At 67.1% G+C, this 55,909-nt stretch carries 53 protein-coding genes (1 of these 53 only partly in view); 32 read left to right on the top strand and 21 right to left on the bottom strand.

Annotated features, from left to right (window positions below):
- From A4R44_RS49240 to A4R44_RS24260, 8 genes are all read left to right on the top strand, one after another.
- A partial coding sequence (locus tag A4R44_RS49240) for an MFS transporter (RefSeq protein ID WP_198545425.1) occupies positions 1-541 on the top strand: 541 nt, incomplete at its 5' end.
- Positions 542-601: 60 nt separating this feature from the next.
- On the top strand, positions 602-1,903 hold the full coding sequence (locus A4R44_RS24290; RefSeq protein WP_067585036.1) for an NtaA/DmoA family FMN-dependent monooxygenase: 1,302 nt from the start codon (positions 602-604) through the stop codon (positions 1,901-1,903).
- 293 nt (positions 1,904-2,196) lie between these two features.
- The gene (locus tag A4R44_RS24285; RefSeq protein WP_198545424.1) at positions 2,197-2,694 is read left to right on the top strand and encodes a MarR family winged helix-turn-helix transcriptional regulator; all 498 of its coding nucleotides are present in this window, start codon (positions 2,197-2,199) and stop codon (positions 2,692-2,694) included.
- A 386-nt stretch (positions 2,695-3,080) separates the two neighbouring features.
- Positions 3,081-4,418 (top strand): MFS transporter, encoded by a 1,338-nt coding sequence (locus tag A4R44_RS24280; protein ID WP_067585033.1) that lies wholly within the window; start codon positions 3,081-3,083, stop codon positions 4,416-4,418.
- Positions 4,419-4,467: 49 nt separating this feature from the next.
- The gene (locus A4R44_RS24275; protein ID WP_067585029.1) at positions 4,468-5,112 is read left to right on the top strand and encodes a hypothetical protein; all 645 of its coding nucleotides are present in this window, start codon (positions 4,468-4,470) and stop codon (positions 5,110-5,112) included.
- A gap of 13 nt (positions 5,113-5,125) precedes the next feature.
- Positions 5,126-6,013 (top strand): xanthine dehydrogenase family protein subunit M, encoded by an 888-nt coding sequence (locus A4R44_RS24270; RefSeq protein ID WP_067585026.1) that lies wholly within the window; start codon positions 5,126-5,128, stop codon positions 6,011-6,013.
- A complete protein-coding gene (locus tag A4R44_RS24265) occupies positions 6,000-6,536 on the top strand; it encodes a (2Fe-2S)-binding protein (protein WP_067585021.1) in 537 nt (178 codons plus the stop codon). The genes A4R44_RS24270 and A4R44_RS24265 overlap by 14 nt, the downstream gene beginning before the upstream one ends.
- A gap of 52 nt (positions 6,537-6,588) precedes the next feature.
- On the top strand, positions 6,589-7,494 hold the full coding sequence (locus A4R44_RS24260; RefSeq protein WP_067585018.1) for an oxaloacetate decarboxylase: 906 nt from the start codon (positions 6,589-6,591) through the stop codon (positions 7,492-7,494).
- On the opposite strand, the gene A4R44_RS24255 is transcribed toward A4R44_RS24260, so the two are convergent.
- From A4R44_RS24255 to A4R44_RS24205, 11 genes are all read right to left on the bottom strand, one after another.
- Positions 7,491-8,849, bottom strand: a complete 1,359-nt coding sequence (locus tag A4R44_RS24255) for an MFS transporter (protein ID WP_067585015.1) — start codon at positions 8,847-8,849, stop codon at positions 7,491-7,493. The genes A4R44_RS24260 and A4R44_RS24255 overlap by 4 nt on opposite strands.
- Before the next feature lie 28 nt (positions 8,850-8,877).
- The gene (locus A4R44_RS24250) at positions 8,878-10,158 is read right to left on the bottom strand and encodes an MmgE/PrpD family protein (protein WP_067585012.1); all 1,281 of its coding nucleotides are present in this window, start codon (positions 10,156-10,158) and stop codon (positions 8,878-8,880) included.
- 150 nt (positions 10,159-10,308) lie between these two features.
- Positions 10,309-11,076, bottom strand: coding sequence for an N-acyl homoserine lactonase family protein (locus A4R44_RS24245; protein ID WP_067585010.1), 768 nt, complete (start codon positions 11,074-11,076; stop codon positions 10,309-10,311).
- An 11-nt stretch (positions 11,077-11,087) separates the two neighbouring features.
- Positions 11,088-12,500, bottom strand: a complete 1,413-nt coding sequence (locus A4R44_RS24240; RefSeq protein WP_067585007.1) for an aldehyde dehydrogenase family protein — start codon at positions 12,498-12,500, stop codon at positions 11,088-11,090.
- A gap of 357 nt (positions 12,501-12,857) precedes the next feature.
- Positions 12,858-13,634: an IclR family transcriptional regulator gene (locus tag A4R44_RS24235; protein WP_198545423.1), complete on the bottom strand. Its 777-nt coding sequence runs from the start codon at positions 13,632-13,634 to the stop codon at positions 12,858-12,860.
- A gap of 39 nt (positions 13,635-13,673) precedes the next feature.
- On the bottom strand, positions 13,674-14,420 hold the full coding sequence (locus A4R44_RS24230; protein ID WP_067585003.1) for an enoyl-CoA hydratase/isomerase family protein: 747 nt from the start codon (positions 14,418-14,420) through the stop codon (positions 13,674-13,676).
- Positions 14,417-16,003: a class I adenylate-forming enzyme family protein gene (locus tag A4R44_RS24225; protein WP_067585000.1), complete on the bottom strand. Its 1,587-nt coding sequence runs from the start codon at positions 16,001-16,003 to the stop codon at positions 14,417-14,419. The genes A4R44_RS24230 and A4R44_RS24225 overlap by 4 nt, the downstream gene beginning before the upstream one ends.
- Positions 16,000-17,175, bottom strand: coding sequence for a MaoC family dehydratase N-terminal domain-containing protein (locus A4R44_RS24220; protein WP_067584998.1), 1,176 nt, complete (start codon positions 17,173-17,175; stop codon positions 16,000-16,002). Before A4R44_RS24220 ends, A4R44_RS24225 begins: the two co-directional genes overlap by 4 nt.
- Before the next feature lie 42 nt (positions 17,176-17,217).
- The gene (locus tag A4R44_RS24215) at positions 17,218-18,387 is read right to left on the bottom strand and encodes an iron-containing alcohol dehydrogenase family protein (RefSeq protein ID WP_198545422.1); all 1,170 of its coding nucleotides are present in this window, start codon (positions 18,385-18,387) and stop codon (positions 17,218-17,220) included.
- Between the two features lie 37 nt (positions 18,388-18,424).
- On the bottom strand, positions 18,425-19,507 hold the full coding sequence (locus A4R44_RS24210) for a zinc-binding dehydrogenase (protein ID WP_067584996.1): 1,083 nt from the start codon (positions 19,505-19,507) through the stop codon (positions 18,425-18,427).
- Positions 19,508-19,545: 38 nt separating this feature from the next.
- Positions 19,546-20,733 carry a CaiB/BaiF CoA-transferase family protein gene (locus A4R44_RS24205; protein WP_067584993.1) on the bottom strand — a complete coding sequence of 396 codons (1,188 nt, stop codon included), beginning with the start codon at positions 20,731-20,733 and terminating at the stop codon, positions 19,546-19,548.
- Between the two features lie 354 nt (positions 20,734-21,087).
- Between A4R44_RS24205 and A4R44_RS24200 the strand changes: the two genes are divergently transcribed.
- The 7 genes from A4R44_RS24200 to A4R44_RS24165 all read left to right on the top strand — a co-directional run bounded on the left by A4R44_RS24200 (position 21,088) and on the right by A4R44_RS24165 (position 27,759).
- Entirely contained in the window at positions 21,088-22,014 is a 927-nt protein-coding gene (locus A4R44_RS24200; protein WP_067584989.1) for an NAD(P)-dependent oxidoreductase, read from the top strand.
- A gap of 31 nt (positions 22,015-22,045) precedes the next feature.
- Positions 22,046-22,432 (top strand): carboxymuconolactone decarboxylase family protein, encoded by a 387-nt coding sequence (locus tag A4R44_RS24195; protein WP_232791754.1) that lies wholly within the window; start codon positions 22,046-22,048, stop codon positions 22,430-22,432.
- 99 nt (positions 22,433-22,531) lie between these two features.
- Positions 22,532-23,890, top strand: coding sequence for an MFS transporter (locus A4R44_RS24190; RefSeq protein ID WP_067584987.1), 1,359 nt, complete (start codon positions 22,532-22,534; stop codon positions 23,888-23,890).
- A gap of 130 nt (positions 23,891-24,020) precedes the next feature.
- Positions 24,021-24,716, top strand: a complete 696-nt coding sequence (locus tag A4R44_RS24185) for a 2,3-diphosphoglycerate-dependent phosphoglycerate mutase (RefSeq protein WP_067584984.1) — start codon at positions 24,021-24,023, stop codon at positions 24,714-24,716.
- A gap of 123 nt (positions 24,717-24,839) precedes the next feature.
- On the top strand, positions 24,840-25,160 hold the full coding sequence (locus A4R44_RS24180) for a carboxymuconolactone decarboxylase family protein (protein ID WP_067584982.1): 321 nt from the start codon (positions 24,840-24,842) through the stop codon (positions 25,158-25,160).
- Positions 25,150-25,611 carry a cupin domain-containing protein gene (locus tag A4R44_RS24175; RefSeq protein ID WP_232791753.1) on the top strand — a complete coding sequence of 154 codons (462 nt, stop codon included), beginning with the start codon at positions 25,150-25,152 and terminating at the stop codon, positions 25,609-25,611. The genes A4R44_RS24180 and A4R44_RS24175 overlap by 11 nt, the downstream gene beginning before the upstream one ends.
- A 1,095-nt stretch (positions 25,612-26,706) precedes the next feature.
- Entirely contained in the window at positions 26,707-27,759 is a 1,053-nt protein-coding gene (locus tag A4R44_RS24165) for an alpha/beta hydrolase (protein ID WP_095213576.1), read from the top strand.
- Between the two features lie 138 nt (positions 27,760-27,897).
- Here A4R44_RS24165 and A4R44_RS24160 read toward each other — a convergent pair whose 3' ends face one another.
- Positions 27,898-29,382: an aldehyde dehydrogenase gene (locus A4R44_RS24160; RefSeq protein WP_067584977.1), complete on the bottom strand. Its 1,485-nt coding sequence runs from the start codon at positions 29,380-29,382 to the stop codon at positions 27,898-27,900.
- A 500-nt stretch (positions 29,383-29,882) separates the two neighbouring features.
- Here A4R44_RS24160 and A4R44_RS24155 point away from each other — a divergent pair, with 500 nt between their 5' ends.
- Together A4R44_RS24155 and A4R44_RS24150 are read left to right on the top strand one after the other, a co-directional pair.
- Entirely contained in the window at positions 29,883-31,169 is a 1,287-nt protein-coding gene (locus A4R44_RS24155) for an MFS transporter (RefSeq protein ID WP_067584975.1), read from the top strand.
- The gene (locus tag A4R44_RS24150; RefSeq protein ID WP_067584968.1) at positions 31,166-31,915 is read left to right on the top strand and encodes an N-acyl homoserine lactonase family protein; all 750 of its coding nucleotides are present in this window, start codon (positions 31,166-31,168) and stop codon (positions 31,913-31,915) included. Before A4R44_RS24155 ends, A4R44_RS24150 begins: the two co-directional genes overlap by 4 nt.
- 72 nt (positions 31,916-31,987) lie before the next feature.
- Here A4R44_RS24150 and A4R44_RS24145 read toward each other — a convergent pair whose 3' ends face one another.
- Both A4R44_RS24145 and A4R44_RS24140 read right to left on the bottom strand, forming a co-directional pair.
- The gene (locus A4R44_RS24145) at positions 31,988-33,001 is read right to left on the bottom strand and encodes an NAD(P)-dependent alcohol dehydrogenase (protein WP_067585188.1); all 1,014 of its coding nucleotides are present in this window, start codon (positions 32,999-33,001) and stop codon (positions 31,988-31,990) included.
- A gap of 66 nt (positions 33,002-33,067) precedes the next feature.
- Positions 33,068-34,483 (bottom strand): aldehyde dehydrogenase family protein, encoded by a 1,416-nt coding sequence (locus A4R44_RS24140; RefSeq protein WP_067584966.1) that lies wholly within the window; start codon positions 34,481-34,483, stop codon positions 33,068-33,070.
- Positions 34,484-34,884: 401 nt separating this feature from the next.
- Between A4R44_RS24140 and A4R44_RS24135 the strand changes: the two genes are divergently transcribed.
- Together A4R44_RS24135 and A4R44_RS24130 are read left to right on the top strand one after the other, a co-directional pair.
- The gene (locus A4R44_RS24135; protein ID WP_095213573.1) at positions 34,885-36,246 is read left to right on the top strand and encodes an aromatic acid/H+ symport family MFS transporter; all 1,362 of its coding nucleotides are present in this window, start codon (positions 34,885-34,887) and stop codon (positions 36,244-36,246) included.
- A gap of 12 nt (positions 36,247-36,258) precedes the next feature.
- Positions 36,259-37,065 (top strand): N-acyl homoserine lactonase family protein, encoded by an 807-nt coding sequence (locus tag A4R44_RS24130; protein ID WP_067584964.1) that lies wholly within the window; start codon positions 36,259-36,261, stop codon positions 37,063-37,065.
- A gap of 80 nt (positions 37,066-37,145) precedes the next feature.
- Here A4R44_RS24130 and A4R44_RS24125 read toward each other — a convergent pair whose 3' ends face one another.
- Both A4R44_RS24125 and A4R44_RS24120 read right to left on the bottom strand, forming a co-directional pair.
- A complete protein-coding gene (locus A4R44_RS24125; protein ID WP_067584960.1) occupies positions 37,146-37,883 on the bottom strand; it encodes an alpha/beta hydrolase in 738 nt (245 codons plus the stop codon).
- A gap of 24 nt (positions 37,884-37,907) precedes the next feature.
- Positions 37,908-38,978 carry an MBL fold metallo-hydrolase gene (locus A4R44_RS24120; RefSeq protein ID WP_067584957.1) on the bottom strand — a complete coding sequence of 357 codons (1,071 nt, stop codon included), beginning with the start codon at positions 38,976-38,978 and terminating at the stop codon, positions 37,908-37,910.
- 188 nt (positions 38,979-39,166) lie between these two features.
- Between A4R44_RS24120 and A4R44_RS24115 the strand changes: the two genes are divergently transcribed.
- From A4R44_RS24115 to A4R44_RS24105, 3 genes are all read left to right on the top strand, one after another.
- A complete protein-coding gene (locus A4R44_RS24115) occupies positions 39,167-39,610 on the top strand; it encodes a MarR family winged helix-turn-helix transcriptional regulator (RefSeq protein ID WP_067585183.1) in 444 nt (147 codons plus the stop codon).
- A gap of 41 nt (positions 39,611-39,651) precedes the next feature.
- Entirely contained in the window at positions 39,652-40,983 is a 1,332-nt protein-coding gene (locus A4R44_RS24110; protein ID WP_067585180.1) for an MFS transporter, read from the top strand.
- A 218-nt stretch (positions 40,984-41,201) separates the two neighbouring features.
- Positions 41,202-41,549, top strand: coding sequence for an MFS transporter (locus A4R44_RS24105; protein ID WP_067584955.1), 348 nt, complete (start codon positions 41,202-41,204; stop codon positions 41,547-41,549).
- A gap of 315 nt (positions 41,550-41,864) precedes the next feature.
- Here the strand turns inward: A4R44_RS24105 and A4R44_RS24100 are convergent, their stop codons facing one another.
- Together A4R44_RS24100 and A4R44_RS24095 are read right to left on the bottom strand one after the other, a co-directional pair.
- Complete coding sequence (locus A4R44_RS24100) at positions 41,865-42,980, bottom strand: hypothetical protein (RefSeq protein ID WP_067584952.1); 1,116 nt, start codon at positions 42,978-42,980, stop codon at positions 41,865-41,867.
- The gene (locus tag A4R44_RS24095) at positions 42,973-43,437 is read right to left on the bottom strand and encodes a hypothetical protein (protein WP_198545420.1); all 465 of its coding nucleotides are present in this window, start codon (positions 43,435-43,437) and stop codon (positions 42,973-42,975) included. The genes A4R44_RS24100 and A4R44_RS24095 overlap by 8 nt, the downstream gene beginning before the upstream one ends.
- Before the next feature lie 416 nt (positions 43,438-43,853).
- Between A4R44_RS24095 and A4R44_RS24090 the strand changes: the two genes are divergently transcribed.
- Positions 43,854-44,156, top strand: coding sequence for a hypothetical protein (locus tag A4R44_RS24090; RefSeq protein ID WP_157904995.1), 303 nt, complete (start codon positions 43,854-43,856; stop codon positions 44,154-44,156).
- Positions 44,157-44,170: 14 nt separating this feature from the next.
- On the opposite strand, the gene A4R44_RS24085 is transcribed toward A4R44_RS24090, so the two are convergent.
- Positions 44,171-45,352: a GGDEF domain-containing protein gene (locus A4R44_RS24085; RefSeq protein WP_157904994.1), complete on the bottom strand. Its 1,182-nt coding sequence runs from the start codon at positions 45,350-45,352 to the stop codon at positions 44,171-44,173.
- Between the two features lie 127 nt (positions 45,353-45,479).
- A complete protein-coding gene (locus A4R44_RS24080) occupies positions 45,480-46,847 on the bottom strand; it encodes an MFS transporter (RefSeq protein ID WP_157904993.1) in 1,368 nt (455 codons plus the stop codon).
- Between the two features lie 802 nt (positions 46,848-47,649).
- On the opposite strand from A4R44_RS24080, the gene A4R44_RS24075 reads away from it, so the two are divergent.
- The 4 genes from A4R44_RS24075 (at position 47,650) to A4R44_RS51810 (ending at position 50,386) form a co-directional block, all read left to right on the top strand.
- Positions 47,650-48,174, top strand: a complete 525-nt coding sequence (locus tag A4R44_RS24075) for an SAM-dependent methyltransferase (RefSeq protein ID WP_067584938.1) — start codon at positions 47,650-47,652, stop codon at positions 48,172-48,174.
- Positions 48,171-48,440, top strand: a complete 270-nt coding sequence (locus A4R44_RS24070) for a response regulator transcription factor (RefSeq protein WP_067584935.1) — start codon at positions 48,171-48,173, stop codon at positions 48,438-48,440. Before A4R44_RS24075 ends, A4R44_RS24070 begins: the two co-directional genes overlap by 4 nt.
- Positions 48,441-48,513: 73 nt before the next feature.
- On the top strand, positions 48,514-49,254 hold the full coding sequence (locus tag A4R44_RS24065; RefSeq protein WP_067584932.1) for a hypothetical protein: 741 nt from the start codon (positions 48,514-48,516) through the stop codon (positions 49,252-49,254).
- A gap of 1,006 nt (positions 49,255-50,260) precedes the next feature.
- Complete coding sequence (locus A4R44_RS51810) at positions 50,261-50,386, top strand: hypothetical protein (RefSeq protein WP_255366183.1); 126 nt, start codon at positions 50,261-50,263, stop codon at positions 50,384-50,386.
- On the opposite strand, the gene A4R44_RS24055 is transcribed toward A4R44_RS51810, so the two are convergent.
- Positions 50,368-50,595, bottom strand: coding sequence for a hypothetical protein (locus A4R44_RS24055; RefSeq protein ID WP_157904991.1), 228 nt, complete (start codon positions 50,593-50,595; stop codon positions 50,368-50,370). The two genes, A4R44_RS51810 and A4R44_RS24055, sit on opposite strands and share 19 nt — an antisense overlap.
- A gap of 912 nt (positions 50,596-51,507) precedes the next feature.
- Between A4R44_RS24055 and A4R44_RS24050 the strand changes: the two genes are divergently transcribed.
- The 5 genes from A4R44_RS24050 to A4R44_RS24030 form a co-directional block, all read left to right on the top strand.
- Entirely contained in the window at positions 51,508-52,122 is a 615-nt protein-coding gene (locus tag A4R44_RS24050; RefSeq protein ID WP_157904990.1) for a hypothetical protein, read from the top strand.
- 181 nt (positions 52,123-52,303) lie between these two features.
- Positions 52,304-52,792, top strand: a complete 489-nt coding sequence (locus A4R44_RS24045; protein WP_067584914.1) for a DNA-processing protein DprA — start codon at positions 52,304-52,306, stop codon at positions 52,790-52,792.
- 313 nt (positions 52,793-53,105) lie between these two features.
- Entirely contained in the window at positions 53,106-54,164 is a 1,059-nt protein-coding gene (locus tag A4R44_RS24040; RefSeq protein ID WP_198545419.1) for a hypothetical protein, read from the top strand.
- Positions 54,158-55,030 (top strand): hypothetical protein, encoded by an 873-nt coding sequence (locus A4R44_RS24035; RefSeq protein ID WP_067584910.1) that lies wholly within the window; start codon positions 54,158-54,160, stop codon positions 55,028-55,030. The genes A4R44_RS24040 and A4R44_RS24035 overlap by 7 nt, the downstream gene beginning before the upstream one ends.
- A gap of 220 nt (positions 55,031-55,250) precedes the next feature.
- Positions 55,251-55,909 carry the start of a hypothetical protein gene (locus A4R44_RS24030; RefSeq protein WP_067584907.1) on the top strand. Its footprint extends 1,009 nt past the window's final position, so the window shows 659 of its 1,668 coding nt (coding positions 1-659); the start codon lies at positions 55,251-55,253; its stop codon lies off the right edge, out of view.

Below are 55,909 nucleotides of genomic sequence, written 5' to 3'. Positions count from 1 at the left end.
GGCGCAGGCGATCGTCAGCACGACGCTGATCTCCTACGCGACGACCCAGTTCGGGCTTTCCCGCAAGAGCCTCCTCGACACTCTCAACATCGCGCTCGTAGTCATGATCTTCGCGATCCCTCTGTTCTCCTGGCTGTCGGACAAAGTCGGCCGCCGCATGGTGCGCGTCCCGGCGGCGGCCCTCTTCGCGGTGTTTTCCTTTTTCATGTTCCCCATGCTCGAATCCCGGTCGACGCCGATCATCTTGCTGGCCTTCGTCATCAGCATGGCGATCCTGAACGGCGCCGCGGCGGGAACGAACGGCGCGCTGCTTTCCGAACTCTTCCCGACCAAGTACCGGTACACCGGGACGTCCGTCGCCTACCAGATGGCAGGCCTCATCGGCGGCGGCATCGGCCCTCTCCTCGCGGCCGTCTTCCTCGCTCCCGGAGGACCCGGGCCAGGCGCGGTCGCGGTCATGACCGCGGCCTTCTGCGTCGTCAGCGCCGTCTGCACCGTCTTCGTCGGCGACACCCGTAAAACCGATCTCCAGAACGCCTGACCTGGCCGCCTTCGCGAAACCCGGACGAGAACGCCGATCACCCTAACCAGGAGCCATTGCATGACTCGCAAAATGCGCTTGATCGCCTACATGAAAACCGGCCCGACCGCGTTGCACTCCGGCGGCTGGCGCCACCCGGAAGCAACCCTGCACGACATCTTCGACCCGGTTCGCTACGAGCAGATCGCACAAGTTCTCGAGGGGGCCAAGTTCGACGGCGCCTTCTTCGCGGATCTCTTCGGCGTCGCGGACACCTATCAGGGCCTGGAGATGTTCATCAGGTCCGGTGGGCAGAACAGCTACCTCGACCCGATGACCGTGATCCCGCTGATGGCCAGGGTGACGTCCCGCCTGGGGTTGGGAGCGACGATCTCGACCAGCTTTCACAACGCCTTTCACATCGCACGAAGCCTGGCCTCGCTCGACATGCTCAGCGGAGGCAGGATCGCGTGGAACGTGGTGACCTCCACCAACGATCTCGAAGCGGCCAACGCCGGCATGGAAGGAATGCTGCCGCACGGCGAACGCTACGACCGCGCCGACGAAGTTCTCGAAGCCTGCTTCGCACTCTGGAACACCTGGGACCCGGACCCCTTTGTCTTCGACAAGGAACGCGGGCGCTTCGGCGACCCCGAAAAGGTGAACTATGCCAACTACGAAGGCAAATGGATCAAGACGCGCGGACCGCTGCCCACTCCGCGGAGCCCCCAAGGACGCCCGGTCGTCATGCAGGCCGGCAGCTCCGACCGCGGGCGCGAGTTCGCCGCACGATGGGCTGAGCTGATCTTCACCCCGCCCTACGACCGGGCGACGATGCAGGCGTTCTCCGACGACATGCGCCAGCGGATGGCCGCGGCGGGACGCGATCCCCGCTCGTGCAAAATCCTTCCCGCGGTGACCCCGATCCTGGGCGAAACCGAGTCCATCGCCCAGGAACGCGCCGACTACTTGGACAGCCTTCAGCATCAGGAATACGACCTCGCGTACGCCTCCCTGTCGGCGGGGGCGGACCTGAGCAAGACAAAGACCGCCGAGGAACTGGCCAAGGCCCGGGGAAACCAGGGCACCCGGGGCGGGACGGACCGCTTGATCCAGATCGCGGAAAAGAGCGGAGTGACTCTGGCCGAAGCAGCGGCGAAGAAGTCGCGGGGCAAGGCGCTCGTCGGCACTCCGGCATCGGTAGCCGACGCACTCCAGGATCTCTTCGAGTCCGAGGCCTGCGACGGCTTCGTGATCATGCCTACGACGTTCCCGACGTCGCACGAGCAGTTCTGCCGATCGGTGGTTCCCGAACTGCAGCGGCGAGGAGTCTTCCGCACGGAGTACAGCGCCGCGACGCTCCGGGACAACCTGTTCGACTGAGCCCGGCCAGCCAGGCGGTTCGTTCCGTGCCCGCCGCCGGGTGCTCCGGCTGAGCCGGACTGGAATCCGCAGCGCGACGGGTCCCGGCAAGCCGACTCCAGCAGTTCGCCGCGCCTGCTCAGCACACCGCCGAACGCCGCTGACGCTGTCCACGACAGGGTAATCCATACGCTGACTATTTTCGTCCAGGAGCTGATGACTTGCGCGCGAAACATCCTGCGGCCGGCCCCGCACTGCGGCACCCGATCAGTCCGGACGCGCTTTCCGGCCGCCGAAACGCTTATGCTGCCCAGGTGAGTACCGAAACCTCCGGCCATCCGGCGAAGGAGCCGGCCGACCGCCGCGAGCTGCCGACGCCGCCCGAGATGGTCACCGCGCCCGGCTACGTCCTGCGCCGCCTCTACCAGGCTTACCAAGCCGCGTGGCAGAGTCAGGTCGACCCCACTGTCACCGGGCCTCAGCAAGCAGTCCTGCTCGCTGTCAACAACTACCCGGGCGTGGAGCAGGGAATGCTCGGCACTTCCGTTTCGCTCGACCGGTCCACCATGGCCAGCGTGGTGGCCCGGCTCGAGAAACGCGGCTGGCTGATCCGCAAGAAGCCGGCCGAAGACGGGCGAAAACGATTGCTCTACCTCACCGACGCGGGCACCGAGGCCGCCGCGGCCCTGCTCCGGCGCGCCCGCGCCCTCGACAAAATCTTGATGGAGGGCTATGGACCCGCCGGACAGCAGTTGATCGTCGACTTGCTGTCCACATTGGCCGAAAAATGGGAGGACGTCGCCGAGAGGTGAGCCGACCCGGGATTCCTGTGCGCGAAGCCGCCCTCCCGGTCATCGGCGGTGCGGGTTAGTCCGAGCCTCGACTAACGGTCGGGCCATCTGCAGCGAACCCGCTGGCCCAGGTCGGTCACAATAACGGTGACACGCTCGCAACACGCCTGTCACCTGCATCTTTTGTCATACTGCCAGCGCGGCGCAACCCTTGTGATCAGTCGTCAGTCCTCGTACTATCTTCCCCACGCCGGAATCCGGTCCGCACCAGCGACCGAGAACTCCGCACCCTCGCGGGAGAATCCGGCTTCTCCTGCGAAGGGGACCGGCGCGGCATCCCCTCGACAACCCGCACCGCTTACCTGCTCGCCCGCCAAGAACCCCACCTCACCGCACAAGAGGCAACCATGACCACCAGCAACCCGTCGGTCACCGCCGCGCAGGCGTCAGCCGGCCAGCGGCGGCGCCAGGCCAGGCGCATCTACGCCGCGAGTTTTATCGGGACGACTGTAGAATTCTACGACTTCATCGCTTTCGGCACCGCGGCGAGCCTGGTGTTCGGCAAGGTCTTCTTCGCGTCGACTTCCCCGGTCGTCGGAACCATCGCCTCGTTCGCGACGCTCGCGATCGGCTACGCGGCGCGTCCGCTGGGCGGCATTATCGGCGGTCACTTCGGGGACAAGGTCGGCCGCAAGTCGGTTCTCATCTGGACCATGGCGCTGATGGGCACCAGCACCTTCCTCATCGGACTGCTCCCCTCCTCGGGTCAAATCGGGTCGCTCGCACCGATTCTGCTGGTTGTCCTCCGCCTTGTTCAGGGGCTGGCCGTCGGCGGCGAGTGGGGCGGTGCCGTGCTGATGTCGGTGGAGCACGCGAAGGAGTCGAATCGAGGCTTTTTCGGCAGCGCGACCGGTGTCGGCTCCGGTTGCGGCGTGTTGCTGGCCTACACCGCGTTCGGCGCGCTCGGCGGCCTGGGCGAAGACCAGTTCCTGAAGTGGGGCTGGAGGTTGCCGTTCCTCGCCTCGGGCGTGCTGATCGCCATCGGTCTCTACATCCGCCTTCGCGTCGAAGAAAGCCCGGTCTTCCAAGCTGAGCGAGGACGGAGCGAGGCCGCCCGGACACCCGCCCGGTCGCCGCTCCTCGCCGTCGTTCGCGAACGGCCTGTCCGCCTGCTGATCGGCATCGGCGTGTACGCGGGCCCGTTCATGGCACAGGCCATCATCACGACCTTCTTGATCTCGTACGCGACGACCAAGTTCGGTCTCCCCCGGCAGGTGCTCCTGGACGGCCTGATCGTCTCGCTCGCCGGAATGCTCGTCACGGTCCCGTTGTTCGCCTGGCTTTCCGACAAAATCGGCCGGCGGACCGTGTACATTCCGGCCACGCTCCTTTTCGGAGCGTTCGCGTTCGCCGCGTTTCCGATGGTCGGCACCGGCTCCCCGCTGGCGATCACCGCGGTCTTCGTGATCAGCATGACATTCCTCAACGGAGCGACGGTCGGGATCGTAGGGTCTCTGCTCTCCGAACTGTTCCCGACCCGGTACCGCTACACCGGCGCGTCCGTCTCCTACCAGTTCGCCGGGCTGATCGGCGGCGGCATCGGTCCGCTGGTCGCCTCTGTCCTGGCGGAAACCGGTGCCGGCGTCACCGCTGTCTCGCTCATGATCGCCGTTTTCTGCGTCGTCAGCGCGGTGTGCGCGGGCGTGCTCGGCGACACCCGCAAGGTAGACCTCCACCAGGCGTGAGCAACTGCGCACAAGACGCGGGCGGACGAACAATGGCAGAAAGGTCCACATGAGAATCGAAGGCGGATTCACGGTCGGGGCACCCGTCGACACGGTGCACGCAGCCATGCGGGACATCGAGCAGGCGGCGGAATGCCTCCGCGGATTCACCGTCGAACGGGCCTCCTCGGACAGTGTTGTCAGGGGCAGCTTCCGGCCCGCTCGCGACGACGCCGAGGACATTCGCTGCCTCGTTTCCGTCCAGGACATCGATGACGACGACCACACGGTCAGCCTCGCCGTGCGCGCTCGGCAATCTGCCGGGCCGGGCATCGCCGCACTGACCCTGACCAGCCGCCTCCGCTCCGTCGACCGGGGAGCCACCCGCGTCCAGATCGAGGTCGATCTGACGACCGCGGGCAACGCCCGCTGGTTCGACGGGCATGCAGCGGAAGATGCGCTCGCCCGGCACGCAGCAGAATTCGGAACCGCGCTCGAAAAACGACTGCGCCGCAACACGCCGGTGAGCGCGGGCGCGGTTACCATGACCGAAGACGACCCAGGCGCGAAACGGGACTCCCTTGCCCGGCTCGTTTCCTGGACCGCATCGCGCCGGCGTTACCTCGCAACGTCCGCGATCGCCGGGCTCGCACTGGCCGTCTTGCTTGCCCGCAAGCGAACTTCAGCGGCCCGGACCGCGCCCACCACGACCTGATTGCGAGGTTTCCGTGAAACCGCCCTCATTCTCCTACCACGACCCGACCGGCCTCGGCGAGGCACTCGCGCTGCTGTCCCAGTACGGCGACGAGTCGAAAGTTCTCGCCGGCGGGCAGAGCCTCGTCCCCCTCCTCAATTTCCGCCTCGCGGCGCCCGAACATGTCATCGACATCAACGGGCTCGGCGAACTCGCCTACCTCCGCAGGACTGGCGGCACCCTGAAGATCGGCGCGCTGACGCGGCACGCCAGCCTCGAACGCTCGGACCTCGCAGCCAGGCATTGGCCCCTGTTGCGCGAAGCTGTGCGCTGGGTGGCGCACCCCCAGATCCGCAACCGCGGCACCGTCGGCGGCAGCGTCGCGCACGCGGACCCGGCTGCCGAGATTCCGGTCGCCCTCGTCGCGCTCGACGCCCGCTTCACCGCCCGATCACAGCGGGGAACCCGCACGATCGGGTGGCGTGACTTCTTCTCTTCCGCATTGACCACGGCCCTGGAACCCGACGAACTCCTCGTCGAGGTAGAGGTGCCGGAAGTCGCCCCCGGCAGCGGCTACGCCCTTGCCGAGTATTCCCGGCGCCACGGCGACTTCGCGCTCGGCGGCGCTGCCGTCCTCGTCACTCTCGACGGTTCCGGCGCCTGTTGCGGCGCAGCCATCGCACTCCTGGGTGCGGCGCCTACGCCAGTACGGGCTGAGCTGGCCGAGAAGCTCCTGATGGGAGAGAAGATCACCGAGCACGTCGCGGCCGCCGCGGCCCACGCGGCGGTCGACGCGGTCTCGCCGAGCGGCGACATCCACGGTTCATCGGAATACCGGACGAGCCTCATCGAAGTCCTCGTCCGTCGCGCGATCTTGACCGCAGCCGCACGGGCACAAGGAGAAGACGATGGAAAAGCGTGAGGTCGAGATCGAGCTGAACGGCTGCCCGTACCGCGCCCGGATCGAGCCCCGGTTGCTGCTGTCGGACTTCATCCGCCACGAAGCCCGGCTCACCGGCACTCACGTCGGCTGCGAGCACGGCGTCTGCGGTGCCTGCACGGTCGAGATCGACGGCACCCCGATGCGCTCTTGCCTGGTACTCGCGGTGCAGGCACGCAACCGCCAGGTGCGGACGGTCGAAGGGCTTACCGACGGATGGCCTGACCACGAGCTCACCATCCTTCAGGAGGCGTTCCACGAGAAGCACGCGCTGCAGTGCGGCTTCTGCACTCCGGGATTCCTCATGTCGCTGCAGCCGTTGCTGCTGGAGGAGCGCGAATTGTCCGAAGAGGACATTCAGGTCGCGTTGTCCGGCAATCTCTGCCGCTGCACCGGATACCGCAACATCGTCGCGGCCGTGCAGCTGGCTCTCGAACGCATCCGGGAGGTCCGGAACACCGGTTCCTCCCAGGAGAACGCGGAAAAGCTGCCACAGCGCCGCTGATGCACCGCGGAGGTTGACCCGGCTCCCGCTGACCTGACTACGGAGGACGACTTTGGGAACCCTGCTCACCGGCTCTCACACCCCGCGCGCCCGGCTGCGGGAACTCCTCGCCGCGGGCGAGCCGCTCGTCGCGCCGGGCGCGTTCGACGCGCTCACCGCGAGACTCGTGGAGGAGGCCGGTTTCGATGCCGTTTACATGACCGGCTTCGGGACTACCGCGTCGCTGATCGGCCGACCGGACCTGGGGCTTCTCACCGGGACGGAGATGGTCGACCACGCCCGGCGGCTCGCCGCCGCCGTGGAGCTCCCGCTGATCGCCGACGCCGACACCGGATACGGCAACGCGATCAACGTCATCCGCACCGTGCACCTCTACGAGCAGGCCGGGGTCGCGGGCCTGCACCTGGAAGACCAGGTCAACCCCAAGAAATGCGGCCACATGGCCGGAAAGGCCGTGATTCCCGCGGAGGAGATGACGGGGAAGATCCGGGCCGCTGTGGCGGCACGCCGGGATCCCGACCTCGTCCTCATCGCGCGGACCGACGCCGCGGCCGTCGAGGGCGTCGACGCCGCGATCGCCCGGGCCCGCGCGTATGCCGATGCGGGTGCCGATCTGCTTTTCGTGGAAGCACCTACCAGCGAGGAAGCGATCGAGCACGTCGCGACCAAGCTCCGCGGGGTCGCGCCGCTGGTGTTCAACTGGGCCGAAGGCGGCCGTACGCCGCCTATCCCCCTCGCCCGTATCGCCGAACTCGGATTCGCTCTCGTGCTTTTTCCCATCGGCACGCTCCTGGCCGCCACCGCCGGCGCCCGCGCGCTGCTCAAGACTCTCAAGAACGACGGCATCCCCGCCGAGGCCATGCCGGGCCTGCCCACGTTCGACGAGTTCACCGACTTCATCGGCCTTCCGGAAGCCAAGACGCTCGAGGCCCGTTTCGGTGCGGGCGAAGAACGTTAGCGCCGCACCGCGAGCACGTCGAGCAGGTCTCGGTCTCGGGTCTCCGGCAGGCCGATCGCGCTCAGCAGGCTGATCAAACACAGGAGGGCGAGGAAGACGCCGAAGACGACGGCGCCGTATGAGGCGGTGATCGTGCCCGCCACCAGCGGCGGCACGGCACCGCCGAGCACCAGGCCGATGTTGTAAGCGAATGCGGAGGCCGTATACCGGTGCCGCGTCTCGAAAATCTCGGACAGCATCACGTTGATCGAGCCGATTTCCAGACCGGCGATGAGCATCGTCGCGCACAGAAGCGCCAGGTAACCCGGGCCTGATGCCGACTGCAGGACCGGGAAAACGACGACCGCCCAGACGACGGCGGCTCCCGTTGCCGCCAGGAGGACCGGACGGCGGCCCACCCGGTCGGACGTCATCGCACCGATCACGACGCCGAGCGACCAGCACAGGCCGCCCGCGATGCCCGCGGCCAGCACGACGTTCCGGCTCAGTCCGAGTTGTGCGGTGCCGACATTGGCGAAGTACGTCGCGCCGAGGTAGGTGAACGCCGCCTGCATGATCGAGATCCCCGCGACGAGCAGCATCTGTCGCGGCTGCCGCCGCCAGGCTTCGACGATCGGCAGCTTCGGGCGCTTGGCGCCGCGACTCGGTTCGGCCTCCGCGCCCGCCTCGAAAACGGGGCTTTCCTCGATCTTCAGGCGAATATAGAGACCGACCCCGATCAGCAGCGCGCTCGCGAGAAACGGGATCCGCCAGCCGAACGACGCGAATTGCGCGTCGGAGAGGCCGGCACCGACCGCAAGCAAGGTCGCGTTCGCGATGACGATCGAGAAGCCGCCGCCGAGCGAGGTGAACATGGTCCAGAAGCCCCGTTTCGCCGCCGGTGCGCTCTCGGTGCTGAACAGCGCCGCGCCGGCCAGCTCGCCACCGGCCGCGATGCCTTGGACGATGCGCATGAGCACGACCAGGATCGGGGCGGCGACCCCGATCTGACCCGCGGTCGGCATGGCGCCGACCACGACGGTCGCGCCGCCCATCAGGAGCAAAGTCGTGACGAGCATGCGCTTTCGGCCCAACCGGTCTCCGAAGTGGCCGAAGATCAACGCGCCGATCGGGCGGGCGACGAACGCCACCCCAAGGGTGCCGAACGCGGCGACGGTGCCTGCGGCCGGGCCGAGGGCCGGAAAGAAGACTTTGGCGAACACCAGCGACGCTGCGACGGCATACAGCGTCAGGTCATAGAACTCGATCACGGTGCCGACGAAGCCCGCCAAAGCGATCCGGCGCATCTGCCGGTCCGTGCGGGCTGGGACCACAGCGTTCTGCTTTGTATGCTGCCGGGGCTTGGGCGGCGTCATCGATCCTCCTTGATCGGTGGCCAGGTCATCAGGAAAGCGGTGCGTCCGCTCCGAACAGCTCGAGAAACGGGGCCACGTCCCCGGCTGCTTCGAGACTCGCGGCCGAAGAGACCCAAGCATCGGTGCCGGTCCCGGGCAATGCGTCCCGCCACTTGCCCGCCAGGTCGGCCCAAGTCGGCTCTCCCCGCAGGCTGTGGCCGCGCGGATGATCCACGCGCCGCGTAGCCGTCGTCCCGTCGGCGAACGCGATCGTGACGACCGCGCCGCGCCCGTTCGGTTGCTCCCGTTGCAGATCCGGGTCGGTCCGAAGAGTGATCCGCTCCCGGATCCGCGCGAACGCCGGGTCCGACTCGACACCCGGGAAGTACGACTCGGACAACCTGATGCCGTCGTGCAGAAGCGCGACCGCGAGCATGTCCTGCAGGCAGATGTTGTGCATCGCCCGGCCGTCCACGACGCGCCGCGCGTTGGCGGGCATGCCGACCAGCACCGAACGAACCGCCTCGTGGTCGCGGTCGTGTTCGTGCATGATCGCCAAGGCCGCTTCAGTGGCCGCGTGGATCGGGTAGCCGGCGCGGAGGAACTTGAAGTTCCCCCCGCTGATGCCGAAAGCCGTTCCGAGGCCCTGAACGGCCCTCTCGCGGCCGTCGTCGGTCCCCCAGGCGTCGAGCAACCCATGGCGCTCTCCGATGACGTCCGCGACGCCTTCCAGCCCCGCCTTGGCCATCAACGCGGCACCGACCCCCGCGGATGCGTACTGACCGTTGCAGAACGCCTTGCTGATGTGATCGTTTTCGCGGAACAGCGCGCACAACCCGTTGGCACGGAAGGTCGCCAGAGCCATCGCGTTCGCAATGCCGCGGGCGTCCAGCCCGAGCAGCCGTGCGCACGCGGCAGCTGCCCCGACGGCATGCAGGAAGTCCGCGTGCAGGTGGAATGTGTCCTTGAGCCGGAATGTTCCTCCGCACGCGTCGATCAGGCGCGTGCCGACGTCGTAGCCGAGGACCACCGCGTTGATCAGGTCGGCACCCGAGCTGCGCCGAGATTGCGCCATCGCGGCCGCGGCGTGCACCAACGTTGCGCCCGGATGGCCGCCGACCACGTGGGCGCCGTCGATCTCGTCGGCATGCCCGGCTGTTCCGTTGGCCAGCGCGGCGAACTCGGCCGAGGTGCGGTGCCCTGTCCGCAGGACCAGCGCCTCCCCGGCCGCGCTCTGTNGCGCTCTGTCCCGCGACGTAGCGGGCGGCGAGGCGACCCGCCGGACATGCGGCGCCGAAGTAGCCGCTTGCCAGTTCGTCGAGAATGACAAGCTTCGCTCGTTCGCGAATGTGCGCGGGCAGCGACTCGAAGTCAGTGCCCGCAGCGTATTCCGCGAGCGTCGCGGTAACGGTCGATCCGTCGATCGCCAGCATTCAGGATCCTCTCTGATCACGACTGCACTCGACCGGGGCGACCGGTGTCAGTAGCCGAAAGCGCCCTTCTCGACCACGGCGTGGTCGTGGCTGGGCAGTGGTGTCCAGCCGGTGCCCTTGAGACGGGCGAGGCTCGCGCGAAACGCCGGGAGGTCGGTGAACCGGCCGGAGGGCAGCGGCGTCGCCGCTCCCCTGTTGTCCCAGTTGTCGAAGGTGTCCACGCAATCGCCGGTGATGACGAAGGTGCCGTCGCCGGTGTCGACCCGTACGCCCTGCGAACCGGGCGAGTGCCCAGGCAGCGGCACGACACCCAGTCCGGCCGTGATCTCGCTCGGCCCGTCCAGCGCGCGGATCCGGTCCGAGCAGCGGGCGAATGGGGGCACGCGGCCGTCCTGGATGCCGTAGGCCTGGTGGTGCGCGGTGTCCGGGGCCGCCGCGAAATCCAGTTCAGCTTGCTGGACCAGGACTTCGGCGTTGGGGAACACGTCGTTGTTCGAACAATGGTCCCAGTGCAGGTGAGTGTTGACCACAAGGCTGACCTCGCTCGGGTCCACCCCGAGCCGGTCGAGCGCGTTCTCGATCCGCTCCGGCTCCCGCACCGCGTAGCCGAAGGGGATCATGCTCCGAATCTGCTCCTCGTCGGCCGGACCGCCGGTGTCCACAATCACCGTCCGTTTCCCCGACCGCAGCACGAACATCACCAGCGGCATGCTGACAGTCCGCCGGGAGCGGTCCTCGAGATAGACCAGCTCCGCGGGGACTCCGCGGAGTTCGCCCAGCTTCACCGCGTCGATGACCCACTTCGTCGTCGTCATCCGCAGCCTCGTCAGCCGATGGACTTGTACTCGAGGAACTCCTCGATGCCGTAGCGGCCGAACTCGCGTCCGATTCCGGAGAGCCGGAACCCGCCGTGCGGGGCCCGCTGGTTGACCGGCGACCCGTTGATCCGGATGCGCCCCGCGCGCAGCTTGCCGGCGAGTGCGCGGGCGCGGTCGTCGTCTCCGGCCCAGATCGCCCCGGCGAGGCCGTATTCGGTGTCGTTCGCGATACGGAACGCGTCGTCCTCGTCGTCGAACGGGATGAGCACGACGACCGGGCCGAAGATCTCCTCTCGGGCGACCCGGGACGTGTTGTCGCCGGAGAAAACCGTTGGCCGCACGAAGAATCCGCGGTCCAGGCCCTCGGGCGCGTCCGGCCCGCCGGTGAGCAGGCGCACGCCCTGGTCAAGGCCGGACCTGATGTAGCCGCGGATCCGGTCGCGCTGGTTGGCGTTGGCGACCGGGCCGAGCGTGGTGGCCGGGTCGTAGGGATCGCCGAGGACGTAGCTCTCCGCTTTGCGGACCGCGATCTCCTCGGCCTCGGCGAGGCGGGACCGGGGCACCAGCACGCGGGACAGTCCGCCGCAGACCTGGCCCGAGTTGCGGAACGCGTCCTCGATCCCGACCTCGATCGCGGTCTTCAGGTCCGCGTCCTCGAGAATGACGTTCGCGGACTTGCCGCCGAGTTCGAGGGCGACCTTCTTGACCCCTTGCGCGGCCAGTTCCATCACCCGGCGACCGGCCCGCACCGAGCCGGTGAGCGAAACCATGTCGACCAGCGGGTGGGTGACCATCGGCTCGCCGACCTCCGGGCCGGTGCCGGACACGAGGTTGAACACACCGTCGGGCAACCCGGCCTCGGCGGCCATCTCGGCGAAGATGAACGAGCTGAGCGGCGCCACCTCGGTGCCTTTGAGGACGACCGTGCACCCGGCGGCGAGCGCCGCGCCGGCCTTCATGCACACCATCCGCATCGGCCCGTTCCAAGGCGTGATCGCGCCGACGACACCCGCGGGCTCGCGAGCAACCACGGTGTGGTCGACCTGCTCCTCCCACCGGATCTCGGAAAGACTGTCCGCGAGGCTGACGAGATCCACCACCGCCGAAGCGCCCTGCGCCTCCGCTGCGACCGCGTAAGGCTGACCGATTTCGCTGACGACGGCCCGGGTGATTTCGTCCGAGCGCTTCTCGGTCAGCTCCGCCAGCTTGCGCAGGAAACCCACTCGCTCCTCGACCGAGGTCTTCGACCATGAGGGGAAGGCCGCCGCGGCCGATTCCACAGCGGCGTCGACGTCCGCGGCCGTTCCCCGCGGAATGGTCGCGGCGGCCTCCTCGGTGACCGGGTTGATCACCTCGATGACACTGTCACCCGCGGAGGGCACCCACTTGCCGTTGATGAAGATCTGGTCGCGTTCGATCACCGAACACACTCCTCGTGCATCGTCGCAGCGGTCAAACCTGACCGGAAGAGTTCATATTTGCGAACTATAGATCGTTATTACGCTCATAACGCTACGGATGGACACCCGCGCCTGTCAACGCCCGCGCCTCGAACTGACCACGAAACAGGCCGCGTCCACGACCACAGAGGTGCTCAAAGCGGGCGCGGACCACGAGCGCTTGCCGACGAGGCACGAAAAAACACCCGCGCGAAAATCGCTGCGGGTGTGCGAATGGCCGCGTCCTGCCGGAGACAGGTACCGCGGGACGCGGCCTCAGACGGTTTCTGCCGCCGGGCAAAGGACTGCACCGGCAGCAGACGTCAGCGGGCCCGGGTCCTAGATCGGCTCNGGCTCGCGCGGCGTGTTCTTCTGTTGCGTCCACGACGCGACGTGCTTCAGCAGAAGCTTTTTGACCTTGGCCTGCCGAGGTTGCACGTCCACCGTCTGCCCGACCAGGACCGCGACCGCCACGGTTTCTCCCAGCTGGTTGCGAACCACGCTGGCAAAGGCGATCTGCGCTCCGTTGTGCCGGAAGTTGCGCGACACGCCAGTCTTCTTGATCTCGGCGAACTCGCCGAGGAATTCGGAGATCGCTTCGCCGTCGGTCGCCCGCACACCGCGCAGATAGGCGTCGCGCTCCGCGTCCGGCTTCGCCGCCAGCAGCGCCTTCCCGCCGGCAGTGGAGATCAGCTTGCGGCGGATGTTGCTGCGGGCCGCGAACCCGGTGAGCGCGTCCGTGCCCGACTCTCCGATGTAGATCAGGGAGTCGCCGGCCTCGACGCCGAGGAAGACCGTCATCCCGGTGTCCTTGTGGAGCGCGTCGAGGTCGGCTTGGCTGACCTGACCCGCGCGGATGTGCCCGCTGGCCAGCGTGAGGCCGTAGATGGCCGGCCCGAGGTAGAAGTGCCGGTCGTTCTCGTACAGCCAGCCTTTGGCCTGAAGGCCTCGGATGAACCCGTGCACCGAGCTCTTCGGCGCGTCCAGGACGCGAGCGAGTTCCGCGAACCCGATCCCGGGGTGGTACACGACCTCTTCGAGGATCTGGGTCACCCGGTCGATCGTGCGGTGATTCTTCGGGCCGGCCAGCTCATCCTGATTGGCGTCATCGGTCACAGCCGTCATCCTACCGCAATGACGTCCACGATTTCGCCATTACGAACCGACGAACCGCGGCGGGCGCTTCGCGATCGAGGCCGCGATCCCCTCGGCGAAGTCCGCGCTTCCGAGCAGCGCCGCTTGCGCGTCAGCCTCGATGTCGAGTGCGGCCGACACCTCCGCCACCAGCGACCGTCGCAGCGTCGCACGAATCGAGGGCACCGACAAGGGGGCCGACGCCGCGATCCGGCCCGCCAGTTCGACCGCCGCCGCGCGGGGGTCGTCGGCCAATCCGTCGCACATCCCGATCTCAGCCGCCTCTTCGCCCGAGACCGACCTGCCGGTGTACAGGAGTTCCGACGCACGTTGCGGACCGACCGCCCTCGGCAGGGTCACCGACAGCGCGAACCCTTGGTGGAAGCCCAGTTTGGCGAAGTTGGCCGTGAGCCGCGCACCCGGCGCGGCGATGCGGAAGTCCGCGGAGAGCGCGAGGCCGAGACCGCCGCCGATCGCGCCCCCCTGCACAGCCGCCACCACCGGCTTGCGGCCGGAGAAAAGCCGGAACGCCTGCCGGTAGACGCTCCGGATGCCGGCCGCTCCCATTCCGCGCAGGTCGGCACCGGCGCAGAAGTGTTTTCCCTGCGAGCACAGCACGACTGCGCCGACGTCCTTGTCCTCGTCGAGGCCCAGCAAGGTGTCGGCGAGTTCGGTCAGCAACGCCTCGTCGAAGAAATTGTTGGGCGGCCGCCGCATCTCCAGCAGCGCAACCCGATCGGCCACAATTTCGCGGGCGACGTCGGTCATGCGTTCCCTCCTGCCGCGGCCGAAAGCTCGGCGACCGCCTCGTGCACCAGCTGCTTCTTGTCGATCTTTCCCGAGTGGGTGGTCGGCAGCGGTTCCCGCTCGATCCGCCACCTGCTCGGCACCGCGAACGAGGACAGCCGTGACCGCAGTTCGCTCGCGAGGTCGTCGGCCGTCGCTCCGTTCTCCACTACGACCACGGCCATCACTTCCTCCCCCAGATCAGGGTGCGGCACGCCGAAGACCGCCGACTCGACGACGCCCGCCACCTGGCCCAGCGCCTCCTCGACTGCGGCGGGAGCGATGTTCTCGCCACCGCGGATGATCATGTCTTTCGCGCGGCCGGTGATCCAGAGGTAGCCGTCGTCGTCGACATGGCCGAGATCGCCGGTGCGCAGCCAGCCCTCGCGGTCGATCGGCGAGTCTTCGGCGCCGAAATAGCCCAGCATCTGCGTCGGGCACCGGATGAGGATCTCGCCGTCGCGGTGCTCAGCGGGGTCGTCGATCCTCAGCTCGACGCAGGGCAGCGGACGCCCGCAACTGCCGGGGCGCTCGGCGGTGTCCTTTCCGGACGCGGCCGTGGCCTGGCCGCCGTTTTCGGTCAGTCCGTAGCCGGTCGCCACTCGCGGCTCGACCCCGGGCAGCCCGGCCCGCAGCTGGGCGAGGAATTCCGGGTGCACCGGCGCGCCGCCGACGGTGATCGACTTGATCGAGGTGAGGTTCCGGGTGCGGACGTCCGGGTGTTCGAGCACCCGGGACACCATCGTCGGCACGGCGCTCCACCGCACGATGCGCCACTGCTCGATCAGCCGCAGCGCCTCGGCCGGTTCGAACTTGCCGGACGGCATCACGAGCGTGTCGCCCACGGTGATCGCGCGCATCAGAGTCTGGATGCCGCCGATGTGGAACATCGGGCCGGTGTGCAGACCCGCGTCGCCGGTGGACGCGTCGACCTGCTGAGGCAGCCGGCGGGTGATGTGCAGCAACATGTGAAGACCCGCGAGCAGAGAACGGTGCGAGAGGACGACCGCTTTCGGTTTGCCCGACGTGCCCGACGTGAACACGAACGCTGCCGGATCGTCCTCGTCGCGTGCGCCCGGCTGGCCCGCGATGTCGCCCGGAGCGCCGCCGGCCGCGGCGTCGCAGTCCCAGACGCCGGTGGGAGCGCCGTCCGGCAGCGATCGAAGTGCACGCGCGTCGGCGAGGACGAGTGCCGGTTCGAGCAGATCGAGCGCGTCGGTCAGTTCGGTCTGGCTCCACCAGGCGTTGCCCAGCACCGGCACCGCACCGGCGGATACGCAGGCCCAGAAGTTGATGATCCATTCCGGGCTGTTGAAGCCCAGCAGAAGCACCCGGTCTCCGGGACGAAGGCCGCCGTCAGCCAGACGGGCGGCTTTCGCAGCTACCGCCTTCCGCAGCTGCGCGAAGGTCACCACGCGCTCGCCTTGGACCACGTGCGGTCGCTCGCCCCACTTCTCGGCGAAGGCGAGCAGTTCTGAGATGTTCCGCGGCCGCTCGGAGTAGACACGGAACGGGATGCCCCGGACGACCTCCGTGCCGATCTCCTTGCCCCACGCGGCTGTCATGCCGTCGCTCCGGAGCGCCGCGGGAGGACGACCGTCGCCGTGCCCGGCATGCAGTTCTGTTCGCGCTGGTTGTACGCCCAGGTCTCCAGGTGCACGACCGCGTCGCCGTCGGCGTCGATCTCCTTGCCGACGACCTTGCCGCCGAGACGCACCACGTCGGAGAGGTACACGTGCGCCCGGTACTGGCCGTGGATCGCCTTGACCGAACCCGCGTCGCCGATCCAATGGGTCAGCGTGTGGATCTGCCAGCAGGTGCGCTGGATGCCGACGTCGTAGGCGATCTGGGCGCCCTGCAACTGTGCGGCATAGTCGTTGTAGTGCACTGAATACACCGGTTCGAGAGCGTGAGTGCTGGGGTCGCGGAAGGCCCACTTCGGGTGCTTCTTGTAGCGGCGCAACGCCACCGCGTGGGCGGACAGGCGCGGGATCGGGGCGGCGCCGGAAGCGACGTAGGCGATCTCGTCGGTGAGGCCGATCGGCCCCTTGGTCAAGGTGTCCAGCTCGTCGCCGATCTGCACGTCGTCCCAGTAGCGGGGCTCGGACCCGCGCGGGGTCTCGGCGAGAATGTCGTCCTCGATCTTCGCGAGCTGCTCGTCGGTCCACGGGTGCGGGATCTCGATCTTCCGCGAGCTGCGGCGCTTCTGCATCTCGGTGCGTTCGAACCGCATCCGCGAGCAGATGAACCGGGCGACCAGTTCGCCGTCCTGGTTCCAGTACTCCTGGCGCAGGTAGTCCTTGATCCGGCGACCGCCGAACGAACTCTCGATCGGGTCGTCGAAGCCGTCGAACCACACCCGGGCGGTGATCTTGTCGCCGACCCGGATCGGGGCGTGGAAGGTCACGTCGGTCTCGGCGTGGAACCCGCCGAGACCGGGCCACCCGACCTGGACCGAGCCCAGGCACGCGAAGATGAAGCTCGGCGGGGCGACGATGGCGCCGTACGGGCCGGCCGCGGCGTATTCCTCGTCCGTCCACAGGGGATTGTCGTCGCCGATGCCTTCGGCGAACCGCAGGATCGCCAGCCGCGTCGCGTACTCGTTGTTGACGCAGGCTTCCGTGCGGAGCTCGGTGCCGATCAGGTTCCGCATCTTCGTCAGCATCTCGTCGGTGAACTTGCCGGTGGCCAGTTCCTTGCCGAATCCCGCGTCCTGCGAGGTCTCAGTCGTCGTCATCGCATTTCCTTTGTCGGTGGTCGGGTGCTGGTGAACGCGCCGTTACCAGGCGCCCGCGAGCAGTTCTCGCACGTCCTGTTCCTCCGGCGGGCGCGGTCCGGCGGTGATCGCCCAGTCGTCCATTGCGTGGCTGACGACTTCGGCGAGCGAGTCCTCGGCCACGCCGATGTCCTGCAGTTTGCGAGGCGCCTCGAAGACGTCCAGCAGGCGCTCGACCTCCGCGATGACGCCGTCCACGCTGTGGTCGGCCACGCCCAGGTAGTCCGCGATCGCCGCCAGCCGTTCGCCTGCCACCGGCGCGTTGAACCGCATGGCGTGTGGCACCAGCAGGGCTTCGACGACACCGTTCGGCGCCGATGACCTCGGCCCGATGGCGTGCGAGAGCGCCTGCGCGAGGCCTCCGCCCGTGTGGTCGCTGCCCTGCCCGCTCATGATCGCGGCGAGCATCAGCTGCAGCCGCGGGGTCGCCGCGGCCGGGTCCTTGGCGACCTGGGGAAGCCAAGTCACGACGGTTCGGAGCGCGTGCGCCAGCAGCGCGTCGGCGAGTGGGTCGACCCGCCGGGACTGCAGGCCCTCCAGCGCCATCGAAAACACGTTCAGCGCGGCGGACCAGCTCAGCCGTGCCGGTGCGGTGAGCGCCATCCCGGGGTCCAGGACAACTCCTTGGGCACGGGCTTTCGGGTCGTAGAGGGCAAGTCGCTCCCCCGTTTCGGGATCGTGCACCGCGGCGCCGGCCTTGGCGTAGGCCGTCGTCGGAGAACTCGGGACCACCCACTGGGGCAGCTTGGGAGCGGCCAGTTTCGGGCTGATCAGCCGCTCGCCTTCGCGCCGGGTGCACAACTCCCGGACGTCCTTGCCTTCGCCCAGCAGAATCGTGGCGGCCCTGGCCGTGACGACCGACGAACCGCCGCCGACCGCGATCACCGCGTCCGCCGCGCAATCCGCCAGGAACGCGCGCGCGCGCTCGACCGACGGCAACGGACTGTGTTCCTCGACCCCGTCGAATTGTCCCGCCAGGCGATCGCCGAGCGCCTCGCGCAAGCGGTTCATCTGCTCGGTGTGCGCGGCCACGGCGGGAATGCAGATGATCGCCGCACGTTGCGCGCCGACGCGCGCCAGTTCGCGGGGCAACGCGTCCAGCGCACCCGCGCCGGCGAACGTCCGGAAGGCCGGGCTTGTGTGCCGGATCTTCACCTCGTGTTCAGCAGTCACCTGGTGTCGCTCCTCTTTGTCTTGTCGCACAGGGAATTCACGCGCCGAGTTCGACGACGGCACGGCCGCGGACCCGGCCGTGGTGCAGGTCGTCGACGGCGGTGTTGAGGTCGTCGAGGGAGTACCGGTCGGTCACCAGCGCGCTCGGATCGAACGTGCCGTCCTTGGCCCAGCCGGAGAACGTCACGAAGTCGCGCGCCGGGTCGCAGCTGCCGCCGACGCATCCGAGCAGTTGCTTCTCTCCGTTGAGCAGATCGAACGCGTCGAGCTCGAACGGCACCCGCGGGATTCCGACGAGCACGTCGGCGCCGCCCCGGATGCCCGCGCCCCGGACGCCGGGCCGGACCGCGGCGAGGCTGACCGGGATGTTCTTGCCGATTCCCGTGCAGTCGAAGGCGAAATCGACTCCCCGGGTGCCGTCGGAATGCGCGGTCAGCTCCCGGATCGCCTCCACCGGATCGCCTGCCCGCACATCCACGACGTCCGTGGCTCCGAAGTGCTTCGCGAGCATCAGCTTGTCGGCGTCGAGATCCACCGCGATGACGGACGCCGCGCCGAGGACCTTCGCCGCGGCGATCGCGCACAGCCCCACTCCCCCGGCGCCCCACACGGCCACGCTCTGGCCCGTGCGGACCTGCGCGGTGTTCATCACCGCGCCGGCCCCGGTCATCAGAGCGCAGCCGATGATCGCGCCCAGGTCCGCCGGTGTCGCCGGAGGCGCTTTGACCACCCACTGCTCGTCGACCACGGCGTGCGTGCCCCACGTGAAAGTGTTGTGCGTACTTGCCTCGTCCCCGCCGGGGAACACGACGCGGGACGGCACCGGCGCCCTGCCTTCCAGCGGCGTGCGGGGAATCCACGTCGTCAGCACCTCGTCCCCGGGCGCGACGTAGCGCACCTCGGAACCGGTTTCGACGACCGTTCCGATCGATTCGTGCCCGAGCAGCATCGACGATGTCCGTCCGGGATCGAAGATCCGGTCTAGCTGGCTGTGGCACACGCCGAACGCCCGCTGCCGGACCACGACTTCGTGCGGACCGGGCGGACCGAGCGAGACCTCGCGCAGCTCGAGTTTTTCCTGCCCGGCGGGCAATACCGCGATGCGGGCGTCCACTGTCATTTCTGCTCCTAATCGATGGCGGGGCGGTCCGGGCGGGTTCAGATGACCCCGGAGCCGCGCAGCTTCGCGAGGTCGTCGGCCGACAGGCCGAGTTCTTCGGAGAGCACCTCGTCGGTGTGTTCTCCCAGCCCGCCGGACCTGGCCGGCTCGACCATCGGGGAGTCGGACAGGAACAGCGGACTGCCCAAGGTCATGAAGGAGCCTTGCTCGTCGGTGACCGTGCGCAGCACTCCCCGCTCCCGGACATGCGGGTCGTCCAGCAGTTCCGGCAGCGTCACGACCGGCGCGCACGGAATCTTCAAGGCTTTCAGCGTCGAAGCCAGTTCGTCCTTGTTCCGGGTCGCCGTCCAGCGGCCGACCACGGCGTCCACCTCGTCCATGTGGTCGCAGCGACCGGGCATCGTCGCGAACCGCGGATCCGCGGCCGCCGGGTCGCCCATCAGCTCGCTGAGCCGCCGCCAGTGCTGGTCGGTCGGGCAGAGCACCGTCACCCAGCCGTCCGCCGCGGGATACGAGTTGTACGGCGCTACGGACATCCCCCCGTGCCGGTTCCCCGTGCGCTCGTGGCTCGCGGTGTTTTCGCTGAGCAAGCCGGCGATGTTGGACGTCAGCGACGGAAGGATCGCGTCTTGGAGCGAGACTTCGACATGCTGGCCGCGTCCGGTGCGAGTGCGCTGGAACAGTGCGGCCAGCACCCCGGCCAGGATGTGCGTGCCGGCCATGAAGTCCACGACCGACGGTCCGGTGCGGACCGGAGCGCCGTCCTCGAAGCCGGTGGTGCTCATGATCGCCGTGCGGGCCTGGATGGTCAGGTCCATCGCCGACTCGCCCGCGTACGGGCCGAAGGAGCCGAAACCGGTGCCGGAAGCCATGATCAGTCCGGGATTGATCGCCGAAAGCTCGTCGTAGCCGAGGCCGAACCGATCCATCGCCCCCGGGGACAGGTTCTGCACCAGCACGTCGGCGTTGCGGACCAGGCCCCGCATCACGTCCTGCCCCGCCGGGTTGGACAGGTCCAGGCGAATCGTGCGCTTGCCGGAGTTCAGGAAGCGGAACTGGATCGGATACCCGTCCTCGTCGACAGTGGGCAGCCGCCGATACGGATCGCCTTGCGGCGCCTCCACCTTGATCACTTCGGCACCGAGACGAGCCATCAGCATCGTGCAGTACGGGGCGAAGTAGAACTGCCCGAGACAGATCACCTTCACACCTTCGAGGGCGGTCATTCCCGTGCCTCCATCGCTTCGTGCGTCGTTGCGGTCGCGGGGGACGTCACGGCAGTCGATCGCAGCGGCCTCCCGGACCCGGCTGCCGGGCCGGACGAGGCTCTCTCCACGCCGAGGTGCTCGTCTCGCAAACCATGAGTTCGTTATTACGAACCAGAGTCCGTATTTACAACACGGAGGCTACGGTCGGAGCACGGTCCGTGTCAACGGAGGCGAGAACCGGCCGCGGCGTTGACACCCGCCACCGGCCGTCTTACCGTTCTTTCATCAATACGTCCTGCAGTTCGTAATTACGACATCGACAGTCGTGGTCTCCCGTCCTCGCTGTCGGTTCGCCGAGGGAAAGGGACTTCCATGAAGGTCGGCTTCATCGGACTGGGCGCCATGGGACTTGGCATGGCCGCCAATCTGCGCCGGGCGGGCCACGACCTGGTCGTGCACGACCTGAACCGGACGAGCGCCGCGACGCTCGAAGAGGCGGGCGCGACCTGGGCGGACTCCACCGCCGGCCTCGCGAGCCAGGTCGACGTCGTGTTCACCTCCCTGCCCGGCCCGGTGCAGATGCGAGAGGTCGGAACCGGCGAAGGCGGCCTGCTGAGCGCGCTCAAACCCGGCAGCGCCTGGTTCGACCTGACCACCAACTCCCCCACCGTCGTCCGCGAGGTGCACACGGTGTGCCGCGAACACGGAGTGGAGCTGTTCGACGCCCCCGTCAGCGGCGGCCCCAAAGGCGCCCGCTCCGGAAAGCTGGCCATTTACGTGGGCGGCGACGCCGAGGCGTTCGAGCAGCACGGCGGGATCCTCGACGCGATCGGCGACCAGATCCTGCGCGTCGGCGACATCGGCGCCGGCAACACGGCCAAACTGGTGCACAACTGCGCCAGCATGATCATCCGCTCGGGGATCGCCGAAGTCTTCACCATGGGCGTCAAGGCGGGCGTAGAACCCGCCGCCTTGTGGCACGCGCTGCGCCAAGGCGCGATCGGCCGGGCGCGCACCTTCGACCGCGTCGGCGACCGGTACCTGCAGGAGGCGTTCGACCCCCCGTCCTTCGCCCTCGACCTGGCGAACAAGGACCTGCGGCTGGCGCTCGAACTAGCGGAGCAGTTCGACGTCCCGATGCGTGCCGCCCGCTTGGTCCAGGAGGACTTCCAAGAGGCCCTCGACCGCGGATGGGGCAAACGGGATTCCCAGACTCCGCTTCTGCTTCAGAACGAACGCGCCGGCGTGACGATCAAGCTCTCCGCCGACGAAGTCCAGGCCGTTCTCGACCGGGGCTGACCTTCCCGCACCACGACCACGAGGAGACGACGTGGATTCCCCGGACACCAAGACCACCGGCCGCCGCATCATGAACGAACTGATGGGCGACGGCTACGTGGAGAAGAAAGACCAGAACCGCAACAGCTTCAACGACGTCATCCAGGACTACTCGGAAGAAGTCTGCTTCGGCCGGGTCTGGGCCCGCGACGGCATCGACCGCAAAACCCGCAGTGTCATCAACCTTTCAGTGCTCACCGCGCTGGGCAGGCCAGCCCAGCTCGCCCACCATGTCGAGGGCGCGATCCGCAACGGGCTGACCATGGCCGAGATCAAGGAAGTCCTTCTCCAGACCGCGGTCTACTGCGGACTTCCAGCGGCCGGCGAGGCCTTCAAGGTCGCCGAAGGCGTTCTCCGGGCCGACGGCCACCTCGACTGACTGACACCACCGAACACCGACTCCCCACCGACGGCCGCCCCGAGGCCGCCGTCCCACCCGACGCGGACATCAGCCCCGCGTCGACATCTAGGAGATGCAATGGCGCATTCACCGGAGCAGGCCGCTTCACCGGCCTCGGGGCCCCGCCCTTCCGTACCGGGCAAAAAGCCACAGAGCATGAAACGGGTCGCAGCAGCCAGTTTCATCGGAACCGTGATCGAGTTCTACGACTTCGGCATCTACGGGACCGCGGCCGCCCTCGTCTTCCCGAAGCTGTTCTTTCCGTCGCTGGGGGCTGTCGCGGGCACCGTCGCCACCTTCGCGACCCTCGGCGTCGCCTTCGTCGCCCGCCCGATCGGCAGTATCCTTTTCGGACACTTCGGCGATCGAGTCGGCCGCAAGACGACGCTGATCACCACCATGCTCCTCATGGGTCTGTCCACTTTGCTCGTCGGCCTGATGCCGACTGCCGCCACGATCGGTGTCGCAGCTCCGATTCTCATCGTCATTCTTCGAGTGATGCAGGGACTCGCGGCAGGCGGCGAGTGGGGCGGCGCGGTGCTCTTCGCCTCCGAGAACGCACCCAAGGCCAAACGCGGCTTCTGGGCGATGTTCCCGTCCTTCGGGGGCGGCGGAGCCATCATCCTTTCCAATGCGACATTCTTGGCGACCGCGGTCGGGATGAGCAACGAGACCTTCCTCGCCTGGGGCTGGCGAATTCCGTTCCTCGCCAGCGTTCTGCTCATCGCGGTCGGGCTGTGGGTGCGCCTGAGCATCGACGAAACCCCCGTGTTCCGGAAGCAGGCGGCTTCGGGAGTGTCGCGCACGCCGTTCCTCGATGCTTTCCGCAGCCAGCCCAAGCAAATCCTGCTCGCGACCGGCACGACAGTCATGACTCTGGCACTCACCTACATCGGCGGCACCTACTTCGTCACCTACGGGACGACCGCGCTCAAGCTGTCGCGTCCGAATGTGCTCTTGGCCGCGATGCTCGGCGGCGTGGCCATTTCCGTCGGGGTCGTTCTCGGCGCGCTGCTGAGCGACCGGATCGGCCGGCGCCGGATGATCACCATCGTCGCCTGCGTGGCCATTGTCTGGACGCTCGTGCTGTTCCCGATCCTCGACACTCGTTCACTGGCGGCGTTCACCATCGGCGTCCCCGTGACGATGTTCCTCTCCGGGCTGGCGACCGGACCGCTGGGAGCCTTCCTCTCCGAGATCTTCCACACGCGGTACCGCTACACAGCGACCGGATTGAGCTACAGCCTCGCCGGCATGCTCGGCGGAGCCATCCCGCCGCTCATCGCGGAGCCGATCATCACGGCTTGGGGCGGAATGGCCTTCGGGATCCTTCTCGCCTGCGTCGCGCTGGTGAGCCTGATCTGCGTGCGCCTCATCGGCGAAACCAAGGAACTCGATCTCGACCGCGAGGACACCCTCGCGACCGCAGACGCCTAGAAACACGCCCGATCTCGTCGCGGCCGGGGCCGCGCTCACGCCCCCGGCCGCGACGCCCCATGTCTGTCGCCCTGACCAGTGACCGCGGCACGGCGACGCGAAGACCGAGCCAGAAGCGGGAGGCACCGGCATGCGCAGACTGATCCTGCTGCGGCACGGCGAAAGCGTCTGGAACGCCGCCGACCGGTTCGCCGGCTGGACAGACGTACCGCTGTCGGAAGTGGGCCGCAAAGAAGCGGCGAGAGCCGGCGCTCTGCTGGCGTCCGCGGGGCTGCTTCCCGATGTTGTCCACACCTCGCTCCTCCGGCGCGCTATTTCGACCGCGGCCATCGCTCTCGACGTCGCCGATCGCCACTGGATCCCGGTCCGCCGAACCTGGCGTCTCAACGAGAGGCATTACGGTGCGCTGGAGGGGCGCAGGCGAGAAGAGGTGCGCGCCGAGTTCGGCGACGAACGGTTCACGGCCTGGCGGCGTTCGTACTCGGCTGCCCCACCGCCGCTCGGCCGAGAACGCGACCACGATGCGCGTTATCGCGGAGTCGACGTTCCCCGCAGCGAATCGCTCGAAGATGTCCTCGCGCGGCTTCTCCCTTACTGGGGCACGGCCGTCGGAACCGACCTGCGAGCGAGCCGGACCGTCCTGATTGTCGCGCACGGCAACGTCCTTCGTGCCTTGATCAGTCATCTCGACCAAGTCGAGCCCGCCGCCATCCGCAACATCGCAGTCCCGACGGGAGAGCCGATCCGCTACGAACTCACGGAAACGCTGCGGCCGATCGGCTACCGGCTGCCGCTGCGCGAGCGCTTGCCGCAGTCATCGGAATAGCGCTTCGACGCACTCTTCACGCCGTGTCCAGGGGTGTAATGACAGATCCTCCCTCTCTGTTTCACGCGAGCCTACGGTCGACTCCGGAGAACTCATCGTTCCGGTGGCAGCAGGAGGAATCGCATGGCAGAGCAGCAGAGCCGCGCCCAGCAATTGGTGGGCGACGTCGCCCCGAAGCTGGCCGAACTGACCGACGACGTGCTGTTCGGCGACGTGTGGGCGCGGCCCGGTCTTTCCCGCCGCGACCGAAGCCTGATCACGGTCGCCGCGTTGACCGCGCTTGGCCGTGACGGTCAGCTCCACTCCCACCTCGGCCTCGCGCTGGCCAACGGCGTCACCCGCGAGGAACTCGCCGAACTCGCCACCCACCTCGCGTTCTACGCCGGGTGGCCCGCCGGGATGACGGCCGCGACGATGCTCAAGCAGGTCCTCGATGAGCAGTGACCGCACGTACGCGCCGACGATGTCCCTCGTTCCAGTCCATGCGACGGCCAAAGCTGCCGCGGACCGGTTCGCTGGAGACGTGTGGGTCGACGCCATCACGAACGGCGCGGGCCCCGGCTGCGCGCGACTGGCGACTGTCCATTTCGCTCCCGGCGCCCGGACAGCGTGGCATTGCCATGCCCACGGGCAAACCCTGCAGGTGACCGAAGGGGCCGGGGTCGTCCAAGCCCGTGACGGCCAGACGATCGTGATCCGCCCCGGCGACACCGTCTACACCCCGCCCGGCGTGTGGCATTGGCACGGCGCGTTGCCAGATTCCTTCATGACCCACCTCGCGCTCGCAGACACCAGCACCCGCCCGGATTCCGGCGATGTCGAGTGGGGACAGCACGTCAGCGAAAGCGAGTACGACGACGCCACGGCCGACAGCAGCAAGGGACGGAACAAGTGATGACCTCCGACAGCGCGATCGGCTCAGGGCCAGTGTCGATCGCCGCTCAAGGCAGCTTCGCCGTCGGGGGAACGATCGCGACCCGCGACGGCAGCTTCGATCCGCGCGACCCGATGAACCCCCGCGGGCAAACGCTGCACGGCGACCACGCACGCCTCAGCTTCCAGATCCCGCCCAGCGCACGCCCGCTGCCCTTGCTGTTCTGGCACGGGTGGTGGTCCGACAGCAGTTGCTGGGACACCACACCCGATGGCAGGGAAGGGTTCCGCACCCTGTTCCTGCGGCGTGGATTTCCCGTCTATCTCCTGGATCAGGCCCGGCGAGGTTCGGCGGGCAAGACGACGGCGGCCGCACCGGTGCCGGCCGAGCCGAACGAACAGTGGTTCTTCAACCAGTTCCGGCTCGGAGTCTGGCCGGACCTCTACGAGAACGCCCAATTCTCCGCCGAGCCAGGTGCGGCCGAGCAGTTCTTCCGGGCCATGGTGCCCGACACCGGCCCGCTGGACGCCGAGGTCATCGTCGCGGCCGCGTCGGCCGCTGTCGACCGCATCGGCGACCTAGTGCTGGTCACGCACTCCCACGCGGGCGGATTCGGCTGGTCCACCGTGCTGCGCAACCNGCGCAACCGCAAGGTGCGTGCCGTGGTCAGCATCGAACCCGGCAGCGGATTCGTCTTTCCGGAGGACGAACTGCCTGACGCCATGCCCAGCTCGAACGGAACCCTGGAGCCCGTTCCGGTCTCCGCCAGGGAATTCCGGGCACTGACGCAGGTTCCGATCGTCGTCTACTACGGCGACAACATCCCCTCCGAGCCCACCGAAATCGCCGGCCGCGACAACTGGCGCGTGCGGCAGGCAATGGCCCGGATCTGGGTGGACACGATCAACAGACACGGCGGCGACGCCACCTTTGTGTCACTTCCCGAGCGCGGTGTCCGCGGCAACACCCACTTCGCGTTCAGCGACCTCAACAACCACGAGATCGCCGACCAGATAACGACATTCCTGGCCGAGAAGAACCTCGACTGACCTCGCCACCGCCCTCCGAACCGATGCTCGATTGCCACGACCACCGCCCTGAAAGGCTGACCACCGCATGCCGAACACACCACCACGACCAGTCCTGGACTACCGCGAGAACCCGTTCGGATTCGTCTACGAGAACGCGATCGCCAAGAACGAACCGGGCAAGGTCAACGTCCACCCGTCCGCCTATGCGTTGCACGGACTGGACATCGCGGCGAATGTCTACACTCCGGCGAACTACGACCGCTCCGGCAAGTTCCCCGCGATCGCGGTAGCCCATCCGAATGGCGGCGTCAAAGAACAGGTCGCGGGGCGGTACGCGCAGCGGCTCGCCGAACAGGGGTACGTCACGATCGCGGCGGACGCGGCTTTCCAGGGCGGCAGCGCAGGCGAACCGCGCAACGTGGACAAGCCGTTCTACCGGACCGACGACATCCACGGCATGGCTGACTTCATCGCCAATTTCCCTGGCGTCGACACAGCACGCCTGGGGCTGCTGGGCATCTGTGGCGGCGGCGGGTATTCACTGAAGGCCGCGCAGTCCGACAAGCGCTTCAAGGCAGTCGCGACCGTGAGCATGTTCAACTCCGGGCGGGTCCGTCGCAACGGCCTGCAGGACTCCCAACTGGACACGGTCCAGAACCGGCTGCGCGAAGCGGCCGCTGCCCGCGCACTGGAATCAGCCGGAGGGGAGGTCCGGTACGTCGGGGACGCCGATATGACCGACGAGCAGATCGCGGCCCTTCCGTTCGACCTGTACCGGCAGGGATACGAGTACTACTGGCGGACGCACGCGCACCCGGGCTCCACGTTCAAATACACGATGAGCAGTCTTCTCGATTTGATGACCTTCGACGTCACCGATCAGATTGAGCTGATCGACACGCCACTGCTGATGATCGCGGGAAGCGAAGCCGACACCCGATACATGAGCGAGGACGCGTTCCCGAAGGCCACCGGGACGTCGGACAAGGAATTGTTCCTCATCGACGGTGCGAAGCACATCGAGACCTACTGGGTCGACGAGTACGTGAACGCCGCGCGTTCGTTCTCAGGCCAGCTGCGACACCACGGACTTGGTCNGCGAAGCACATCGAGACCTACTGGGTCGACGAGTACGTGAACGCCGCGCTGGACAAGCTTTTGGGCTTCTTCGCCAGGACCGTCTAGAGCATTGGCGAACAGACGGCCACTCCCCCGTGTGCTGACGCGCGGCGGCGGGCGCTTCCCTCCCGAAGCGCCCGCCGCCGCGCGTTCGTTCTCAGGCCAGCTGCGACACCACGGACTTGGTCTCGAGGTAGTTCTCCAGGGCCTCGGAGCCGCTTTCCCGGCCCCATCCGGACTGCCGGTAGCCGCCGGCCGGCATGTACGCGCCGCCGGCGCGGTGCACGTTGATCCCGACGCGCCCTGCCCGCAACCGGCGGGCGACCGAGTGGGCCAAGGAGCCGTCCCGGGTCCAGATGCTCGAGGCCAGGCCGTAGGAGCTGTCGTTCGCCAAGGCGACCGCTTCGTCCGTGTCGGAGAAGGGCATCACGCCCAGCACCGGCCCGAAGATCTCCTCCCGCATGACCGTCATCGACTGGTCGACGTCCACGAGAACAGTGGGCTCGAAGAAATAGCCCTTGTCCCCGGCACGAGACCCGCCGCTGACGACCCGGGCGCCGTCTTCGACGCCCCGCCCGACGTAGCCGGACACCCGGTCCAGCTGCTTCTGCGAAATGAGCGGACCGAGGTCCGCGGACGGGTCCGAACCCGCGCCCAGCCGCATCTTGCGGCCGTACTCCGCCACTCCGCGGACCACCTCGTCGAAGACGGACTCGTGCACGAACAGGCGGGTGCCCGCCGCGCACACCTGACCGGAGTTCCAGAACACCGCCGAAGCCGCGCCCGGAATCGCGGCTTCGAGGTCGGCGTCGCCGAACACGACCACCGGGGACTTGCCCCCGAGCTCGAGCGACAGCTTCTTCATGTTGCCCGTGGCCGCTTGCACGATGAGCCTGCCGACTTCGGTCGATCCCGTGAACGAAACCGTGTCGACGTCGCGGTGCTCGGCCAGCGCCGCCCCGGCGCGCTCGCCGACTCCGGTCACGACGTTGACCACGCCCGCCGGAATGCCCGCTTCGAGCAGCAACTGCCCCAGCCAGAGCGACGTGAGCGGTGTTTCCTCCGCGGGTTTGAGCACACACGAGCACCCCGCTGCCAACGCCGGCGCCAGCTTCTTGGCCGCCATGCTCAGCGGCGCGTTCCACGGCGTGATCAGCCCGGCGACGCCCATCGGCTCCCGCAGGGTGTAGCCCTGGATCCGGCGCTCGGCAGGCCCGAGGTCGATCGTCCGGCCGTGGATCTTGTCCGCCCACCCCGCGTAGTACCGGAATTGCGCGGCGGCCTCGAGCACCATGGCCTTGGCCTGGGCGACCGGCAGGCCCAGGTTCAAGCTCTCCAGGCGCGCCAGGTCGTCGGCCCGCTCGCGCATCAGATCGCCGGCCCGCCAGAGCACGGCGCCGCGGTCCGGCCCGGACAGGCCGCGCCAGCGCTGCTCCTCGAAGGAACGGCGAGCCGCCGCCACGGCCGCGTCGACCGCCTCCGCACCTCCGTCGGGCACCGACGCGATCACGTCGCCGGTGCTGGGATCGAACACCGGGATGGCCGATCCCGGCCAGTCCGTCCACTCTCCGTCGATGAGCATGGCGACGGGGTCGTCACCGGCCGGGAGCTGTCGGGGCCAGGCAGTCGTGGGTACGGACATCGCTGTCGCCAAACCTTCCAGATATCGCCGCAGCCGGATCCAAGGCCGCGTCAGGTGAGCGTCCCGATACTGATCGTCCCCCTCCGCCGCCGATGCGGGCGGAGGAACCCGAGTCTCAGTCGAGTTCATAATTGGGAACTCTCTATCGTTATTATGACATGCTCGCACTGGCACCGAGGAGTGTCAACGGTGCTGACCACCCGCTCCCCGAACCGCGCCGACCCCCGGCGATCCCTTGACCCTCCCAGGCGGGCGCGGTTATCGTCCGTTAAGAGTTCCCATTTTCAGATTCAAGTTCTTATATACGAACTCGATTCTGCCCGGCCCTCCGCCGGTGCGCACCTCGCCACCGGCTTCCGCCGCGTCCGCCTCGCCCTCAACGACGAGCACTTCGAGGAGTCAGTCCGATGTCCACACGCCTTCCCCAGGACGGCCTGCCAGCACGCCCTCCTGCGGATGTTCTTGCGCCGCCGAAGCCAGCGGCGGCGACGTCCCGGAAGATGCGCCGGGTGGCGCTGGCGAGCTTCATGGGCACCGTCATCGAGTTCTACGACTTCGGCATCTACGCCACCGCGGCGGCGCTGGTTTTCGCCGGCGCCTTCTTCCCCGCGCTGGGCGAGCACGCCGGCTCTGTCGTTTCGTACGCGACGCTGGGTGTCGCGTTCGTCGCCCGTCCGCTCGGATCGATCGTCTTCGGGCACTTCGGCGACCGGCTGGGACGGAAACGGACCCTCATCGCGACCATGTCGATCATGGGCCTGTCCACTGTGGTCATCGGGCTGCTGCCGACCGCGGCGACGATCGGCGTCGTGGCGCCGATCGCACTCGTCGTGCTCCGGATCGCCCAGGGCCTGGCAGCAGGCGGCGAATGGGCCGGGGCCGCGTTGTTCACCAGCGAGCACTCTCCCAAGGGCCGTCGCGGCTTCTGGGCGATGTTCACCAACCTGGGCGGCGCGTTCGCGAACATCCTCGCGCTCGGAACGTTCCTGGTCACCGGCTTGTTCATGAGCGACGCGACCTTCGCCGCCTGGGGATGGCGGCTGCCGTTCCTGATCAGCATCGTGCTCGTGCTTGTCGGCCTGTACGTCCGGTTGCGCATCGAAGAGACACCGGCGTTCGAAGCACAGGCCAAGCAGCGCCGAGCCGGCGAAGGGCTGCCCTTCAAGGAAGCGTTGTCCCACCAGTGGAAAGAGATCCTGCTCGGTGCCGGCGCGCTGGTGATGGCCTTTTCCCTCGGTTACGTCGGGATCGCCTTCCTCACCAGCTACGGGACCGGGGCACTGCACCTGCCCCGCACGCAGGTGCTGGGCGCCGGCATGTTCGGCAACCTCCTCAACTGCCTGGCCATCGTCGCCGGCGGAATGCTGACCGACCGGTTCGGCAGGCGACGGGTCTTGCTGATCGCGAACATCGTCGGCGTCCCGTGGGCACTGGCCCTGTTCCCGTTGCTGGACACCGGATCCCTGGGCGCGTTCTGGATCGGCATCTCGGTGACCTTCCTGATCGCCGGCGTCGGCTTCGGCGTCGCGGGTTCGTTCCTTTCCGAGTTGTTCCACACCCGCTACCGCTACACCGCCGCGGGGCTGGCCTACAGCCTGGCGGGCGTCCTGGGCGGCGCGGTGCCGCCTCTCGTGGCAGCCACGCTCATCAGCAGCTACGGCGGCTTCGTGTTCGGGCTCTTCCTCGCCGCCTACTGCCTGATCGGGCTCGTCTGCACTCTCGCGCTGCGCGAGACCCGCGACCGCGAGCTGACCGATTCGGCCGCCGCCGAGGGAGAAACGGCATGACCCGCACCGTCACCGCCGTCTCCGTCGGCCGGGTGTTCGGCCTCCACAAGCCGTCGCTCACCTATTCGCGCGGCTGGGGCGAAACCCTCGACATCCCGCTGATCATGTTCGTGATCCAGGGCGACGGCGCACCGGTCGTCGTCGACACCGGGGCCGACTTCGACCGCGCGTGGCAGCACCACCGGATCCGGATGGAGCAAACCCCTGAGGAACGACCCGAGGCCGCGCTCCGTTCGGTGGGCGTCGACCCGGGAGAGGTGGAGGTCGTGGTCAACACCCACCTGCACTGGGACCACAGCTCGAACAACCATCTCTTCCCGAACGCCAGGATCGTCGTGCAACAGCGCGAGATCGACTACGCCACCGAGCCCGTCCCTTGGCACCGCCGCCAGTTCGAGTGCCTGCCAGGGCTGCCCGCCGCGTGGCACCGCGCGAACGACAGGATCGACGCGGTCGACGGCGACGCCGAGATCGCGCCCGGCGTCGCCGTGGTGCACCTTCCGGGACACACCCCCGGTTCGCAAGGCGTCCTCGTCACCGCGGAGTCCCAGCAGTACCTGCTCGCCGGGGATTGCATCGACCTGTACGAAAACTGGGCCGGCGACGACGAGGCCGACCACATCCCCTCCGGCTTCTTCACCGACCTCCTCGCCTACCAGGACAGCCTGCTGCGCATCGAAAAGCTCGGCTGCGAAGTCGTCCCGAGCCACGACCCGCTCGTCGTCGAACGCCGGGAGTTCCGATAAGCGCGATCGAGCAGCGAAAGAGGCCCGGCTCCGCGAAAGGAGCCGGGCCTCTTTCGCCGGGATGACCGATGCTCAGGAACCGGCGATCGTCGAGGTGTCCAGCACGAACCGGTAGCGGACGTCGCCTTTGCTGAGGCGGTCGTACGCAGAGTCCAGCTCCCCGGCCGAGATCACTTCCACCTCAGCCTTGATCCCGTGCTCCGCGCAGAAGTCCAGCATCTCCTGCGTCTCCGGCATGCCTCCGCTCATCGAGCCGGCGAGGCTCCTCCGGTTGGTGAGCACGGCGTACGGCTCGATCCGCAAGGGCTCGTCCGGGACGCCGAGGTTGACGAACGTTCCGTCGAAGTCCAGCAGGTCGAGGTGCGAGGACAGGTCGTAGGCCGACGGCACGGTCGAGACGATCAGATCGAACGAGTCGCGCAGTGCCTCCAGATCGCCGGTCGTGCGGTAGTCGTCGGCTCCGAGGCGCTCGGCGTCGCCGCGGCGGTCCTCGGTCAGTTCGAGGACAGTCGTGTGCGCGCCGAGTGCGTGCGAGATCTGGGTTCCGATGTGCCCGAGCCCGCCGAACCCGAGGATGCCGACCCGCTTGCCCGGTCCCGCGCCCCAGTGCCGCAACGGCTGGTACATCGTGATGCCGGCACACAGCAGCGGTGCCGCCGATTCCAGCGGCAAGGAGTCCGGAATGCGCGCGAGGAACCGCTGATCGGCGACCACGCGTTCGCTGTAGCCGCCGAGCGTCACTTTCCCGTCGCGCCCGATCGCGTTGTAGGTGAGCACTTTGTCCCGGCAGTAGGATTCCTGCCCGGCACGGCACAGTGCGCACTCGCGGCACGAGTCGACGAGACAGCCGATGCCGACGTGGTCGCCCGCCGCCAGACCGGTCACCTCGGAGCCGACCTCGCGCACGACGCCGGCGATCTCGTGGCCGGGAACGATCGGGTAATGGGTGTGCCCGAACTCGGCGCGGGCATGGTGGACATCGGTGTGGCAGACGCCGGCGCAGACGATGTCCAGCAGAACGTCGGTGGGTCCGACGTCCCGGCGTTCGATGGTGACAGTGGTGAACGGGGCGGCCGGGCCGGTCATGGTCCGGGCTTGGGCGGTGATCAACGCTGAACTCCTTTCGGGGACGGGCTGGATCAGGTGCGGCGCTCAGCTGATGAGCGACTGGTATTCGAGGTATTCCTCGATCCCGTACCGGCCCATTTCGCGCCCGATTCCCGACAGCTTCAGGCCGCCGTGCGGCGCACGCATGTCGATCGGGGCGCCGTTGACACGCACTCGCCCGGTGCGGAGGCGACGGCCGACCGACCGCGCGCGCTCCGGATCGGCGGACCAGACGCCGCCGGCGAGGCCGTAGTCGGAGTCGTTCGCGATCGCCACGGCGTCGTCCGCGTCGTCGAACGGGATCATGACGTTGACCGGCCCGAAGATTTCTTGCCGGGCAAGGGTGTCGTTGTTCGTGCCGCTGAAGACGGTCGGCCGGACGTAATAGCCGCGGTCGAGATGGTCGGGCGCCTCCGGGCCGCCGGCGACCAGCCGCATGCCCTCGTCGATCCCGGTCCGGATGTAGCGGCGCACCCGCTCTCGCTGGACGTCGGACACCACCGGCCCGAGCGTGGTCGTCTCGTCGAACGGGTCGCCCATCACGAACGACGCGGCCTTCGCCGCCGCGATCTCCTCCGCCTCCGCCAACCGCGACCGGGGAACCAGCGTGCGGGAGAGGCCGCCACACACCTGTCCGGCGTTTCGGAACGCGTCGGTCAGCCCGTCGGTGACGGCCTTCTCCAGGTCAGCGTCATCAAGGATGATGTTCGCCGACTTTCCGCCCAGTTCCAGCGCGACGCGCTTGACCGACCTCGACGCCAGTTCCATCACGCGACTGCCCGCGCGCACCGACCCCGTGAGCGACACGATGTCGATCAGCGGATGGGTCGCCAATGCCTCGCCGATGTCCGGACCGGTGCCGCTGACGACGTTGAACACGCCGTCCGGGAGCCCGGCCTCAGCTGCCGCCTCGGCGAACGCGAACGAGCTGAGCGGGGCGACTTCCGTCCCCTTGAGCACCATGGTGCACCCGGCCGCGAGCGCGGCGGCCGCCTTCAAGGCGATCATCCGCATCGGCCCGTTCCACGGGGTGATCGCACCGGCGACGCCTGCCGGGATGCGTCGCACGATCGTGTCGTCGAATTGCTCTTCCCAAAGGATGTCTTTGATGCTCGCGGCCGCGATGCGCAGGTCGTTGATGGGCGTGGCGACGTGCGACCGGCGAGCCAGCGCGATCGGGGTGCCGATCTCCCGCACCGTCGACCGAGCCAGTTCCTCGGCCTTCGCCTCGAGGATGTCCGCGATGCGGATGAGCAACGCGGCCCGGTCGTCGTGCGAGGACAGCGACCAGGTTTCGAAGGCACGGGCGGCCGCCTGGGCAGCGCGGTCCACGTCCGCGGCGTCACCCCGCGGCACTGTCGCGATCGGCTCCTCGGTCGCGGGGTTGACCACTGTGATGGTCCCGCTGCCGGCAGACTTCACCCACTTGCCGTCGATGAAGATCGCGTCTCGTTCGATCACGGCTGTCTCCCTCGCGCGACCACTCCGTGCGACGCGGGGACGCCCACCGATGGGATCGCATATACGAACTATAGTCCATTATTGCGATCATTGACGTTACCTCCCGCTTCCGCGTCAGGTCAATCAGTTCGCCGACACGGGCGGCGCGGGCCGGTCAGTGCTCGTGCTTGACAGCCCGACAGGGCGACCGNCGACCGTAACCTCCAGCTGCGCATACGAACTACATTTCGTAATTATGAACTCACTGGCCGTGCCCGCCACTCGGTGCGCGGCTGCCCCGCGCATCGGACGCTCGGCGACGGATTCAGTTTGCCGACAGCACAACGCTTGCGCACCAACACTTCTCAGCTGACGATCGCCGCGCAACGGAGCGCGGCACAGAGCAAAGGCGAGGAGATTTCATGACGGATCCAACGAAGCAGACCGTCCCCCGAACCGCTGCCGCGGACACAGAAATCCAAGGCAGCAAGCGAAAACCCTCCACACGCCACCTCGGCCGCACCAGATCTGGTTCGTTCATCGCCGCATTCGGCTGCCTGATCATCGCGTTCGACGGCTATGACATCTCCGCCTACGGCACGACCGTGCCCGCGATGCTGGACTACGCCCCGTGGAACGCGTCCGCGGCGGCTCTCGGTCTCGTCGGAAGCCTGACGCTGGTGGGCATGCTGGCCGGTTCGCTGATCTGCGGGTTCGCGACCGACCGGCTGGGCCGCAAAATCATGCTGATCCTGACCATCGGCTGGTTCTCGGTCTGCATGATCGGCTGCGCCGTCGCTCCCACCCTCGCGGTTTTCGGCGTTTTCCGGTTCCTGGCCGGAATGGGGCTGGGCGGCGTGCTCCCGATCGTCGTCGCGTTCGTGATCGAGTTCGCGCCGCCGCGGCGGCGCAACACGTTCAACGGGTTCGTCCACATCGGCTTCCCCCTCGGCACGATCGCCGCCTCGATGGTCGGCATCTCGGTGCTCGGGTCGCTGGGTTTCCGGCCGATGTACGCCTTCGCCGCCCTCCCGTTGCTCCTGCTGCCCGTCGCGTGGTTCGTCCTTCCCGAATCCGCGGCGTTCCTCGCGTCGAAGGGACGGGTGCGGGAAGCCGCTGAGGTCGCCGCGCGGTTCCGGCTCGAACTGCCGTCTTCCGATCAGCCGCACCAAGCGCGACCCGCGGCCGGCCGGATCCGAACGCTGCTCGATCGCGGTCTCCTTCCGAAGCTCGTGCTCTTCGGTCTGTGCGGAGCCTTTGTACAGCTGATCATCTACGGCTTGAACACCTGGCTGCCCCAGCTCATGCGACAGGCGGGGTATCCGTCGACATCCGCGCTGACACTGCTGGCCACCCTGTCCGCGGGCGCGGTCGTCGGCGGCATCACCTTCGGGTTCGTCGCCGACCGGTGGGGCCCGCGCACAGTGACCTGCCTCGCCTTCACGCTCGGCGCGATCGCGCTGGCGATCCTGTCCGCCCAGCCTCCGGCCGCACTGGCATTCGTAGCCGCCGCACTGGCCGGGGCGGGCAGCAACGGGACAGCCAACGTCCTCTACGGCTACGTCGGAACTTGGGCGCCAGCGCAGATACGCGCCTCGGCGCTGGGTTCGTTCATCAGCCTGGCGCGGATCGGCGGGATCGTCGCTCCGATGTCCGTGGGGTGGATCATCGCCGCCGGCCTGCCCACGCGATGGAACTTCCTGGCGCTGCTCGTTCCCGCCGTCCTCGGCGTCGTCGTCACCCTCGCCCTGCCGCGCACCCGCACGGCTCAGACCCACGTCTAGGAGAGAACACCGTTGAGCACCAGCACCTACGAGACCTACGCGCTCCGCTACGCCTTCCGGGACGACAACACCGCCTCAAGCACCTTCTACCGCTACGAACTCTACGGAGAGGCCGAAAAGCCCTATCCGATGGACTACTTCTTCTGGGTCGCGCGGAACTCAGACCGCACGGTGCTCGTCGATTGCGGCTACACCCCGCAGCGCGCCGAGCAACGCGGCCGGACGCTCACCGCGACACCGGCAGAGTTGCTCGGCCGCATCGGGCTCTCCCCGGCCGAGGTCGATCACGTTGTGCTGTCCCACATGCACTGGGACCACATCGGCAACGTCGGTCTGTTCCCGAACGCGACCTTCAGCATCGCCCGCCGAGAGTTCGAGTTCTGGCGCGGCCCCTTCGCCCACCGTCCCTGCCTCGGGCTGGCACTCGGCGACGAGGAGCTCACCGCCGTCGAGAACCTCGAACGAGAAGGCAGGCTCTTCCAGGTCGAAGACGACCACCACGAGCTGTACCCGGGGATCCGGCTGATCACTTCTCCGGGACACACCCCCGGCCAGCTGGTCACCGATGTGTCCACTCCGGACGGTTCGGTCGTTCTCGCGTCCGACGCGTTGCACTACGCCGACGAAATGACGCTGGACCGCCCGTTCCACGTGTTCACCGAACTCGAAGGCATGTACCGGACCTACCAGCTCCTGCGCAGCCTGGCCGCCAGGCCGGACACGACCGTTGTCGCAGGGCACGACCCTGCTGTCACGGCCGGTTACAAGGAGGTTGCCGAGAACTGCCTCGATCTGTCCGCTCCGGTCGGAGCCCGCTGAGCCCGCGATGACGAGCGCACCGGCCCAAGACCCTGGCCGGTGCGCTCGTCATCAGAATCCTCGTGCGGCCAAACGCACGTTCAGCCCAGTTCGAGCGCCTCGAGAAGCAACGCGGTGACCGCATCGGGATCAGTGACCATCGCGTCGTGCGCGGTATTCAGCACGCGGTACTCGAAGCACGGATCCTCTGCGCTGCGAGCGCGCATCCTCTCCAGCATGTGCGGCTCCTGAGACGACGGGACGCACTCGACGTAGATCCCCGGATGCCGCCAGGCTTTTTCGGTCGGCCCGCTCGGTTCCTGATAGGTCTTGAGCGGCTGAGCGGTCATGCGCTCGTTCACCCACGCCGCGTCGACCGGGTCAGTCACCCCGTAACGCGCGGCGTCCGCGGGCGGGATGTACCACCCTTCGCCGCCCTCGTCCGCCAGTGCGATCATCGCCTTGGCGCGCTCGGGCCCGTTGAGGTCGAAGACGGACTCGCCGGTTCGCGGCACCTGTGCGTCGAGCAATACCTGCGCGCGGACCCGGTGTCCGATCCGTTCCAGCGCACCGGTGACCGGAGCGCCTCCGTAGCTGTGCCCGACGAGCACGGCGTCGCGGATGTCCTCGTACTCGAACGTCGCGACGATGTCCTCGACATGGGTAGCGAGCCCGACGTCCCGGGTGAGCAAGTGGGACCGTTCGCCGAGGCCGGTGAGTGTCGGGGCGAACACCTCGTGCCCGGCAGCGCGCAACCTTCGCGCCACCGGACGCCAGCACCATCCGCCGTGCCGTCCGCCATGGACCAGAACGAACTGCCGGGACTGCGTTGTCACCATGGTTCTCCTCATTGTCGATCTCGTTCAGCGGGTTTCGCAGTCGTTGGCGACCCAATGCCCCGGGGTGCCTGGAAGGCGGGTGATCCGCCCGCTTCCGGCGAGGCGAACCAGATGCGCCGCGGTTTCGGCGAGCGCCGATCGCATCGAACGCGGGGTGAATGCCGAGAAATCACGGGCCCAGGACACCGCTGACGCGACCTTCCAGACCGTGTCACACCCTTGCGCGACAGCGTGTTCGATCTCGGACAGGCGATCCCGGTGGTGCTCGTGCAGCACGCCGACGCGGTCGGACACCCGGTCGAACGACCATTCGTGGCCGGGCAGCACGACGGTCGCGTCGGGAATCCGGCGCAAGCGGGCCAGCGAACCCAGAAAGTCCCGCAGCGGATCCGGATCCGAACCCGGCCGGAAGGCTACGTTCGGCGTGACCTTGGGCAGCACGTGGTCCCCGGTCAGCAGAAGGTTCCGTTCCCGCTCGTGGAAACACAGGTGCCCCGCGGTGTGGCCGGGCGTATGCACCGCGAGCAGCGATCCTTCGGTGCCGGGCACCGGAGCGCCGTCCACGAGTTCCACATCAGGCTCAACCGCCGGCAGGACAGCGTCAAGCGCCTCGAGTTCGCCGCGCAGTTCGGCGGCGAGCGATCTCGGCACGCCACAGTAGCGAAGCCAGGCAGCGATCTCGTCGATCCGCTCACGACGTTCCGCCGCGTCCACCCGAATCTGAGCCCGCTCCCCCGGATGCGCCGCGATCCAGGCCGAGGTGTGCTCGCGAATCCGGCGCGCGAGCCCGTAGTGATCCGGATGCGCGTGGGTGGCGACGACCCCGCGCACTTCGTCGAGGCTGGCTCCCGCCCTGGCCAAACCTCTCAGGAAAGCCTGCCATGCTTCGTCCGAGTCCCATCCCAGGTCCACGACGACGAGACCTTCCGGGTACCGCAGCGCGTAGGAGTACGAGTAGGCCAGCGGACTGGGGAACGGAACGACCGTCGCCCACACCCCTCCCGCCACCGCCCACCCGCCGACCTGGCGGGTGGGCCGCTCCTCGGGACGGCCGTAAGCGCCGGACCGCGCCGCCAGCGACGACGAGTCGTGCATCACACCTCTGAAAGTTCGCTATTATGAACTGCATATCGCATTTGTGGTATTGACCATAGAGTGCCAAACGTGTGCCAGTCAAATAGACTGCGCCACAACGGATTCACTTCACACAAAAGTCCTTTATGGACATTCACCGTCAACTCACTAGGTTGCACAAGGCAGACTGAACAGCCTAGCCTGTGCTCATGTCCAGCATCACGACCGATATCGCGCGCTTGGCCGGCGAGTTGCGCGGAGTGACCGGGCAACTGCATCGCCGGCTCCGCAAGGTCGACAACGCCGAGGTGCTCACCCCGTCGCAGACCGCGGTTCTGGGCCGGCTGCACCGGACCGGTCCCAGCACGCAGTCCCAGCTCGCCGCGGCCGAGCACGTCCGCCAGCAGTCGATGGGAGCCACCCTCGCCGAACTCGACCGGCTCGGCCATCTCGAACGCACCCGGGACCCGCACGACGGAAGGCGCGTCGTGCTCTCGCTCTCGACGCTCGGCGACAAGACCGTGCGAGGCCTGCACGAGCATCGCGAGGAATGGATCGCACAGGCGCTGGCGACGATGACGCCGGAAGAGCGCGGAACACTGGCCTCAGCCCTGCCGCTGCTGCAGCGCCTGGCCCAGCACACAGGAGTGTGAGACCCACGGCACCGCAAGTCGCGACCCCTGCCCCTGCCCGCATCGGAGCCCGGCTGGCCATTCCCCTGGTAGCCAGCGCCACTCTCAACCCCATCAACACCACGCTGATCTCGGTCGCGTTGGTCCCCATTGGACAGTCGTTCGGCGTGGGACCCGCGCAAACCGCGTGGCTGGTGACCGCGCTCTACGTGGCTTCAGCCGTCGGACAGCCGGTCATGGGCCTTTTCGTCGACCGGTTCGGCGCCAGACGGGTGCTCGTCAGCGGTGCGGCCGTCGTCATCGTCGCCAGTGCCATCGGGCTGCTGCCGGTCCCGCTCGGCGGCTTGGTCGCGGTCCGCGCGATGCTCGGCCTCGGCACCTGCGCGGGTTTCCCGGCGGCGATGGCCGTGCTTCGCAAACACGCAGAAGCCACCGGCCAGGGTGTGCCGAGCCGTATGCTGTCGCTGCTCGCGATCTGCGGCCAGACGGTGATGGTGCTCGGCCCGCCTCTCGGCGGTGCGTTGATCGCGCTGCTGGGCTGGCCCGCGATTTTCGCGGTCAACATTCCCCTCGCCGTGATCTCGCTCGTGCTGGCCCTCGTCTGGGTCCCGCGCGACGACCGCAGCACACTCACTCACGCGCCGGTCGACGTCGGCGGCATTCTGCTGTTTTCCGCCACCCTGATCGTATTGCTGCTGTTCGTGATGGCTCCTTCGGTCCGCACCAGCTACCTCCTCGCCATCGCCGCGGCTTTGGCCGCCGCGCTCGTCCGAGTGGAACTGCGCGTCCGGAAGCCGTTCATCGACCTGCGCAGCCTGGGGGCGAACGCGCCCCTCCTGCGCACCTACCTCCGGCAGGCGCTGGCTCTGCTGATCGTCTACGCGATCATGTACGGCTACGTGCAATGGCTGGAGTCGGCACGCGGCTTGTCCGAGTCGGCGGCAGGCGCGCTCTTGCTGCCGATGTCCGCAGTAGCGGTCCTCGCAGCCGCGGTCAGCGGAAAGCCGCACACGATGCGGGCTCGCCTGATCGCCAACGCCTTCGCCCTCCTCGGCGGTTCCGCACTCTTGCTGTTCGTCGACACCGGCACCTGGGTTGTCGCGCTGGTGGGACTAGGTGCGATTTTCGGTATCAGCCAAGGGCTCTCGAGCGTCACGAACCAGACGGCGCTGTACCGGCAGACCCCTACCGAAATGATGGGAACGGCCAGCGGCCTCTTCCGCACCTCGCAGTACCTGGGCGCGATGGCCGCCTCCGCCCTGATCGCACACAGCTTCGGCGGGCACGCGACGTCTGCCGGATTGCACAACCTCGGCTGGATCCTTCTCGTGATCGCGGCGGTCCTGCTTGTGGTGACGGTGTTCGATCGAGCTTTGAAACGGTCGACAGCTTGATTTCCACGCCTGCGATCTCCGGAACGCAGCCCTGCTCGGTACCGCCCGGGCCTGTGCACACTCCGGTCGGCAACACCTCCCCGCGGGCTCGCGACCGACGGCGCGCCGACCAACGGGCGATCGCCACACCACTGGCCACCAGTCCGAGCCTCGCTGTGCGCCACGATCTTGGCGGAGAAGCCCTCGCGCCCGGCCTTCCTTGCGTCACGGTCGCGTAGGTGCGAGATGGCCAGCGCGGTGGCCTCCGGGTCGTCGACCTGGGCTCCACCTTGGCGTTCGGCCTCGGCGTGTGCGTGACGATGTTCGTCTCGGGTGTCGCCTTCGGGCCCATGAGCGCTTTGCTGTCCGAGCTTTTCCCGACTCGTTACCGCTACACCGCTGCGGGTTTCAGCTACAACATCGCACAGATCGTCGGAGGGGCGATCCCGCCGCTCGTGGCCGGGGCGATCACGGCAGCCTATGGCGGATTCGTGTTCGGCGCATTTCTGGCGGCTCTTTGCCTCGTCAGCTTGCTGTGCGCGTGTGGGCTGCGCGAGACGCGCGGAACGGATCTGACCCGCGCGTGAACTGACAACACCGAAGCGCGGCATCGTGCTCGATCTCACGACTCCACCGTCGCATCGCAGTGCACCCACAACGACCACGGCCGGCACGTCCGAGCCGCTGATCCTTCCGAATGACGACCGACACGCTCCACCATCACCGCCGTCATGCCGACTCACCCCGACACACCCGACGACAGGTCACAGTCCCCACCACCGCGGAAACCCATAGCTCAAAGGTCATTCTCCCGATGGAGATGTCGTCCGAACCGCCCCGGGGGCGCATTCCACCCACGGACACCACTCCAACGACACCGGCTCAGAGACCAAACCTGCCTGTTAGGCAGTACGCCGCACCATCCCGTCCCGCTGCACAAGTCTCGCCAACCGAACAACCTGAGCTCGTTGCGCCGCAACATCCACGTCGAGCGAATCCGTCTCCAGGTCAATGTCCAGCTTTCCCTGCGGAGTACGCGCTGCCGCACGCCTGAGCCGGGATGACCCGCTCACCGCAGCGCGCAGCTCGACCGCATCCAAGAATTCATCTCGGTCCCGCCTGAGCAGACCGGCGGCGTCCGCTACCAACGACGCCCTTTCACGCACCCGCTTGCAGTTCTGTTGACGTGCGATCAGAAGCGAATCGTAAATGTCGATGATCTCTCGATCCGGCACACCGCCAGTTTGAAGCCGATCAGGCATCGTCCGCCTGATCGGCGCGACGTAGCGCCACAATCGCCGGACACTCGCGTTCTGGAGCCTTCTGCGAACGTCCGCGACAAGGCCCGCGGCTTCGCCGAAGCACGAACCCGCTGCGATAAGCAGACCGCCGAGACTCTGCACGACGAGGCCCCTCCAGGGACTGCCACCGGCCAAATCCGGCCCCCCAACCACCGTGATCAGGCTCGCGATCACTCCTGCCGAACAGACCAAACAGCCGACAATCGTCAGATCGCCCGCGACTCGTAGTCGCCACGACGCCTGCCGCACCACCTTCCTGATTCGCATCGTGAGCACCGCGAACGCGAGCCCGGGGACCACACCGCTGACCCAGACGACCGCGCCCGGCAGCTCAGCGCCTTCAGACATCCGCGGCCAGCCGAAGACGGTCCAGGCCAGCACGCCGGTTCCGGCAGCGACGGCGGTCAGGACGTACCGCAGCCGCAACCAAGCCCACCCGCTGAGTCCAAGGAGGCCGACTGGCCCGATCACCGTTCCCAGCGAGCACGCACCGCGCACGAAGATCGTCAGGTTCGGCACACCGGTCACATCGCCCGCGATCGCGGTGGCCTCCGGCGCTCTGAGAGCCAACGACACACCGAACAAGGTCAGCATCGTCCCGAGATACGCCTTGCCCCGTGCGTCGCGGTGCCGGGCGAACACGATCATCGTCCGGACGCCTTCCGCCGCGACCAGCACTCCCGTCGCGAGCGCGACCAATCCAAGCGGGTCACGCATGCGCGTCGCGCAGGTCCGTCGCCGCCGCGAACGTCTTGCCCAGCGCCACCGCTGCACAGTTCTCGCGACCGCGGTCCCTCCTGAGGGCGTGGGCGTCGATTCGCTCGGCCAGTTGATGGGCGAACTCCTCCGCCATCAGCTCGTCGACCTCGCGGCAGCGAGGGTCCGCGCGCGGCAGGCACGGCCCAGCGGCATCCCCGTCTTCCAGGAGGATGTGCCCGAGTTCGTGGAAGTGGATGTGCCTGGCATGTCCCCGTTCGATATCGCGGATCACGACGATGTAGTCCGCGCTCTCGGTTCTGATGAGCATGCCGGTCGGCATGGCTCCGCTCAGATCGCCGCGCATCAACCGGATCGGCTTGTCCCGGAGCCGGTTCAACCGGCCGACCAAACCGTTCATGCTGAACGGCCGCGGAACCGGAATCTCCCCGACGAGTCTCGCGATGTCGGCGACCATGCTCGGTTCCAGCCTGGACTCTTCCGCTCGCTTCGCGCGCATTTCCCACCCTTGTGAATTCGGCCCGTCCGGCCAAGCCGGACAACTCCAGGGCCGCATGTGCCTGCCCCGGCGAGGCTTGGGCGGGTGCCTGCTCCTGGCCGCCGACCCAAGCCTCGCGCTTCTGTGCGGTGCCAGGCGGTCAGTCCCGGCTGCGGCATGCCTACCAGGGAATCTGCCGACTCACGCCAGTGATCTGCGTCGACTCACGCAGGGGTGTTCCGGGCGATATTCACTCAGTTGGCCTAGCTCGAACAGAATCCCCCGTTCAGCGAGACAGCGTCACATGGATCGTGTTAGCTGAGAACGTGTCGAGGCAGAACATGTCGTACCAGAAGACTTTCGAGTCGGCGGTCGAGATGCTCCGAGGACGGTGGATGATCGTGGTGCTCGCCGCGCTCTCCACCGAGGACCAGCTCCAGTACCGCGAAATCCGCGACCGGGTGAACGAAGGCGAAGTGCGGCCCGGAAATGGCGATGACATCAGCCCGCTCTCAGACCAAAGCCTCACCAAGACGCTCAAACGAGCGCAAGATCACGGACTTGTGCGCCTGCACGCCGACGAAGGCCACTTCAAGCCGACCTGGTACGAACTGACCCGGAAAGGCGCGGAAGCGTTGCGCGCTGTCCGCCCGTTGATCGAGTGGATGCATCGGTACGAGACAGCACCGAACCAGTGACCGGCAGCGTCAGGTCAGCGAGCTTGCCGGGTGTAGCCCGCGTTGATCCGGTCGCGGCCCTGGCCTTTCGCGAAGAACAGCCGGTTGTCCGCCGAGAGCAGTAGTTCACTTAGATCGACCTCGTCGCCGCCGTACCCGTTGTCACACGCCACGCCGACCGTGACGCGAACGGGAACCGCCGACGAACTGCTTCCCTCGCTGGGGACTATCTCCAGTGCCGCGACGGCACAGCGGATGCGCTCGGCGACCTCAGTCGCCCCGCCGAGATTGACATCGGACAGGAAGATTACGAATTCCTCGCCGCCGAAGCGGCCCACAAGATCCGTCCGACGAGTCTCGCTGGTGATCACCTGTGCGACCGCACGGAGTACGTCGTCGCCGAAGAGGTGACCGTGGGTGTCGTTGATGCGTTTGAAGAAATCCAAGTCCAGCATCAGCACCGCGGTCGGCACATGGTGCCGTCGCGCCTTCCGCAGACCCGCTTCGGCCAGGCACCGCCACGTCTCCATGTTGAGCAGACCGGTCTTGCGGTCAGTACTGGCAGCGATCTCGAGGTGCTTCACTGAATCGCTGCGGTGCAGCACGTAAACCAACGGCAGCAGGAAGAGGGCGAGCCACGGCCGCAGCTCGACGAATACCGCGGTGACCGCCCCGAGGAACAGGGTCACGATCTCCAGCGCGTTGGCGCTCCAGCCGCCGACGATCCCGGCGATCGAACGCTGCTTCTCCGCAGTCGCGATCGCCGCACCGACTGCCAACGTATTGACCAGCCAAAACGTTGCGATCGCAGCGAGGAGCACCAAGGCGCTCACGTCGCTCGGCGCGCTCAGCACGTTCCCGGACGACACGCCCCGGACCACGCCGTACGACACACACGCCGAGATGATCATCGCGCTGGTGTTGAACACCGCCCGATACGGGGCGATCCCGCTGGTCCACCTGGACGCGCGCCACCAGAGATGCAGGTAGAGCACCGCGGCAGCCATCGACCCCGCGACCGGGCCGGACACCAACGTGACCGCCAGAATCGCAACCGAACTCATGTTGACGTGCGGAGTGTCGGTCAACTGCCGGCGCTGCCGTTCGAGACGCCAGGTCAGCTCTGCGCTGAAAAGCCCTCCCACGGTGATCAGCACCGACCGGCCGAGATCCGCGAACACCGGCGGTTCGATCCACAGCCACCAGAGCACCAGCATGGCAGCCAGAAGATCGACAAGCACGACGGTCGCGAACACCGAGCGTGGAGCGTCTCTCAGCCTCGCTGTCCGATCAGACCTCCGCCTCCGCGCAGCTGCTCCCGACGCGTCTGGCTCCGCTGCCCCTTTACCCGCCATACTGACCCCTGTGTGTCGCCGACCGGGTCGGCGCCGCCTCTTCGTGCACGGCCCGGTCGGCCAGGCGGTCCTGGTCCTGGGGGGAGGTGCCGAACGTGCGCGGCAAGGAATGGTGATCACGCTTTCGACCTGCTGAGATCGGCTCGCTCCTGGTTGCTCCCCGGGAGCGAGCCACCCACCACCCGGAACCGACGATCAGCGCCAACACCGCTGCACTCGCACCGGCCGCGGCTGTCGTCCGAAATGGTCCGATGCGGTCCGCGACGGCACCGCCGGCCACGATCATGAGGCCTTGCGAGCAGTACATGGCCGTTCCCATCCGGCCCATCACGCCGCCGAGTCTTCGATTCGGCACGACGTTGACCACCAGCGCCTGCGCCTTGATCACATACACCTCAGCAACCGCGCCGGTCATCGCCCACAGCACCAGCGTCACGGCAAGATTCGGCTTCGCCGCGCAGGCGAGCAGCGGCACCCCGGCCAGCACTGCCAACGCGACGACCGTCGACACCTTGGTCGGCAGGGCCACCAGCGTCGAAACCCAAGCACCGATCGCACTGCCGATCGGATCCGCGGCCATCAGCAATCCGATCCCGAGCGCCCCAACGCCGACCTCGCGCCCGTACGGCGCGGCCAAGCCCTCGGGAACGATGTACAGGCCGAGCAGCAGCACCAGTCCGAACAACGCGACAACGACGCCGCGACTGCCGTAAGGAATGCGGTCACTCGGCTCTGAGATTTCCGGCTGCTCTGACGTACGCGCGGCGGGTCGCCGCTGCACGCCGCACAGCACGAAAACTGTGCTGATCACGAACGTGCCAGCGTTGAGTCCCATCGCGACATGCGGATCAAGCCACGCGAGCAGCAGCCCTCCCCCTGCGAATCCCCCGAGTTGCGCAACCTGCGTCGTGAACTGTCGCAGCGCGAGCCCTGCCTCGTAGCGTTCGCCGCGGCCCAGGACTTCCGGCAGCAATGACATCTGCGCGGCTTTGAACGGTCCCGCAGCGAAACTCAGGAGCCCGACGCAGCTCCACAACGCAGGCAACGGCAATCCGGGCACCGCCATCGCCCCCGCGAGCAGGGCGCGTACCCCGTCCGTCGCAGCCATGACACTGCGCCGGGGAAGCCTGTCCGCCAAACCAGACAACAGCATTCCGCCCAGCAAGCTGGGCACGAGGGTCAAGCCGTATGTCAGTGCAGTGAGGAAGGCGGACGAAGTCTGGGCATATACGACCAGAGCAAGCGCGACTCGCGCGAGTTGGTCGCCGATGACGGAACTCAGCTCGGCAAGCCACAGCGCCCGGAATTCGCTGTTTCGCAATGGTTCGGCGAAGCCGGGCTTGCTTCCTGCAGACATTCATCCCCCGCGGTGGTCGTGCGTCACCGGGACCGGGTCGGCACCGCCGACCACAGTTATCCGGACGTTCGGACGGACCAGGCGTCCTCAGCCAGGCCCCGCGGAAACTGTCATAGGTCGCGGTCGCGACGCCTGCTTCCGTGCAGGTGGCGACGCGAATCCATGAGCCTTCGGCGCACGACGACGAGATTCATACGGCCTCCCCTGCCGATATGACTTCTTGAAGGCGACTCCACCCATCGCCTCCAAGTGGATCAACGTATACCGCTGAGTGCGCAAGTGTATGCAGAACGCAACACTTCACTCGGATGGCTGAGTGCTTTGTTCGCATTCCCGGCCGCCGCGCAAAGCCGACCTCGCCACCCCTAAAACGACTTCAATCAGAGCCGATTTTGAGACCGGTCGCCCGGGAGGCGGCGCCCTCCCCGACAACCGCCTCCCGGACCGGACCGCGGCATCCACTGAGGGGGCAATACAAGGAGGGAGCCGCCGACCGGAAGGTGCTGCTGCAGCCGCTCCGGTCCGGGCTGCCAGCTGATCACCTTCTGCCTCCACCTTGCCCAGACGCCTCCTTCTTGTCAACAGATGAATTCATTTTGCTTCCACCTCCAGAGTTGGCCACCGCGAAGTCAACGAGGTTCCGTCGTGCCGAGACGGCCCCCAGCCACCCAAGCATCCGCGCGGCGACGTGCAAGCCCGGATGAGGCGCGTTACCGCACCGTCGCTGTCCGCGGGCTTGCACGCGCGCGACGCGCGGCTGCTGCGAGGTGCGGGTCCGTCCTCCGACACGAAGGAACCTGGCATGCATCGAAACGAGACCAGCGCAAAGACGTCTCCCATCGCTTACAGCCGCAGCACCCAGACGCGTTCCGAGGCTTCTCCGGCCGAGCGAGTTCTTGTGTGCTGCGCCTACACCGACGCGGCCGAGCAGAAGCGTCTCGCCGAGGGCGAACCGCAAAACTCGCTGACGTTCGTCAAGTCGGCCGACGATCTCAAACTGTTGCGAGACAACGGCCATGCACAGTTCGACGCCGTGATCCTCAATCAGGTATTCGAACCCGATTGGGCCGAGCCCGTGCTCATGGCGTGGTCCTTGCTCGCCGACAACGGGACCCTGCTGGCTGTCGTGCCACAGGATTGGGGCCGAACTGAAAGCCAGCATGCGCGTGCCGCCCAGGAGGTGGTCAGCCAGTTCGGCCGGGTCCGCCGCTCTTCTCGCCGCGCTCGCCGGGCCGGAATTCCCGCCGACTGTTCCATCCTGGCTTGCTCAAAGCGAGGCCGGCGAACCGATGCCTGGTGGCAGCGTGTACTGCGGCGTGCGCGATGAACCGCCGACCGTCGCTCAGCGAACGGGAAACTCAGATGCTCGCGCACGTCGCCCGCGGACTGTCCAACCGTCGGATCGCGCAGATCGAATACGTCACTGCAGAGACAGTGAAGACCCACCTGTACAACACATTTCGCAAGCTGCGGGCAGCCAACCGAGCGCACGCGGTCGCGATTGCGTACCACGTCGGCATTTTCGGGACCGACACCTCGTTCGGTCCTGCGATAGAGCCGTCACCGCTCACCCCCGCCCGGCCAACTCGCTGATCACGGCCGGACGAGCGTACGCTCGACAGTGGACGTTCGTCCGGCCCTCCTCGCTTGATTCTGAGGAGGGCCAATGACTTTGCTGCGTCAGAACCGTGAGCTGAAGCGGCTGGGGATTTGGAACTGGTTGCTGCCAGCGTTCGCCGGAACGCTTCCCGATGGACGCAACTACAACACCTGTCCGTCCGCCGGAGTGTGTGCGAGCGCATGCTACGCCCGCAACGGAACCTACCGATTCCCGACTGTGCTGCGGCGGCACCAAGAAAACCTCCGGTACGTCCTCGACGATCTTCCCGGATGGACTGCCGAGATGACGTCCGAGCTGGCGCATCCCAAGTTTGCCGACAGCTGGGTGAGAATCCACGATTCCGGCGACTTCTTCTCTCACGACTACCTGTCAGCCTGGCTGCGCGTCATCACCAGCACGCCAGCTACCCGCTTTTACGCCTACACCAAGGAAGTATCCGCGTTCCGGACCCTCGTTGAACCAGACCCGCCGCGCAACTTCTGGTGGGTCTACTCCTACGGCGGAAGGCAAGACGACCAGCTCGACCCGTCGGCAGACCGTGTCGCGGACGTGTTCCCGGACACCGACGCGATTGCCGAAGCCGGCTGGCATTCGCAAGACGAGTCGGACTTGCTCGCAGTCCTGGGACCGACACCGGTCGGCATTCCCGCCAACAACATCGCACGCTACAAGGCTCTCCAAGCAGGTCGCCGGTGGAGTCGCTGGCAGACCGCGGTCAACGCCGCTCGCCGCGACCGGATCGAACGAGCCTCACGAATCAAGAGGAAACCCTTCGATGAATCCTGACCACCCTCCCGTTCCCGCGTGGCTGTCCGGTCGACCGCTCGCCGGCGGACTGGTCGTGCCTTGGATAACGCCGAAACTGCCGGACGGCCGTTACGTGTTCGGCAGCATTGAGCAGACTTACGCCGAGCACGCCCTCGTGCACCGACTGTGCGGCGTGTGCGGGCACAGGCTCGCACCCCATCCCATCGTCCTTCTCCTTCGAGCGTCCGATCTTCCGCGGCAATGCACGAGCGAGCCCGGGTTGCACCCGCAGTGCTCGGCTTACACTGCCGTCGCCTGTCCTATGGTCAACGGAACGCTCGCGACCTACCGCACCACACCCGTGCCGGGCGTGCCTGTGACAGCCGGCTCTTCGGCTCGCCGCGGTGCTCGCGCCGAACGGTGGTTCTCGGTGTGGCTAAACGATTACCACGTGGTGGTCGACCACGGGCACCTGGCAGCCTCCTACCGCGGCGAGCACCCGCTGCGGATCCGCCCGATCACACGGCCGCCGCGGTGACGGTCTGCCGCACGCCCCGCCCCTTCCGTGCCCGCGTGTCCTTCTTCCGCGCGGGCACGGAAGGAGCGAACTTCTTGCTACCCAACACCTTGACGCATCCCCAAGCTGCCACGCGCCGCGGCAGACCTACTGGACAGGAGCATCCCCGATGAGCCCGCACCACGACGACCCGATCGGTCCGGATCTCGCGGCCGCCCGGCGCTGATCGGCCTGACGTGCCGCCGTGCCAGCTGGCACCGCTCAAGGTGCGCTTCGCTGAACGTAATCTCATCGTGCGTCTCCTGCCCCCGCAGGTGGTGCGGGGCGTACAGCAGCGCGAACAGCAACGGGTCGAGTTGCGTCAGCGCTCGCCTGCCCCGCGGGCCCAGCAACAATTTTCGATCGTGTTTGCTCAGGTAGGAGGCCAGATCGAACACTCGACGCACACCCCCCGCGCGCCGATTCCCTGCCAAAGCTCGGTCTCAAGCTCGCTCAACTTTCGTGAACAGAGAAAAGAGCAAGGCACTCATGTCCGCGTATATCGCGGTGGTGACGTTCGTCCTCGCGCTGGTGGACAACCCCGTCGTCGGGCTGATCTTCAGCGTCGTGGCCAACCTGATAGTCGCGTTCCTCCCCTACCCGAAAGAGGAGTAGTCGCCCCTCACGCCGTCATGCTTGCCGAGCCACTTGCCGAAGTGCTTGCGGTGAAGCCGAGCCGCTGCGCCGTGCACCTGATTCGCGGGTACGTCCTCGTCGAGCAGCGCGGCGACCAACGCGCGGTACGGAGTGGGGGCGACTGCCCACCGAGCCAGCCCTTCGCCGAGCCAGTACGCCTGCAAGCGAGGGGGCATCGTTCCGGCCATGCGGACCCCTCCCACGCCGCGAGACGACGGCATCCCGTCCTTCGAACCGAGACGATCCCGATACTCTTCGGTCGTAACGGTTATCACACCGCAAGGGATGTCCAAGCATGAACAAACGGTGGTGGTGGGTCATCGGGACCCTTGGCGTCGTGGTGGCGGCGTGCATTGGAGCCCTGGTCAGAATTGGGTCGGACCAAGGCGTCAAGCCTGATTGGTATTCGGCATGGGCATCAGCCGCGAGCGCCTTCATCGCCGCAGCAGCACTCGTCGCCGCTGCGCTCGCAGCGAAGGCCACCATCGAAACCAACCGAACCCAAACGTTGCAACTGGCGAGGCTNGAGGCTGGAAGAAGCCCAGCTCAGTGAACGCGCCTCGAAGTTCGCGGTATGGCGAGCCAAGTTCGCCACCCCTGATGAAATAACCTATCGGACTTTCTTCCACAACGCTGGCCCGCTGCCTATCTACAATGTTATCATTCACTACTTTGTCAACGGGCATGAGTACACTTCGAAGGCTAACACACTTCCGCCTACCCAGAGCCCCGATGTTTTAGACGTACCGGATCGCAACCTCAGGCACTTTATCCGCAGATTGTCAGATCAGGAAAACGAATTACCAAAACTGCAACCACAGCCTGAAATCAATGCCATACCTGACGTCAATGAGCGCGCTCAAGCAATGGCAAATCGGCTTCTAATGGTGCGAGGCGCGACAGAGGCCGAGGCTACCTACAGGAGAAATGCGCGAATCGAGGTTGGTGTCAGCTTCTCCGACGGCGAACACACTTGGTACCGATCCCCAACTGGACGGCTTGAGCGCACGTCATGACAGGCACTTCACGCGACAGTGAGCCGTGATCAACTCGGTAAATGCTGGCCGTAACAGTTGTAGCTTCGCAGGGGACTTCTCGGCATGAGCAACCGAACGATGTTCGCCGCGTTCATCTTTAGCATAGCCTTCATCGTGCTGGTCGATGTGGGCATTGCCACCCGGCGTGACGCCAACTGGTGGGCGGCATGGGGCAGTTGGGTCGGCGGAGTCGGTTCCATCGCGGCGGCGGCAGCAGCACTCTGGATCGCGCAGCAGGGCTGGACCCGCACGCAACGAGAGACCCAGGAACGAGAAGCTTCCAAGTTCGCTGTGTGGGTCACCACGGACGGGTCTGAGATGCCGGTGGTGATGGCCGTCAACACCACAGCTTTGCCCGTGTACGACGTCGAGATCCGGACGCGCGTCGGGGACTTCAGCCACACATTCCTGACTGGCACGGTTTCGCCGACCTTCAACAACGGAATGACGATACCGTCAGCCAGTCGAAGTCTAGGAGACTCGGTCCGAATCAATGTCTACCAGAGAATAGGGCAAGACGCCTATTACGAGCACGACGAGGATGGCGAGGAGGTCATCACCAGAGCAGCCGTCTCAGAATCAATCGAAGTCATTCGAAAGATCGAGCTGAGCGTCACCTTTCGTCAGGGAAAGCAGAGGTGGAGAGCAGAGCACGACGGCTCGTTGATCCGGCTGTGATCGATCTGGCGCCGGCTCCAGAGCCGCGCGGAGCGAGCGGTACGGGGTCGGTGTCGTCGCCCATCGCGCGAGTCCCTTGCCAAGCCAGTATTCGCGGAACTGTTCGGGGAAGAGGCCCTTCACTCGGGATCGCCTCCCGCCGGGCCACTCCGCCGGATTCACGAGCGGCAGCACCTCGAAGTTGGCTAACGAACTCGCCCGCACCGGTACAACCGTCATCAGCGGCGGCAGCTTCGGGATAGACGAAGCCGCACACTGCGGTGCCCTGGCTGCCGGCGGCACCACAGTTGCCGTGCTTGCCACCGGCGTCGACCAGAACTACCCGCTGTCCCACGCGCGGCTCTTCCAGACCGTGATCGACGAGGGCGGACTACTGGTCAGCGAATACCCCATCGGCACTCGCCCGGCGCGCATCCGGTTTCACGCACGCTGCCGGCTGCTGGCAGCCCTTGCGCCGGCAACGGTGATCGTCGAAGCCGGGCAGCGCAGCGGCGCACTTACCGTCGCCCGTGCCGCCCGTGAACTCGGCCGCCTCGTCTACGGGGTTCCCGGTCCGATTCACTCTGCCGCGTCCGCGGGAGTGAACGAACTGCTCCGCACGCGAGCCGCCGAAGTGGCCACCTCTGCCGGACACATCACCGTTCAGAAGGCTGACAACGGTCGTCTTTAGCGCTCGTCCTTGTGGCAGGTCGTGGTGAAGATCCCGTCCACTGCCGAAAAGCCGGGGCTCCCAAAGGAAATGAGGAGCCAGGACAGCGGTCATCGGGTGTTGCGCCGACGCGTCGCCAGCAGACGTAGGCCGCACCAACGGTAGCGAGGGTGGTGCGCGGCGGGCACCTGTCGACCGGCCACTGGTCGGCGAACAAGCCCGCCGCACACCGCCCTCGCTCTTCGGGGCGCGGCCCACGCCCGTGGACCGCCGGCACCGCCGGCCCACGCCCCCTGCCGTCGTTGGTCGGACAGCGACGAGTGAAGGGTGGCTCGTGCCCGAGGAGTCACGATTGGCTACCACAACCCAAGACGAGGACGTCTGCATCCATTGTGCTACTGAAGTAATTCCCGGCTGCACGCGTACCAACGTCGACGACGAACTCGTCTGTGACGATTGCGCGCCACTGCACTATCTCCAATGCGACAACTGCGCGCACATCTTCCGCACGCTGCTGACCGTCGAGGACGGCAGCGAGTCGCTGTGCGACGACTGCGCTGCGGAAGACGGATACCACGAGTGCCTTGACTGCACGTACCTCGTCCGCGGCCGCTTCCGGTGTACCGACTGCGCCAACCGGCTGCTGGGGTCATGGGAAGACCACGTCTACAGCTCAGACTACAAGCCGTATCCCCGATTCCACGGCTCCGGCCCGCTGTTCCTCGGGATGGAACTGGAGATCAACACCCCAGACCGCGACACGCAGCTTTGCCAACTCTGCGAAGACCGGCTCGGAGGTTTGGCTTATCTGAAAGAGGACGGCTCGATCACGGTCGGGTTCGAGCTGGTGACGCACCCGATGTCGCTTGCCTGGGCGCAGGACAACTTTCCCTGGACGCTGCTGGACGAGCTGGCGGCCCGCGGCTGTCACACAACCGACGACGTCGGGCTCCACATCCACGTCAGCCGGGAGGCGTTCGACGGTCGCAGCCACGTGTTCCGGTGGATGAAGTTCATCTACCGCAATGCCGCCGAGGTGCAGCAGCTCGCGCGCCGATGTGATTCGAGCTGGGCACAGTTCTCCCCGGATGAACGCGCGGGAATCAAAGACATCTGCAAGGGCGACCACAACCGGCCTCGCTACTCGGCGATCAACGTGCAGAACGACGACACATTCGAACTGCGCATGTTCGCCAGCAGCATCAAGCCCCAGGAGGTGCAGGCCGCGCTCGCGTTCGCCGATGCCAGTGTCCGCTACGCCCATCAGCTGACGCTCAGGGCCATCGTCCGCAACGACGGCTGGTCCTGGGACGCGTTCCTCGCCTGGGCCGCAGAACGGCCGGAGTACGACGCCCTTCTGCGCGAATGCGAGGTGCTCGCATGTGCATGCTGACCTACCTTCCAGCCGGAGTTCAGCCGGACGCGGCGGCCTTGGCCAACGGTGCCGAACTGAACCCGCACGGCCACGGCTACGCGGTCGTCACCGCACAAGGCATCATCGTCGGCAAGTCCTTCGACTTCGCGGAATCGCTGGAGACGTTCACCCGCCTCCGGCAGGAGCACTCCGGCGGACCGGCGTTGTTCCACAGCCGATTCCGCACGCATGGGAAGACCTCAGAGGCGAACATCCACCCCTTCAAGGTCAACCTCAACTCCAGCACCGTGTTGGCACACAACGGTATTCTTCCGGCGAGCGTCCAGCCCACCCGCCGCCAGAAGAAATCTGACACCCGGATCTTCGCCGAAGACTGCCTGGGCAAGTCGATCTCGGACCAGTTCGACGATGACGCCACGCGCTTCGTTCTCGAACGCTGGCTCGGTCCATGGAACAAGGTCGTTGTTCTCACCGTAGACCCTCGCCACTCCAAGCAATCCTATCTGTTCAACGAGAAAGCTGGCATCTGGGACGAAGGGGCCTGGTACTCCAACTCCGACTTCCAGCCTCCCGTTCCGGTGGCCCGAGGCGCGTTCAACGGAGTGTGTATCGCGTGCGACAGCATGGACTCGGCTGATCTCAGAGGGATCTGCGTAGTCTGCGGCAGCTGCGTCGAGTGCGCGTCGCTTCCCGGTTGCTGCGCACGCTGGTGCCCTCGCATCTGGGCACTCCCTCTGTGCGAAGAGTGCGAACTTCCGGCCGACGAATGCGAATGTCCCGCGAATGCAGACAAAACGGTGCGGCTCGCGCTGCCAACCTCGGCACCTGTATCCGCGGTAGCCAGCTCGCCGACGCGACTGTCCCGACGGGACAACGCACGCTAGCGCAGCGCGCCGGGCGCAGGCCAGATCGCTGATCCCCGCGCCAACCGGGTGGAACCCCACCACGTCGTCGCGTCCGAAAAGGACCTTCGGGCGGAGTTCCGCCCGGTTGGGCGAAGGCGATCCACCCACGCCCCTCGGCTGCGCTCTAGCACGTGCGTCCCGCCCGGGACACCCGCGCCGTCCGCGGAGGCGGCGCACAATCCCTTTGCAAGGAGCATGAATGAGCACCACCACCGACCACTCCGTTGAACCCGATCACACAGACGCCGTCGAGGAGACCGTGCCACTGCAGCGCTCGATCCTCGGCCCCGCCGACGAAGAGGAATTGGCGGCGTGGGAATCCCAGTGGGGAAACGAAGTCGACACCGTAGTGCACGCCGACCCGAACGAGATCGTGCTGGAGGACAACGTCCGGTCGCTTCAAGTGAAGACTCGGGCCGCGACGGTGCGCAACTACCAGCAGTCCGGCGTCACCACCGCCGCGAACGGATACCGGTCGATGGACGGCACGATCGTCGTCAGGTCCGGGCAGCGGCGCGTCCTGCACGCACGCAAAGCAGGCACGACCGTGCCGGTCTGGATGCACCTGCCCCCGCAGGGCGACGACCAGACTCGTGAGATCGACCGGGTCTTGGAGCAGCTCGACGAGAACGACCACCGCGAGCCGCTCACACACCAGGAAAATACCCAGGCCTACCAGTACCTTATCGATCTCGGAGTGTCGCCGACCAGGCTCGCGCGTCGACGCGGTCAGCAGCGCAAGGTTGTGCAGGAAACTCTCGCCGTGGGAGCCAGCGAGCTGGCGACCAAGGCCGGCGACCGCTACGGACTGACCCTCCCGCAGCTTGCTGAGATCGCGTGGTTCGACGAGCAAGGCAT

It is taken from the genome of Amycolatopsis sp. M39, from assembly GCF_001651785.1.
GTDB classification, from domain to species: Bacteria; Actinomycetota; Actinomycetes; order Mycobacteriales; family Pseudonocardiaceae; genus Amycolatopsis; species Amycolatopsis rubida.
Note: the sequence above shows the minus strand (reverse complement) of the source record. Positions and strands in the feature narration are given on the sequence as shown.

What these genes read in the sequence shown, in the direction of transcription:
- A4R44_RS24290 (WP_067585036.1), top strand. Translation starts at nt 602, where the DNA reads ATGACTCGCAAAATGCGCTTGATCGCCTACATGAAAACCGGCCCGACC.
- A4R44_RS24280 (WP_067585033.1), top strand. Translation starts at nt 3,081, where the DNA reads ATGACCACCAGCAACCCGTCGGTCACCGCCGCGCAGGCGTCAGCCGGC.
- A4R44_RS24275 (WP_067585029.1), top strand. Translation starts at nt 4,468, where the DNA reads ATGAGAATCGAAGGCGGATTCACGGTCGGGGCACCCGTCGACACGGTG.
- A4R44_RS24265 (WP_067585021.1), top strand. Translation starts at nt 6,000, where the DNA reads ATGGAAAAGCGTGAGGTCGAGATCGAGCTGAACGGCTGCCCGTACCGC.
- A4R44_RS24255 (WP_067585015.1), bottom strand. Translation starts at nt 8,849, where the DNA reads ATGACGCCGCCCAAGCCCCGGCAGCATACAAAGCAGAACGCTGTGGTC.
- A4R44_RS24245 (WP_067585010.1), bottom strand. Translation starts at nt 11,076, where the DNA reads ATGACGACGACGAAGTGGGTCATCGACGCGGTGAAGCTGGGCGAACTC.
- A4R44_RS24230 (WP_067585003.1), bottom strand. Translation starts at nt 14,420, where the DNA reads ATGACCGACGTCGCCCGCGAAATTGTGGCCGATCGGGTTGCGCTGCTG.
- A4R44_RS24225 (WP_067585000.1), bottom strand. Translation starts at nt 16,003, where the DNA reads ATGACAGCCGCGTGGGGCAAGGAGATCGGCACGGAGGTCGTCCGGGGC.
- A4R44_RS24220 (WP_067584998.1), bottom strand. Translation starts at nt 17,175, where the DNA reads ATGACGACGACTGAGACCTCGCAGGACGCGGGATTCGGCAAGGAACTG.
- A4R44_RS24210 (WP_067584996.1), bottom strand. Translation starts at nt 19,507, where the DNA reads ATGACAGTGGACGCCCGCATCGCGGTATTGCCCGCCGGGCAGGAAAAA.
- A4R44_RS24205 (WP_067584993.1), bottom strand. Translation starts at nt 20,733, where the DNA reads ATGACCGCCCTCGAAGGTGTGAAGGTGATCTGTCTCGGGCAGTTCTAC.
- A4R44_RS24200 (WP_067584989.1), top strand. Translation starts at nt 21,088, where the DNA reads ATGAAGGTCGGCTTCATCGGACTGGGCGCCATGGGACTTGGCATGGCC.
- A4R44_RS24190 (WP_067584987.1), top strand. Translation starts at nt 22,532, where the DNA reads ATGGCGCATTCACCGGAGCAGGCCGCTTCACCGGCCTCGGGGCCCCGC.
- A4R44_RS24185 (WP_067584984.1), top strand. Translation starts at nt 24,021, where the DNA reads ATGCGCAGACTGATCCTGCTGCGGCACGGCGAAAGCGTCTGGAACGCC.
- A4R44_RS24180 (WP_067584982.1), top strand. Translation starts at nt 24,840, where the DNA reads ATGGCAGAGCAGCAGAGCCGCGCCCAGCAATTGGTGGGCGACGTCGCC.
- A4R44_RS24175 (WP_232791753.1), top strand. Translation starts at nt 25,150, where the DNA reads ATGAGCAGTGACCGCACGTACGCGCCGACGATGTCCCTCGTTCCAGTC.
- A4R44_RS24160 (WP_067584977.1), bottom strand. Translation starts at nt 29,382, where the DNA reads ATGTCCGTACCCACGACTGCCTGGCCCCGACAGCTCCCGGCCGGTGAC.
- A4R44_RS24155 (WP_067584975.1), top strand. Translation starts at nt 29,883, where the DNA reads ATGCGCCGGGTGGCGCTGGCGAGCTTCATGGGCACCGTCATCGAGTTC.
- A4R44_RS24150 (WP_067584968.1), top strand. Translation starts at nt 31,166, where the DNA reads ATGACCCGCACCGTCACCGCCGTCTCCGTCGGCCGGGTGTTCGGCCTC.
- A4R44_RS24145 (WP_067585188.1), bottom strand. Translation starts at nt 33,001, where the DNA reads ATGACCGGCCCGGCCGCCCCGTTCACCACTGTCACCATCGAACGCCGG.
- A4R44_RS24135 (WP_095213573.1), top strand. Translation starts at nt 34,885, where the DNA reads ATGACGGATCCAACGAAGCAGACCGTCCCCCGAACCGCTGCCGCGGAC.
- A4R44_RS24125 (WP_067584960.1), bottom strand. Translation starts at nt 37,883, where the DNA reads ATGGTGACAACGCAGTCCCGGCAGTTCGTTCTGGTCCATGGCGGACGG.
- A4R44_RS24120 (WP_067584957.1), bottom strand. Translation starts at nt 38,978, where the DNA reads ATGCACGACTCGTCGTCGCTGGCGGCGCGGTCCGGCGCTTACGGCCGT.
- A4R44_RS24115 (WP_067585183.1), top strand. Translation starts at nt 39,167, where the DNA reads ATGTCCAGCATCACGACCGATATCGCGCGCTTGGCCGGCGAGTTGCGC.
- A4R44_RS24100 (WP_067584952.1), bottom strand. Translation starts at nt 42,980, where the DNA reads ATGCGTGACCCGCTTGGATTGGTCGCGCTCGCGACGGGAGTGCTGGTC.
- A4R44_RS24095 (WP_198545420.1), bottom strand. Translation starts at nt 43,437, where the DNA reads ATGGTCGCCGACATCGCGAGACTCGTCGGGGAGATTCCGGTTCCGCGG.
- A4R44_RS24090 (WP_157904995.1), top strand. Translation starts at nt 43,854, where the DNA reads ATGATCGTGGTGCTCGCCGCGCTCTCCACCGAGGACCAGCTCCAGTAC.
- A4R44_RS24085 (WP_157904994.1), bottom strand. Translation starts at nt 45,352, where the DNA reads ATGCTGGTGCTCTGGTGGCTGTGGATCGAACCGCCGGTGTTCGCGGAT.
- A4R44_RS24080 (WP_157904993.1), bottom strand. Translation starts at nt 46,847, where the DNA reads ATGTCTGCAGGAAGCAAGCCCGGCTTCGCCGAACCATTGCGAAACAGC.
- A4R44_RS24075 (WP_067584938.1), top strand. Translation starts at nt 47,650, where the DNA reads ATGCATCGAAACGAGACCAGCGCAAAGACGTCTCCCATCGCTTACAGC.
- A4R44_RS24070 (WP_067584935.1), top strand. Translation starts at nt 48,171, where the DNA reads ATGAACCGCCGACCGTCGCTCAGCGAACGGGAAACTCAGATGCTCGCG.
- A4R44_RS24065 (WP_067584932.1), top strand. Translation starts at nt 48,514, where the DNA reads ATGACTTTGCTGCGTCAGAACCGTGAGCTGAAGCGGCTGGGGATTTGG.
- A4R44_RS51810 (WP_255366183.1), top strand. Translation starts at nt 50,261, where the DNA reads ATGTCCGCGTATATCGCGGTGGTGACGTTCGTCCTCGCGCTGGTGGAC.
- A4R44_RS24055 (WP_157904991.1), bottom strand. Translation starts at nt 50,595, where the DNA reads ATGGCCGGAACGATGCCCCCTCGCTTGCAGGCGTACTGGCTCGGCGAA.
- A4R44_RS24050 (WP_157904990.1), top strand. Translation starts at nt 51,508, where the DNA reads ATGAGCAACCGAACGATGTTCGCCGCGTTCATCTTTAGCATAGCCTTC.
- A4R44_RS24035 (WP_067584910.1), top strand. Translation starts at nt 54,158, where the DNA reads ATGCTGACCTACCTTCCAGCCGGAGTTCAGCCGGACGCGGCGGCCTTG.